Here is a 57671-nt window from a genome sequence, read left to right on the forward strand (position 1 = left end):
AACGACTTAAAGCCTTCGGCGACTTCTTCCTAGGTGGAGGCTGACCGCCTCCACCTAGGAAGAAGTGGTGTTGACACAGTTCGCTTTACACTCCCCAATAATCACTCGGCAGCGCACATCCAGAACCTTTTACCTCACAGGTCGAAACAGCCGCAAGAAGTTGCATCTGTACTGTAATGTCAGCTTGCCTAGGTCTCATTAAAACCATCGATAAATTCAAACTCCCCTTCCGTTTAAACCCGCATGTTGTGAAATAAAATTATGCTCTGAGTAATAACCGTTATAACGTTTGCCACACGTGATGAGATCTAATCCGTCGGATAAAGTCGCAACAATTCGAACGGAAATCCCGGCGGATGCAGGTGAGACACTTACAAATATTGATGTCCGCTAAATGATTCGTCATTTTTTTTAGAGAGGAGCAACTTTCATATATGTTACCTATGAATGAATGAAGATTAATGAGTAATATTAATTGAAAATCTAAGCATCTATAACTTCCCATTCATTCATGTTTATCCCGCTGAGCAGGTTATCAAATCTGCTTTTATGAATAGCAATACAAAGGAGGTGTTCGGGACGTGATAATCCAACGTAAGCCATTTTTACACATTCTTTATGGCGTACTCTTTGGTCGGTAAATGGAATACCTAATATTTGGTCAGTGAGGTATTCGGATTCATGTTTGCCGTTATATGAAGTTTCTAAATATAACGTTGCCGCATGGGTTTGACCTTTTACAGCATGCACTGTGGTTACTTCGACATTTTGCCCGTTTATTTTGAGGATAGGTGTAAGCAGCGGCGCAGGTACTGCTCGGTTAACTGCTGTTGGAGCAGGACTGTCCACAAAACTTTGCGCTTGATTAAGTGTAAGGTTGAATAGTTGCAGGAAGTCCGTCAGATATTCTTTGATGAATTGACAGGCTTCAGCCACTGAACCGGCGACCAATAACAGCGAGCAGTCATAAATTTTTTGGCTAAATTCATCATAATGATTGGTTGCCCCACCACTCCTTAACTTGATGTGATCGATCATGGATTGCTTTGAAAACCGATGACCTTTGCTAGTCTTGGCACCTTCCAGCCGCAAAATTTTCAGCAGCGCATTAATAATACTGTTCCGGACTGGTTTTAAACTATTTTTCGTCAGATCACAACTCTCTAAGTAGCTTTCGAGACAATTGTGATCTACTGTTGGCCGCAGGCTTGATTTGCTAAACTGTGGAATATAATCCATTAGCCGCACGCGGCCGACTTGAGCAACGCCATCCGGCCACTCGGTATTCCAGGCAACGATTTTTATTGGGGATCTTGGGTTTTGCGGGAATTCCCCGGAATTCTGCAAATCTGTAATGAGCTGCAGAAAGCGTTGTGGCACGTTGGTGATTGTCGCATCTGAATATCTTAATAAATGAGGTTTCAAACCGGCCTGGCTTAAACCGTTGATGGTAAAACCCTGTGGTCGAAAAATGGCGAAGTTCTTCACTAAAGCTGCAATTTCAGGTCCCAACCGTTGACTGCCGCTGAGCGCTAAAACACGAGGACGGTCTATCCAAATATCTTCCAGTTTGGCGCTACCGTTAAAGATAGCCTGGTTTTTATCGCCAATACGCTGGTAGATTGAAGTACTTTGACCATTCTCGTAAAAAAGTTGTTCTAATACATCATACTGGTGTTTATCCATGTCCTGCATTTCATCCACAAGGACCAGCGAGAATCGTTTTTGAATTATGGTTTTAATACCGGGGTAAAGTTGCAAATATCGATTGGCCAGAAAATAAGCATCGTCATAATGCAGCACACCATCATTCATAACTTTTAGTTTTAATTCTGTCATCCATTTACGGATGCGCTTTTTTTCATGAACTGAAAAATCAACATAGTTTTTACTGTTGGGCTTAGGCTTAGCTACCAGAACCGGTTTACCATTGACCGAATCTGTTATCCTTGTGCTGTATCCATTGCACTGGAAACGATAATAATATGCAGACTGGCTGCCAGTTAAGTAATATCGCGCGTTTCGTTGTTCCTGAGCAGTAAAACCTTTGATATTAAGCCCAAAATGCCGGTCAATGCTTTCATTGTAAAGTTCGTTATCGATCCTTACGATTTTTCGCCCGAATTTAAAGGCAAAATACGGGAAAGCCATGAATTCGTCGACAAAGCTCTGAATCGTACCCAGAAAGTTTGGATAGTTTAACAGTTTAGGGCAATGGTGTTTTAAACGTGCACGGATCTCATCGATAGCCGCATTGGTATGGGAAATGATTAGGATGCCTGAGCCATCATGGATAGGTAAATGCTTTTCCAATATCAGCAACTTCGCTAAAATGGCAGTTGTTTTCCCACTGCCCGGAACAGCCTGAAGATCGAGCGAAGAAAAATCAGCAATAAAGTTGCGGCGCTCCTGGTCGAAGACACAGCCTTCAGGCAGTAAGATACCTTCGGCATAAGCATAGTCGGCTGCCGATATATCAATAACCGGAAGCATAGTTTATGGCGTCAAAAATGTATTGTACCGGGTTGTTGACGATCGCAAAATCAGCCTTCATCATTCCCTGATCTTTCAGCAATAAAACAGCGAAATACTGGGCAATGACGGCTTTAGAAAGTTTTCTTTGGTCGATGATGAAGTTATACATCAATTCGAAAGCAACAGCTTCCGCGGTCTTCCCGGCCAAAAAGTTATTCCAGGCGATGTCTATCTTGTATTGCTGCAGTTGCTGAACGGCCATTTTACTTTCCTTAGTTCCTGTGTAATTATCCGCCCGATTCTCTTCGATGGCGTATTGAATAGCGGTAAAAAGTAATTTCCGTAGGTATGGGTGCAGCGCTATACAGTACTCCAGTGTCCAAAAATTGGATATAAAAGGTTTAACGGATTGCCCTTCCAATTTTGCAGCCTTTGCGGCAAGGTGGTTAGCCGGGTTGTAAGCGGAAATAATATTTTGTCTAACAAAGTCGGTGGCCTTAATCTTATAAGCCGTAGCATATTCCACTGGGCGGAGATCGAGGTCGTTTAAGATCGCTACGGGTATCGTCATATGAGGGTGTTTCGTTCTTTGAAAAATATTACCATATCTCGAGAACGCTGTGTTATTGATCGCCACGACAGAAACATTGGCGGCGGTCAGGTCTCGGGGGATGATTTTAAAGTCGCACATTTTTTTAGCGATTGCGGGAATGATCATCTCTTCAGCTACACCCTCAACAATAATCACACCTTTGGCAAAGAACAGGTTAGATTTGGTGACATCTAAAAAGCGCTCCAAAAATGGGTAGTCCGTTTTGCGTAGTTTAGTGTATGTTTTTCCTAAGGGGAACGCATAGGCGTTATGACACAGAATCACATTTTCTAATTTGACTTTGGAAACCAGGTTCGGGCTATGGCTAGTTAAGATAAGCTGTATATCTCTATGTTTTTGTAAGGCTTCAATGATCTGCATTTGGGCTTGCGGATGAAGATGTGCTTCCAATTCCTCAATCAGGCCTAATCGTACGCCCGTCCAGCTTTCTTTATTCAGGTGTAGCAATTCGGCGGCCATAAACAATCGATTGAGGGTTCCCAGCCCTGGATGCGCCTCATCTAGTAACTGAAGGGTGAGCATCTCCAAAATACTTTTGATGTCGCTGGAGGTCGCATCGAAAGCCGTTTCATATTGCTCGCCATAAAACCCTTTGATATAACCGTCAATTCTTTCTTTGATCTGTTTTCCTTCCAACGGAAAACTATCGGTTGGTACACCGCCTACATCTTTGACTACTTTAAACTCACCCCTAAAATACTTGTTTAGTCCGCTGCGCAACACTTCAAAAATCGCTACCAAATCATGGTCTTTTCCAGCTTTAAATGCCGGGTCGCCTAATAAGATCTGTGACAACCTAGAGTTTCGCTTAGCAATTAACTCACTTTCAGCATCCCGTAGCGGCTTGAGGTAAGTAGCTTTTAAGTATTCGCGTGCTTCAGCATTTAGTTGACTTCCTTCGGCATCAGGCCCGGCTTTGACATCGCTGGGAAGAATTTTTTTACCGCGCCGCGACACATCGTATACCACTCGCAAGTAAGGAACTGCTTGATTCCCGGTACCTTTCCAAGCCAGCCATTCGGTAAAGTTTTTTGCTTCAATGGCTTCAAATCCGTCGAATATCAATTCAATCCTGAATCGCGAAGTTTCTTTATAAAAATCTTTATCTTCGATCCTGATAAATTCGTAACTATGTGTTTTCAAGACCAGTTTGATTGCGTCAATTATAGCGGATTTACCTGAATCGTTTTCACCTATGATCACATTGAGCCCTTGGGTAAAATCCAAATTAAGATCCGCATGACTGTCAGCATCGATATCACGGTCAGAGCCGAATTTTCTGAAGTTCCAAAGTTTGAGGTTGGAAATAAACATGGAAAGGCGAGTTAGTATTCAGGTTATCAGTGCAATATAAGGTTTATTTTAAAAAGGCGGCTCATCAATACCTAAAAGAACTTTGAAGTAATCCTGCTCGTCTCTCTTATCTGCCTTTTCTTTTGGACGGGCCAGCACACCCGTGGTACTAAGTTCTTTGATCCGAGCTTTTGAAAAGGTTTGCGTCGCCGTATGAAACATATTAAAGATGATATTGATACAATAACGGCCCTCTAGCGACTCTTTAATGTTTTTAGTATGCCGATTGGGAACGCCAGATATCATCAGGGTGGGCGCGATATGAATAGGTAAATGCTCCGTCGCGTTGTTACTGATGACGGACGGACAAAGTTCGTTGACTGTGCCTATAAAGTTGAAGAGCAATTCGGGATAAGGATTGAACTGTTTGACCTCACAAAAGCTGATCAGGCTGGTTTGACCGACGTAAGAAAAAGTCATTTTTGTTTCATAGTGGTCCTTACTAAATTCGATGCCGCCCGCTTTGACTATGGTGATATCCGGTGTGGTAAATATCTTTTCATGGTGCCAGGACTGCACCGCCAGGTTATGGTGGATCTCGAATGCGTGACTAATATCAGCCATTTGTTTACTAACTTTAAAAAAGGAGAAATTACTTTGCATTCCCATGGTTGAACATTTGTAGCGATATTGACCTTTTTGCAAACCATCAACCGAGACAGTATAATCATTCAATTCATAGTACCGCACGATATAATTGAAGCAACTCATTTCAAAAAAATCACTCATTCGATCCGCCTGATTGACGATCGAGGCTTTATATCGGTTAACGAAATCGCGAATTTCTTTTTTTAGATCCTCTTTATCCCTGAATGGCGACTTTGTCTTTTTTTTGGGGGCGTCTGCATCAATTTCCTCTTCCATCATCGATAGCTTTATAGTTGATTAGTTGCTGGAGAAACTCGATCGTCAGTGTATAATTCCACAAAAATTCATTGATCTCATAGCGCCGCATTAATTTTTGGTAGGATATCAAAATACCCTTGATGACATGTATTTCATCGGCATTGAGGATATAAGTACCGATCCTGACCGCGCTGGTAACTTCATTTCGGGTCACAAGCCCATAAAATTTTGTTGCCGCATCGAGATTGACGATCACCCGGTTATAAAATATAGATAAGGCTAGCAATACCTCCACTACGTCCAGATCATCTTTAAGTATTTGATATTTTGGATATTGTTCAATGATGCGCACAGATTCCTGAAATCGATTTTGAAACTCATTATAAATAGGTCGGGACAGCTCCCTCGGAAGCCGGTGCGTCATGATGTTGATAATAGGAGTTTCCTCAGCCATAAGGTAAATCGGTCAATAGCTGAACGCTATGATTTAAGGTTTATTTAAATATATGATTCTTCCACAAATATTGCACAACCGCTAAAACCGTTCACCTAATTCTCGGAACATTTCAATGGTAGTGACAGTCCTGATGCCCGCGGGCGCGCAAATGTCCGGAATCTTAACACGGGCTATCTTAGTTGGCTGGCTGGTTTCGTGCGTTACAATTGTGTTACCGCCCGATAATGCATGCGCGATCAGCCAGGCATCTGCTTCATCGGCATCAAAAAATGTATCTAGTGCGCGTTGGTTATATGGAGGTTGCCGTAAACGTGCGATATTGATTACTTGTGCATATTGCCCTATCACAGGTGCCGAGGGGGCGAAAAAGGCAGCTGGTAAATTGCCGTCACACCAGGTGGTCAATGCATCTTTATTTCGGTGTAGCTCCGCTTTAATCTTATCAATACTGATAATTCGGCCGGCGACTGCCAATTCGCCGATCTTTGCCCAAAAGCTTGTCGCCACATCCAGCGGGTAGGTATCACGGTGGGCCTGTATAAAAAAGTTACTATCAACAATCAGCGGTGCCATCTCTGCTACAGTTTATTAATAAAGTTTTGATAGGTATCACCTTTCAAGCCGGTCAACTGATAGGCTTCGCGGTATAATAATTGTTTTTCCCGTACGGCGCGATCTACCAGGGAGACATACCGCAAACCCAGGCGTTTCTTTTGCGTAAGGTAAAAATCACCGCCGCCGGCCATATTTTCTTTTTTGTATTTAACGCCTTCGTGGTATTCACCGTACCATTGAAAAAAGGTTGCCTTACTAATCTTTCCCAAATCCAGCGCTCTACGGGCTAGCACAATAGGGCTGACTTTAAAATAACGGGACATCGCCTGAAGGTTTGGGTTACGGGCCCAAAAATGTTTAAATTCATCTCTTGGTACTAATAATTCGGCGGCGACCTGGTCACAAAGTTTTTCCAAAGGATCATCTGCAGGTAATAACTGTTGCATATCGAACCCCGCGCTTTGACCGATCCAAATATGCGCTAGTTCGTGCGCGATGGTGAACATTTGTGCCGCTTTACCATCTGCCGCATTTACAAACATAAAAGGCGCATGGGCGTCCACCAATATAAAGCCCCGGCATTCCTCCACATCAATGGGCCGGTGATTATTATTTTCGACTACACTATTGAATACCACCTGAATGCCCGCATTTTCTAATTTCGCCGCTAAATGATCCAATGCATCCGCCCAACTTTTTACCCTGCTGGCCCAAATAGGTTCTAGGTTCAATGTCTGTCTGATACTTTGTACGATAACCATCGGATTGCTTTCTCCCGCTGCACTACCTACGTAATTCAAGGCCGGGAATTCATTGTCCACCAAATATTCCGCTAACCAGTCTTGCCTTTTTTGGATCAGCAGGATCGTATCATAAACATTTAAACTTACGCCCTGCTGCTGCCCGCCGCCGGTCCTGAAAAAAGGAAAATTGAGCGCCTCATGTGGCGGTTGGTCTAAAAATAAATAACCAAAAGGCAAATGAACCCGATGAGAAAATTCTTCCAGTTGCTTCAGCGTCGGTAGCTTCGCGCCAGACAACCAATCCTGCACTTTCGGAAAACGTGTCGTAAAATCACGCAGATCATGCCCCGCCCGGGCAATTGCCCAGCTCAGCATATTCACATTTGGTCTGACCTCCGTATTCATATGTCCAAAAATAAACGATTTGAACCGGAAATGTATTTAATTATCCAATTATAATCGGATATATTTTCAGACCAAAGTAATCCGGGCAGCAATCGACCGGGCGCTCTTGGGGCGAAGTATGGATAACAAAACATTATCTTTGATTCCCAATACTTTTTAACAATATGTCTCACACTATGGTTGATGGTGATGAGCTGATACCTATTAAAAATTAAGACAGTTCGAAATGAGCTTCCAATGGTGTTGAAGATAGGAGTCAAAGATTCTAAGTCTTCAACTCCATTAAACTTGCTGACTATTTAGTTTGCAAATAAGCAATTTAAGATCTCATTCCATAATTTAAATTTAGGTTCTTACTTATTTGTTAAGGTTTTAATCGGAAATAAGAACATACCTTTTGTCACATTAGAAGAAGAATGGGTGACAGATTATAATTCTAAAAGAACCCTTGAAGCCTTGGATGGTAAAACGCCATTGCAATATAGAGCACATTGGAATCTCAGCATGGAGTCAGCTCCCTTGAAACTGACTCCATGCTGAAGGATTAAAAATAATATATAAATTTGAATTCCTCGCCTCCTACATCGATTCGAAAAAAGGGAGGGTTACAAGTTCACCAAAAAAATCTCTTCGCAGTTTGCACTAGAGACCGCGAGGATATTTCAAAGTTATTCTACAGCTGGCCGATAAACACAGCCAGCCGTTACAAAATTGCCTCAGTCGTATTCGTGGTAAAAGTAGTCCACCCTGATCTATTACCGCGGAATAAACTGATACCTCCCCCTCAGCTGATTAACAAGATCTTTAATCCTCCCTTCAAATTGCGTTTTGAGAATCAACATCCTGTAGTCACTCTTTTGAAAGAAATTCATCAGCTGACAGTCGAGAAGAGAACCTAGCAAATAAAATGTATGTGGAATCTCTTCAGTGTACGCAAAGAAAATTGGTGATCTCCACTCTGATGGCACGTAAACTTGATTTCCCAACTTAAAACGAAGTTCAAGTTTATAATAATCATCATACGCTTTCCAGATAAAACATAGCTGAGGTACTTCCCTGCTCAAAATACAAGGTTTCATATCCTTTTTCCGCGGCCTCCCCTTCACATTTTTCATCCCATGAGAATAGAAGTGGTTTTTATACATCCTCCCTACAAATAATGGCATTGCTTCACGCCACAGTTCAAACATCCTCGTAAAACGATCCGATGTGATCTGGTCCTGTAAGATCCACAAATGTGGCTCAGAATCCTTAGGAATATGATCCATCACCGCAATCTGCTTCATTTCGAAACAGATATCCAGAAGTTGCTGCTGCTCATCATCCAAATCCGGCAGGAATAAGTTATCCCGGTTCATTACAAAACTTTTAAAGCCCTTTAGTGCAGACTTGTTTTTATCAAGGTAGCCAACATAAGGGATTAAAAAAGGCCAGTGATTAGTAGCCCATCTTCTGGGACGCATGTCTACAAGACAGAATCCCAATACCGCCTCTGCATTCTCAGGATCGGATTCGATCACCGTTGGCACCGCTGCAGTTGGTTTACCCTCATCATCAGTGATCGCTGGGAGTACATGTCCCGGTTTATAAAAGCCATGGTATCTTACCCTGAAATGCAGCGATACAGTATCATACAGATTGCTGTTCACCACAAATTTGGACAGTCCGGTAGCCGCATCAAAAAATCCCGGCCAGTAATACTGCTCAAAATCGAACTCATCCCAAGTGCTTAATAGTTGATAAACTGCAAAATAGGCATGGCGGCTTAGATAGGTTTGATCCGTATCTACGCTGCAGCTGACCAGTAAGGCTGATTCAGTGACTTTAAGATAAACATACTCTACCGGTTCATTTTTCAATTTAACCTGCAAAGTCAAAATTTCATTTTCAAACTTGACGCGTTTACACGAACTGTCCCAAAATCCCATTCGTGGTTTTCTGAAATCAGAATGTTTGTTCAGCGTGTCTAGCGTTAGCACCCTTGTTCCGGGTTTAAAAGGAAGACTGAAAAAGCTATCCATAACACACCTCGCTCTCTGTTTTAAGTTGCCTGTAAACTTCTGCATCCAGGGCGAGTGCTTCAATTTTGTCCTGGCAAAGGACGTCTGCCACTTTCAGGAATGCAGCCACCTGATTGTATAATCTCTCCGCATCCGGCTGCTCTACCACAAAATCATCTTTATAACGTGCTGCAGAATAACTGCTCACCATCAGCTCAAAGAGCCTCCTGCCCTCTTCTCCCTCGCCCAGAAATAAACCCGACATCGCAGGCGAAAAACTATCACATAACCGCAGCAGCCTGTATAGGTTATGAATATCTGACCGGTAAGCCAGATGTACCCTGATCATACAGATACAGCATTGTTCAACAACCTGGTGCAACATGAAAACACATAGGTGATAATTGCCTTTCCGCAGGCATTCCATCGCACTTTCCAAAAAGCCCGCAGCCAACGCCATGCGCCGTCGATAATGCTTCTTAGCTTTTTCCGCGGCCCTGGTGGGGATAAAATCAGGCACCCGAAAGGATTTGATGGTCGGATCAGCACTGTAAAGCAGCTTGCCACTATTGGCCACGGTAATAAAAAAACGGTTATTAGCCCTAACAGCTTCGGTAATCGTCTCTTTCCCGTGTACCAGGATCGTAATGGTGCCGTACGGGAAATGGTGGTTCGCATAATCCTGCACATGATTTTCAATCCTGGTAGCGCTTTCTATCACCATTAGTAAATAGTACTGGTAATTTTCATGAGCAGCACTTTCAATAAAGCATCCCCTTTTGTTGGCTGACTCCATAAACTCCCCGAAGCAATAGATTTGCAGGGGTTGATATTTGTCTGCCAGGTCCTTGATAAATGCTGCAAATTCCTTTTTCTGGATTTGACTTGTATTTTGGTCTTCTACTTTCATTTTCTTAGATTTAATAATTCTGCCTGTTCAAAATGCAGCGCATCTACATTATCTTTCAGATCCTGAGGGATACGCAATGGCTACTGGCATTCTTCATAACGACATTGGTTGTCTGCAGATCCTACCATGCGTAAACCTTCGTTATGCTCATCATTTTCACAGAACCGGATCAGGGCCAAATGCAATACAAAGGGACTTAAATGATATCCCAGAAATCGGTTGAGGGCATGAAAGATCTCGTAGGGAAGTTTAGCCTCAAAGAAATATCCCGCCCGGATGAGCAGGTGAACGGCTTCTTTCGCTAGCTCATATGACTTCTCACTTCCGGGAATTTCATCAAAATCCGGGGCGACATCTTCTTTAACCGCATACATTTCCTCGTCCTCGCCCTGCTCGTCAGTCCTGTAATAATTATAGATGTCTTTGCCCGCATGACGATTGTGATGAAAAGAGATATTTAATAATGATTCATCGTCCTTCAATGGAAAGAAACTTTGCGAATTGCTTTCTTCTAATGCCCTGGCAATACTGTCAAGATCATCTGAAGAGTAAAATGGTTTTTCAAGGGCTTCTACATCCCTGACATATCCCGGTGCTGCACCCATTAAAAAGGTAAGTTGCTCTGCATTGTAGCCTTTGGCTATTCTTTTGAGCATTACACGGTAAATGGTTTCCAATTGAAATGCAGGGATTTCTTTAACTGTTGTCATTTTAGTTTTGGTTTTAAGTTGATTATTGGACAATTATAGGTCTGGCGAATGCCAGCATTGAAAAACGTATTACCTGTGCCATCGCTGCTTGTAAAGAAACTGACGGGGAGTCATTTTCCTTTTGCGGGGAGGGCGCAGATCGGGCTCGAAAGGCCCATAAATCTTAAATCCGTACCTGGAATGCCTGTAAAGAATAAAGCAAAGCACGGCCATGGCGAGTATGTTTTTCGCGATTTCCATATTTAAAAAGATGGTTTTATTGATTAAGAAAAGATTTGATGATCCGGATCAAATCCGGTCGAAATATAGGGGGGACTAATTAATCGGGTGGTTTTTGAAAATGATGCTGTTCCCCAGCGATGATGATCCAGGAAACAGAAGATGGATTGCCAAATAAGCAGGCAGGATAAGACGCATGCGAAAGATTAGCGGCACAGATACAATAAATAGCGCTGTGAGCAGGAATGTTTGTACTGGTAGCGGTGGTTAGATTCTTTTTCTTCATTTGGATACTATTGATTAAGATTTCAATAGAACCATGTACAAGAAATGAAAAAGGACGAACAAAATACAGGCCCGGCAACAGTTCTTGTAGTCAGCGCTACCCGGTGGAAATCGGGGAATAGTAAAACTATTCAGACACTACAATAAGCTGCCCCGGACCTATATATTGCAAATATAGGAACCGGCGCTCTACTTATTACCCGTGTCTGCTTAATTTCCACATTAGCGCTGACGAGGTTCTTAAATAGAACACCTCAAAATTTTAGAGATGTTATAAAATTAATATATTGTTTAACAAATACTCATATACACTTTATTTTAACAGAACAAATATAATTATTAAGATTTAATTAAACAATAAAGAAATTAAATTATTGACAGGACTTGGTTGCAAAAGCATGAATTACCTTCAGAAAAGTTTAGGAATAATTCGAGCATGTTGCCAATAAAGGTCTGTCCAACCCCTAAAAAGCGCCCTTTTCACCCGTGTTTTCTACATCAAAGCCGTTAGTTAATCTGGGCTGGCAAACTGTATCACTGCAATGTGGATCAGATCGCCACAAAAAACCACTTTTTCGCCAAGGTCTTCCAGTACAAATAAGGTATGGCCCAGCGTATGTCCAGGCGTTGCTACAGCACGCAGGCCTGGAAATAGTTTTGAATTTCCCCGAAAGGTCTTGATCTTACCGGTCACCTGATATGGCTTAAATACTTTGATGGCGTTAATAAACGAGTTTTTATTCGAAGATAAGGCGTTGGGATCTGCTTGTTGCATCCGCTCCTCATCCAGCCAGTAGTCTTTTTCTGTACAGCGATAAACCAGAACATTTTATTTATTCATATGCAATACCGGGTCACTTGCTGCGGCTTGGGCAACGACATCACTATTATGCCCCGAGGCGATAAGCCATTTACCATTCTGCCTGACAAAAACGATGGTGGCGATATTGTCTTTATCACCCTGTTTATTAGTGCCGTGATCGATGCCGTCCGGCGGATAAAATGCGCCGATGTGTGTTACCCGGTACATGATAGCCACATCATTAGTGAGAAACCGGAGGTTGCTGCTTTTGTCGACTGCTTTGGCATCTTTTAAAAAAGCTGTAATAAAAGCCTGGTGCGCGAACTGCACCTCTTTTAAATTACGCCAGTGCATACCCACCACGTTGATCCAGTGGCAGTCGGGCGTCATGTAATCTTTCATATCACTAAAATTTTGGTTTCGCCAGCTGTTGCCGAACCTGGCCCAGGTTTTTTCGATGGCGGATTCGTCGGCAGTGCGGGTTTGCGCTTTAATCGCAGTTGTTCCGGTTAGTACCAATAAGATGATAAGTAATTTTTTCATGAGTTTTCAATTAATGTTTCTTCGAAACTAACGCTCCTGCGTTAGGCATTTTTGGAAAGTAGACCGTTTTCTCCTGTGGATGGTCATAAAGCAGTTTTGTACGGGCCAGCCGCTTTCATCGACGATGAAATGGTTTGAGTGGTTTATATGAGCTATTGGTCTATTTTGTTGATAAGGACGCAATATTGTCCTTACCTTTAATCATCATGGGGCAACTGGACTTTATATTTTCCCGCAGGACACCCTGGCGTTTGTGTCGACATCTGGCTTTCTGGGTAAGCTGGTATTTATTCCAGGTTTACCTGTATTCGTTTACGCCATCGCCGATTTTAACAAAACTGAGCTTCTGGCAAAGGATCGTGGTTAATTTAGGAGAGAGCTTCTGGTATATGTTACCTGCGCTGTTTTTAGCTTACTCCCTGAATTACCTGGTGATTCCCAAATTGATCATCACGGCGAAATATCTCAAAGCAATACTGGCTGTGCTTGGGTTGTTATTTTTAACGGGCGGACTATCTGCGCTGCTGTCTTTGACCATCGTAGAATATTTTCGCCGGCAATACCTCATCGGGCATCCCGGTTTATTGCCGGGAGTGATCCCCACGCCTTTCAGCATTCAACTTTTCATGGCCTGGATCTCAGGGCTGCGTGGAAGTATTACAATCGGGGGCCTGGCCGCGTCCATTAAGCTCATGAAATATTTTTATGAAAAACAGCAGGAGAAAACCGTTGCCGAGCTACAATTGTTAAAAGCACAGCTACATCCCCATTTTCTGTTTAATACACTCAACAATATTTATTCGCACGCCCAGGATACCGCGCCCATGGCCGCTGAGATGCTGCTGGGGCTATCTGAGTTGTTGCGCTATATGCTTTATTCCTGCAACGCCCCACTGGTGCCGCTCAAACAGGAACTCCAAATGATGCAGGAATATATCGATTTGGAAAAGCAGCGTTACGGCAATGATCTTGAGGTGATTCTGCAAATTCCTGCGATCGATCCATACCTGCAGATCGCTCCTTTGCTGATCCTGCCCTTTATCGAAAACTGCTTTAAACATGGTGCCAGCCACATGCTGGAAAAACCCTGGATCAATATTCAATTGCATATGGCCGGCCAAACCATGCACCTGAAACTGATCAACGGCAAAGCCGCGATAGCAAAAGCAGAAAGTGGCGGCATCGGTATCGCTAACGTGCGTCGGCGTCTGGACCTTTTATATCCGGCTCGGTCTGATCTGCAGATCATTGCCGAAGATGAAATGTATATCGTAAATTTAACGCTTGAACTCCATGAGCCTGCCCGTTTATAACTGCCTCATCGTTGATGATGAACCGCCCGCAAGGGAGGTGCTGAAGCGCTATATCCAAAAACTGCCGATGCTGCACCTGGCAGGAGAATGTAGCAACGCCTTGCAGGTTATACCCTTCCTGCATAGCCATCCTGTTGATATCCTGTTTTTAGATATCCGTATGCCACAACTTAATGGACTGGAACTGGTGAGCACATTGGTTAACCCGCCTAAGATCATTTTTACGACCGCCTTTGCCGAACACGCATTGGAAAGCTACGAATTGCAGGTTACGGATTACCTGCTCAAACCGATCAAATTTGAACGGTTTGTCAAAGCCGTGAATCGCGCTATGCCCCAGCCAGCTGTTACTTCGTCAGCACCTGAATCGATTTCGGCTGCTAAAGATAATTTTTTGTATTTCCGTGCCGACCGCAGAATGATTAAGGTTATGCTCAAGGACATCCTGTACATTGAGAGCATGAAAGATTATGTGAAGATCATTACGCCGGGCGGGCAAGTGATCACCAAATATTCCATGGCAGCGCTGGAAGCCATGCTTCCGGCTACCGATTTCCTCCGCATCCACCGTTCTTTTATCATTTCCGTAAAAGAATTGAGCGCCTATACAAATACCCATGTACAGCTTGGTACCATCGAATTACCGATCGGTAAGATGTACCAGCATGAAATACTGAAAAACCTATCCTCATAACATTCCATTTTGGAACATTAAATACCTAATCTGGATGTCGGACTGGTTCGCCCTCTGCCATGTCGGCCAAACCCGTGCATATCATAAACGATCAGCGAGATTTATTGAGCTGTTCAAATCTTTTCAGGCGGGCGTAGTTATATTGCTGTAAAAGTAACGGACATACGTTATAAATAATATTTGAAACTACGAGCAATGCAGCCGTCAGATACTGGATGTAAATCAGCGCCACAATTGTTGACATGAAAAAAAATAACAGGCAAAAGAAATGGAACCTTTCATACATTCGAATTGTTGACCTGTAACGTATAGCGCTCGCGGCATCGTGAATGATTTTTTTACGTTTGTAGCTATCACCATTCTGCACGAATTTACGAATGAACCGGACACCGAGTTGCTGATAAAAAACGGGATTTTTGCTTAATTGTAACCAGCGCGAAGGAATTGTCAATGCCGCTAATGATAAGGCAGTTATTACCCATAGTTGGTTTTGTGAAGCATATCGCAACCAAAGAGCTGTAACGGGTAAAAAACAAAGGAATGTCCAGAATGCGTTGATCAGTTGTCCCATTATTCAAAGGTACTAATCGAAGTATAAGAAGTTGATTTTCAATTCACAATAAACTATAAATTATCGATGCGCTAACCTATTGATTCATTTTCAACTGAGCATTTTAATTAATTCCTGTACAGATTCTTCGGTCGGTGCGGCAAAGTCGCTGATACCTTCAATCGTTTCTTTGCATAACGGCTCAGCCCGGTCAAACATGATTTTCTCGTAAGCTGCAATGGCGTCGTGAAGATCGGTAAATGTTGCTGTACTGGTCAAACAGTTTGACAGATCTAAGGCATCCAGCATAGCCAGATTAACTCCTTCGCCATTGGGAGGCATAAGATGGGCGGCGTCACCGATTAGCGTGATGTTATTTTTTGTCTCCCACCTGTGCTCTAAAGGAAAATAATTCAGCGGCCGGGGAACAAAGTGTGTACAGGCTTTGAATAAGGTGAAAAAAATGGAGTTCCAGCCTTCGTAATGATTGATCAGGTAGTTCTGAACCTCTTCAGAATTACTGAAATCTATCCCGCTGAGCTTAACCCAGTTTTCCGGATACATTGATGCAGCGTAAAAAGTCAATCCGCCGTCGCCACGCGGTTGTGCGGCTATGGTTGCTCCGTTCCCCATGGCCATCAGATTCGCTTGGTTAACTAATTGGTAGAATTCCGGACAAGCTGATTTCGGATGATCAATTTCGCCCTGAATGATCGTCGCACCAGAATATAATGCATTTGCGTCAGTGAGGTAGGGCCGGATCAGGGAGCGGTAACCGTCTGATCCGATAACAATATCTGCAGCAGCGGTTGTTCCGTTCTTAAATTGCAGTTCCCATTTATTGTCAACTTCCTTCATGCTTTCGAATTGCCTGTCCCATAAAACAGTGCCCGGCAGCAACCCGTCTATTAGCAGATCTCTCAGCGCCCCTCTGTCTATTTCCGGCCTGAACTGGGGATTACCAAAATCCGGTTTGCCGGCCTGGTTGCCTTCATCCAACAAAATATGTCCTTTCGGATCAAGCAGGCGGTATTTGTCTGCACCCGGCATGTAATTAGCTTTGAACGCCTCCATCAGTCCGGTTGCTTCCATAGCTCTCAGACCGGAGTCGAAATGCAGATCGACTATCGCGCCTTGTACACGCGCTTCCTGGCTGTGATCACGCTCGTAAACTCTGACCTGTACGCCCTTAAGCTGCAAAAGCCTGGCAAGTGTCAGGCCACCCGGGCCGCCGCCAATTATGGCAATACTTTTATGAAGTAAAAGTTCCTGTTTTTGTATCATTCTCATTGTCTATTTTTTATATGCACAAAGGAACGCCGGAAACTGAGTGCGTACAATGACAGAAGCGCGTAAGTATAGGACTATCCGCGGTTGGTATCCCGGAAAGCGACAGGGTTAATTCCGACATTCCTGCTGAAGAGGCGTGTAAAATAGGAATAGTCATCATAGCCCAGTTCGCCGGCGATCTCCTTCACGGATTTGCCTGAGTAATACAGCAGGCGTTTCGCTTCCAGCACCACACGCTGCTGAATATTGGAGGAGACGGACTTTCCTGTAGCAGCCTTCACGCATTCATTCAGATAAGAAAGGGATAAATTTAACTGTGCGGCGTATTCAGACGGATTTTTGGTCGACTTATAGTTTTTTTCCAATGCGGTTTTGAACTCCCTGGTTACATCTTCAAATCGGGTATAGTGTTCAGATGGTTTCGATAATGCAAGGTATTTCGAAATGATCAATGCAACCAGGGTATTAACACTTTCCTTTAAAATGGAATGATAAAGTATCTCTGTTTTATTTTCAGACAGTTTTATACATAAGCCTGACGCTTCCCTGAGAACATTCAGTGTATCCGGATTAACCGGCAACGCGGTCACCGGCGCAAGACCTTCCAGCAGGCTTAAATACTCCGGGCGAAGGTTTTCCTCCGTTATGATCCAGGTACAGATCAGTGCGGATTCAAACGCTATAACCCTGTGAACCTGATGAGGGTGAATAAAGGTAATGGCAGGTGCCTGGATATGATAGGTTTGAAAATCAATTTCGATAACGGTTTTTCCCTTTTCCTGGATAATAAAAGTAAAGCCGCCATCCCGGTGAGAACGTTCAACTTGCTCAAAGTCGGGTGAACCGTTAAATGATTCCCGCATCATCATAATGCCCCGGCAGCTTTCTTCGGGCAGTTTATTTACAGGAATATTTTTGGTTTTCTTGCTCATTATAAATAGTAAAGATAGCTATTGGATATTCCGCTTCAAAGTACGCCACGATTCCGCTACAAAGTACTGTCTCATCCTAAAGACCTTACAGGTTTACAAATTAGTCCGGTTTGGAACCTGGATTAAAGCGGATATATTATCTGAACGTGATGTCTCAAAACCGCAGCTGCGGTGATTTTGGTGAACATTTTGGAAGAATGATCTCTGGGCTTTAACCTTAACGGAGAAAATCGCCGTCGATGATCATTAACATAACACCGTCCTTTGTGACCGAACGATGAGTGCTTAACTCGTCTGATACGATATAGGTCATTCCTTTGCTCAGCTTAAACTCAGTGCCACCCTGTAATTCTGAAACAAATTCGCCCTCCAGGCAGTGTACGATGTGTCCTTTTTTGCACCAGTGATCTGCCAGATAGCCCGCTGAGTATTCTACCATTCTAATTCTTAACCCTTCAAATTGCAGGGTTTGCCAATAAGCAGTTCCGGTCTCACCCTTATATTCAACTTTGGGCACTTGTGACCAATCTATGGCTTGAAATGGTATATTAATCATGATACAAATATGTAATTATTAATCCTAAGTGAAGACTGGGTTTCCCCGTTACAACATCCTTCTTCCACTACTAGCCCCGCTAATATTGATCTGGTGGTGTTACAACACAAAGGCTATCATGTTTTTCAAACTAATATAATAGTATAGATTGCAGCTTTAATTTTGATCGATGGCGGTTTCCTTCTCACCTGTAAGGCTGATTTGATCAGTCCTCTGCCGATAAAATGGACGGGATATGAGACCAATCTAGTTTTTTATTATTGATGGCAGACTTGATATCCTTGATCAGAGATTTACATTCTCAGTATTGACTATTTGATTCAACACATTTAGTTTTTCTGCCTGTATGTTCATAAAAGTAAATTTACTGAAAATCAGAATAGAAGTCTTTTTTCGCTGAAAAATAATAAACCAGTCGCTGAAAATTCAAAATAAACATAGCTTTATAGCAGAACTATATCCAATGGAACATTTATATTACAAGCCATCAGGCAAAATACCCGTAAAAGGTATCTTTATTTCCATAATCACGGCATTCGTGATCACGGTGATCCTCAGTATTATTTATATCGCCCTGCAGTGGTTTATTCCTTTTATTTATCTTAATTTTTTCATTGCAGCGGGACTTGGGTTTGGAGTTGGCGCCGGGGTATTTATCGCAATCGGGTTAGGGAAGATCAGAAATACAAAATACGAATGTGTACTGGCAGCCTTATGCGGCCTTTTAGCCTGGTATTCCCAATGGGCACTATTTGTATCCCTAATGTCTGAAGCCAAAGGCAGTATGGGAGGTGGGATGTGGGTACGTTCTTCTTTCAACCTTACAGGTTTCTGGTATATTTTAACAAATCCTGAGATTCTTTTTAAGGCAATGCTAAGCTTAAACGATGCTGGTACTTTTACCCTGAAACACAATACTGTATCTGGTACTCTGTTATGGTTGGTCTGGATTATTGAAGCAGTGATTATTATTGGAGCGCCAATGCTGTTTTCCCTTTCAGGAAGATCGACAAGTCCGTTTTCAGAACAAAATGATCAATGGATGGAGGAACGGGAGCTGGAGGAAAAACTGAAAACTGTAACTGATCCTGATCAAATGATAGCAGAGTTAAATAGCGGTAATTTAAAATCCCTGAAAGACTTTCTGCCTGCTGATGATTTATCAGATGATTATGCCACTTTGCGTATCTATGAGTCTCCGGGTGATCCCGTCAGCTATATCAGTGTGACAAATATCAGCCATATTGCCGATAAGAAAGGAGAATTAAAGAAAGAAACTAAACCTGTGATCGAATATTTCAGGATTACAACTGCATTGAATTAAAAACCATTTTTTACCGGACGTAAATAAGATATCTATTTCTTCACCTCAGATATAAAGTTTATAATACCTTTCACTAAAAAATAAAATAATACTATCAGTCCTAAAAGGATAATTATAGCTATTATTTCTGGGGTACCTATAGCGGCTGAAATCAAATGCATAAAGTTTATTATTAAATGTATAAAGCTATATATAACAAAAACTAATATATGGTCTTGACGCAACATCTCCTAATTCTCCAGGCATTTTATTGACAATTGGAATTTCCTTATATTCTCAAACCTGACAAATTCGACCAGGCTTCCGTTCCTGAACGCCGGCTTCAGGCCATATCGCTCGTTCACCAAAAGCTGACATGACAGATCAGGTTAATAAAGCAGTTTTGTTCGGGGTAAGTCCACAGGAACAACACTTTAGCAGATCTATTAGAGCACTGAAAAGCCTATGTTATAAGTGCAGCTAAAATGCTGGTGTAACGCTGCTACCGTGGACTTACCCAAAGCAAGGTACGGGGAAAAGGCAGGCGAAAATGGGGGGCTACTCTCCCACCTGCAAATCAAATCTTAATGCGTTCATCAGCCAATAACTGCAACTTTTTTTTAAAATATAGCATGGGATTTCTTCTGTTTGGCATATATGAAGGTTACCATACTGACAAACATGACCGTCTATATTAGGATCTGGGTCTATAAAATAAAATGGCAGTAGTGTATTGCATCTGGTTAATCATGCGAAATGCTGCACGTAACTAGCGAGGTCTAACGCATCAGCTTTCAACGCGCCGTCGAATCTCTCAGTAACTACCAAACAGCAACCAGCAAAACGCGTCGGGGATTATTTTCTTCAGCCTGATCCAGGCTAATGTTAACAGGGTAACAGTCACTATTCGGGAACTGGGGGAAGGTTCTGTTTGGCGCTGCACAGATGACGAACCAAGGCCTGCTGCTTTACTGATGTGCGATGTCAGACGCGGTCGTACTCCAGAGCAGCGAACGGTACTTGCAAAAGCTTTGCTGGAAGCTTGTACAGAGATCCTGGACTTAAAATTCATACCTGGGAAAGAAGCCCTGCACCGGTAGAAGACGCCAGGGCCTATATCACAAATATGAAATATAACTTCCGGGTGCTAATGGATACTATGGACGCTGAAACCAAAGCCAACAAGGTAATAGACAGCTACAAAATGCCCAGTATCCCCGCAAAATTTGTAATTGACGAAAAAGGCAATATCCGTTTTAAACTCATCGGATTTAACGGAAGCAAGGAAGCAGCAGTGGATGAGATAGACATGATGATAGATATGATCAGGGCGGAAAATGAAAACACTTCTAAAATTTAGTTTAGAAGTGTTTTCCATTACTTAATGACTAAGTAGTTTCTGTTAAATACTATTTAAAATTTCCTCAAGTTTATGTTCACCTGCAACTGTTTGTGCGCCTTTCTCCATGGCAGCAATCATTTTTGCCGATGCCGCTGGTTCGGCAAAAACTTTTAGCAGCATAGCGCTTTCTGTAGTGATTCCATTTGTATTGTGGGAAGCTGCATCAACTGCACTTTTTGCAGCGTCAATTACACCAGGTAATAATGAAGCTATGCGGGTTGCCAGCCGTTCTATATAACTATCAATCTGTTCTTCAGGAATAGCCTTGTTTATCACCCCATATTTTTCAGCTGTTGCCGAATCCAGTAGTTCTCCTCCTAATATTACTTCCAATGCCCTTGCTCTTCCTGCAAGTTTGCTTAAGTATTGTGTACCGCCCCCACCGGGAATTATACCCATCAGCGTTTCCGGTTGTCCCAGCCATGTTTTTCCTTCTACAGCAAATCTCATATCAAGTGCCATAGCAAGTTCGTTGCCACCTCCTCTGGCAAAACCAGCAAGTCTGGCGATTGTTACCTGAGGCAGGTTCCGCAAGCGTTCATGAAGCTGTTGCATCGGATTCAGGTTTGGATCACTCCCGGCATCAGCAAGATCCATTAAAGATGCTGGATTGGTAACAAAATTCATATCTCCATGCGCAAGAAAGAAGTCTGGATTACTGCTTTGGAACACGATCACTTTCACAGATTGATCTGCTATTACTTTTTTTGCAAAGCCCATCAGATCCGAAATCAATTTTGCATCCAAAACATTAATTGGCGGATTATCAAAGGTAAGATAGGCAACACCATGACGAAGTTCAATCTTCATTGCACTGTAATTCTGGTAAGGGCTTATCGATTCAGCATTTTCTTTATGTAAACTCATTTTTCTTAGATTTATATACACCACAAAATTGCCAGAGATCAAGCTATAAAAAGAAGACATTAGCCGTTAAAATATGGGGACAAATGTCCCTTTGATTTCATAGGAGATCAAATAAGTGGTAAATCATTACTTTTGTACGTAAAAAAAACATACATGTTTGAAATCTTAAAAAATCATATTGACAAGATCATACCAAATGAGGACATGGATAGATTAAGAGCAATTCATCGCGTAAAAAAAGTTAAGAAGGGCCAGGTGCTACTGTCGGAAGGACAAGTATGCACACAAACAATTTACATCGTAAAAGGATGTTTAAGAGTATACAGAATTAATGATAATGCCGAAGAACATATCCTTAAATTTGGAATAGAAAACTGGTGGATCAATGATGGCGAGAGCTATAGTACGCATAAACCTTCAAAAAGCTATATTGATGCTTTAGAAGACAGCGATTTAATAATATTTGATGAATCAGATTTTTCTGGTCTTTTGGAATCGTCCCCTGCACTGAAATCATATGCAGATGACTTGTCGGTTAAAAGTTACCATGCAGGCACTGAGCGGATCTACGAACACATGAGTTTAAGTGCAGAGGACAGGTACAATAATTTTCTAAAAAAATATCCGACCATTTTTAATAGAGTCCCTCTTCATATGATAGCCTCCTATCTTGGGGTTTCAAAAAAAACATTAAGCAGAATAAGGGCAAAATAATTAATCCTTTGATCCAGGTCAGACTACCCCCGGACTGTTACAATTGCTTTCATCTTTCGCATGTTTTATTATAAAGCCATATCTGTTCGTAAATGTTGTGCATCCATCTTTTTAGCAGATTGCATAATTATCCCCTGAAAGTCTTAGGCGAAAAACCCGTTTGCTTTTTAAAAAAATGATTAAAGTGCGCACTGTTGACAAAACCCAGGCTGTAACTTATTTCTGAAATGTTGTACTTACTGTGCTTCAATAATATTCTTGCCTCAACGGCCATTTTCTCCGAAATATGCTGGGATGTGGTTTTGCCGGTGGTTAGTTTTAAAACATGGTTAAGATGATTCACATGGACGTTTAACTTTTGTGCATAGTCTCCGGGTGACCTCATTTCGAAGCGCCGTTTGAATGGTGGTGCTATTGGAAACTGACGTTCCAAAAGTTCTTTAAATACTGCTGTCAGCCTCACTTTAGCATCAACCTGCTCCAGCGCATGATGTCCGGGCCTCAGCTTTAAGGCCATGTGTACGAGTTCTGCAATGTGCTGCCTGATCAGATCATGCTTAAAAATGTAGTCAGATGAGAGCTCCTGCTGCATTTTTTCAAAATGCATATTCACTTTATTTTCCTGCGCCTCATCTAAAGCGTAGGCAGCATTATGGCCGGCGACAAAAACAGGAAAGTCTTTGATGTTCCTCCTGAAATATTCGTTAAAATACCTTTCCCTGAAAATGAAATAACGGCTGTTTTTTTCACAATAGTTCGGGCTTTCGATTGTGTAGGGTATTTCTGGACTAAAAAAGACCATTGTTGGCCCATTTACTTCGTAACTTCTGTCGCTGTGATGAATAATATGGTGTCCGGTAGTGTACGTTACTTTGTAATAATCGCGACGCCTGTACCTGATGTTTTTTTCAAGACAGTCAGCAAAAGTCAATAGGTTAAACTGAAGTTCATCCGACGATAGGGAACAGACTTTACGTTTAAGTTTTTCCTCATAAAATTCCTCAAAGGTTTCCTGCTGCTCCATAAGGTTTACTTATCCATTATTGTAAATCAAGATTGTTTCTTTTAGAAGGTAACAAATTTGATTACTGGATTGCTTAAATTATAGTAGTTCTATTTCAAAGTTTAAGACACAAATTTCAAAGATTATGTAGCTGCAGATCATCCTTAACTATTCTCCAGAGATTTCTATAAGATCTCCTGATCATGTTTTTAAAGTCAGCGCGCGATAAGTCTCGACAGAAATTTAAACCTTCTAATCAAGCCTGGAGAAAGATATTTGATTCGATAAATAAATTGTTTGAATCAGACAATATTGCAATTTTCCCCTCTATGTATTGATGGGTAAATTGCGGAACATTTAATGATGATATCTTATGAAAAACGACTTCATGCCCATTACAGACATCTGGGCGAAAACATTCCAGCTCTGCTGGGTGACCAATGATTTTGATAAGGCCAAAGATTTATTGAAGGAAAAATTTGACATTCCAAAATTTATGGTGATGCGTGATCTGGTACCAATTGACCAGGTCTTTGAAGGACAAACCACAGAGGATTGCAAATTCCATGCTGCCTGGGCAAACGGCGGGAACATCGACCTGGAGATTATCCAGCCAATTGCCGGTCCGCTTTTAGAGTTTTATGGTGAGAAATTATCCAGCGACAAATTTGATTTACTATTCCACCATGTCGCAGTGCGTTATGATGACGATCTGGAGGGTTATAATAATGCAATAGCGGCGCTTGAATCCAAAGGATTTAAGGTACGAATGTCGGCCGGAATTAAAGATTTAACCAAATATTGTTATGTCGACATGCGTGAAATGCTGGGGCATTACCTGGAAATTATTTATTTCAATAAAGCTGGGGTTGAAGTTATGGCAACCTTGGTGACCAACGATTTTGAGGGCGAATAATCAAGTAATATATAATGCCCTAAGTCTGCAAATCATACGGTTGCAGACTTTTTTCATTTTATTCATTTTAACATCCTGTTCTTAAAATTATTTCGGGACAATACAGCCCGTCGCAATGCTGCCCGGTCCCAGTACCAATAACAGGAATACTGAGCAATTTGCTAACCTGAGCAGCCAGCGTGTCCGGCATATTCTCTAAAATGATTGCAAAGCAGCCTGCTTCCTGCAACTTCAAAGCATCCTCTTTCAGTTTTGCCGCCCCGGACTGATCTCTTAAGCCGAGGTGCCCCATTAGCGGTATACCCGCTGCCAGTATCCCGCTAACCAATTCCGCATTCCCCACGCCGCCTGCTATTTTAATAGCCTCCGCGCCAGATTCCTTTATGATCCGGACGGCCGACACCAAGGCCTCATTCAAGTTACCCTGATACAAACCAAAAGGCAGATCCACAATTACCAGTGCTCTTTCAGCGGCCCGCACCACCGATGTTGCCTGGTAGATCATCTGGTCTAGAGTACTTGCCAGGATGATCTCATCACCTGCTACCACATTACTGGCCGACGCAGCTACCAGGATAATTTCTATACCTGCGTTATCCAGGATCACCGCCATTTGATGATCGTGAGCGGCCAACATGGTAATCTTCTCGCCACGGATTTTCATTTCCTGCAAAGTATGCGTAGTAATACGTTTATTTTTGGTACTCATGATGCCTTTGTAAAAGTTTATCCGTTACCATCTGGAGACTTACATTTTTCTCTCTCAGCAGTACCAGTAAATGGAAAATCAGGTCCGCGGTTTCACCAATAAATTCCTGTTCCGTATCATTTAATGCAGCAATCACAGTTTCGACCGCTTCTTCACCAACTTTCTGCGCAATTTTATTAAGCCCGCTTTTTCTCAGATCATTCACATAAGAACCTTCATGAGGATTATTATACCTCAGATTGATAATCTCCGCCAATTGAAAAATGAAGTTCTGATTGAAAGGTAAATGATCGGGACTTCGCTCCTTGTCAGTATTTTCAATGTTCTGATCGTCTTTTGAATTAAATAACATAATCTGCGTCATAGACATTTAAGGGTAAATCCTGAGTATGCAAGCGATATTGCACGATATCTTCTATCGAAACTACCATTAGCTGATGCGTTATGGCAAAATCCATTATTTCGGGTAAGCGCGCCATTGTACCATTTTCATTTGTAAGCTCACACAATACCGCCGCAGGGTTCAAACCTGCCAATTTCACCAGGTCAACACTGCCTTCCGTATGGCCCCTTCTCGTAAATACCCCGTTATCCTGTGCAATAAGCGGGAATACATGTCCGGGCCTGGCCAGGTCTTGCGGATTCGCATCCGGGTGAATAGCGGTTCGGATCGTAGTTAATCTATCGCTCGCAGACACACCTGTAGTCACCCCCTCAACTGCTTCTATGGAAGCGGTAAACGGTGTTTGATAACGACTAGTGTTCCGGGCAACCATCGGCATTAACTTCAAAGCTTCCGCTTTTCCGCTGGTCAAACACAGGCAAATGATACCACTGCAGGCGCGGATCATCAGCGCCAAATTCTCCACCGTTACATATTCAGCTGCAAATATCAGGTCACCTTCGTTTTCGCGGTTTTCATCATCCACCAGCATAATGCCTTTACCATTTTGAAGATGCTTGATTGCATTATTGACTCTATCGAAACTTGTCTGTCCGAAATATTCCAGATCATTCATATCATTGATTATTTACTTGGTGTTAAACTCGATTAATCTTAGGCGATCAGACGCTGGAAGAAATTGGCTAACTTGCTTTTTTTCTTTTCCATCGTTCGCCCTTTTTCTTCCGGATACAGGTCTTGCACCGGGTCGCTTTGCCAATAGGCCTGCGTGTCTATGTCCATTCCAGAAAGCCTTCCATTGAATCCAGCTCCCGTGTCCAGGTTGATGATGTTCAAGCGCTTCATCGGCGTTTCAAAATCATAATGAAGTGTGGGCGTATGCCCGATAAAGATCTCGTTGAAAAGCCCCAGGCGTTCAGCAAGTCTCATCTGATCAATGGCGCTGAGCTTCTCTTTTTTCGCTGCCATGTCCCAGAGGCTCCGGTCTGTCCAGAATGAAAGTACGTCCATGTCTTTGAACGGTCCACCGGAAGATGTAAATCCGGCATGAATAAACAAGCGGTTCTGGTTATCTATGTGAAAATTCCGCATGCGCTGAAAGAATTCACGATGCAGCTGTTTTTCGTCTGCACTCATTTCGGCATAGCCTTCGATGGTCTCTTTTCCCCCATTAGCCAGCCACACATCTGAAGGTTTCCCTCCTCTGAGCCATTCTTCACACCACACGTCATGATTTCCGATCACAAAAATGCAATCGTATAGTTTTTCAAACCCGATCAGGAAATCGATCACTCCCGCAGACTGCGACCATCCATCTACATAATCACCCAGGAAAATGAAGCGGTCATCCTTTTCGGGATGAATCCGCTCCAATAACTGCCTTAGTGCTCTAAGCCCGCCGTGGATGTCGCCAATTACTATTATTCTTTGTTTCATTATTTAACTGTTGACTGCCTTACCGATGATGGCTTTATGGCTGATTGCAGATTAAGGCTAAACACTTAAGGTTTCCTGTCCCTTTTCCCAGTTACATGGGGTTAGTTCATCGGTTTGCAAGCCGTCCAGCACCCGCAGTACTTCGTTTACATTGCGCCCGACATTGAGATCGTTAACGCACACCCACCGGATCATACCCAGCGGATCGATGATGAACGTTGCGCGATAGGCAACCTTTTCATTTGATTCTAAAATACCAAGTGCTTCTGCAAGTGACTTTGAAGTATCAGACAGCATCGGGAATTGCAATGATTTTAAGTCTGCATGGCTTTTTCTCCAGGCAAGATGTACATGCTCAGAGTCAGTGGAAGCCCCTATTAGCGTGGTGTTGCGGTCTTTAAATTCGCCGTAGTTTTTATTGAATTCTGCAATTTCAGTCGGACAAACAAACGTAAAGTCCTTAGGCCACCAAAACATTACTGTCCAGCGGTCATCGCTGTTTACCAACTCTTCTGAAGAAATCTCTCCAAATTCTTTACCATAATCTGCACTGATTACCGCCACTTTATTAAAAGCCGGAAATTTTTGATTGATCGTAATCATATTCTTATGAATTAATACTACGACAAAGTTATCCCCGCAACCGCCGCCATAACAGGTAAAAAACAAACATTAATCAGTAGTTTTGCTCATGCGATCTAAACAGCTGTACAAAGAATTAGAAGTAAGCGTAATTGCCGTTGATCCGGCGCTTCATAGTTTACATAAACACCATTACTTTCAGCTGATCTATGTGCTGGAGGGTTCCGGTATCCATGTCGTGAATGAGAACCGTTTCCGTTTTAAGAAGGGCGATGTATTTTTTTTAACGCCCGAAGATGCCCATAGCTACGAAGCCGTGTCACCTCCCGTTTTTTGTATAATCGACTTCACCAAAAACTTTTTTTTTAAGACGGCGAATAGCCTGGATGAAAAGGTAGATATCAGCGAAGCTTTCAGGCGTTTGGAGTATATCTTCCACAATCAGCACAATGTAATGGGGAGTTTGATCGTGGATGGCGACAGACAGGTTTTTAAAGCATTGATCAATCAATTGATCGCTGAAAAGGAAAATGATAGCCCATTTTCAAAGATCATTACCCAAAACATTATTTTTTTACTATTGAATTTTATTGCCCGCTGTATACAGCAGCGCAGCGTTAGTTATTCCCAGGAAGGCAAACCTCAAAATAAAATTCACACCATTTCAACTTACATTCAGCAGCATATTTATGATAAGCAACTTTTGTTGCTTGATAGCCTGGCAGAAAAGTTTAATATGTCTGAGGGTCACTTAAGCCGTTATTTTAAACAGCAAACAGGCAGTACAGTTAAAGATTATATCACAAGGTACAAGCTGGACATCATTCAAACTCGACTTAAGTTTAGTGATCTTACAATCTCCGAGATTGCTGCTGAACTGGATTTTACCGATGAAAGCCACCTGAATAAAATATTCAAAAATGCTTTTGGTGTAACTGCTAAAAAATTTAAGCTGGAGTACAAACGTGGGAAATAATCCAGACGTCCTACCCTTTTCTAAGCATATTCTGCAAATAGATGCTGTATCATTGATGGTATTGAGCCTAAATTCAGGCTCATGTCTTCGGTTTTTTTTATAAAAATGCCCCCAAATAGTGTCTAACTTTTTGGGGGCAGTGTATTTATGATACAGCCTCATTTTTGTTTACATACTATCTCCAAAGCCGCACATTTTGTCGCATTTTGAGTTGCACCAGCTGGTGCAACTATTTTGCAGTATGGATTCGGGGCTAATTAAGATAGTTCCTGATCATTAAAACTCACGAAATTCATCGTAATCGATCCTTCATCATCAAATTGAAAAACCTGTATCCCATAAGATTTATACGGTTTTTCGTCGGCGTCACTCCATTCCAATTCAAAGCGTAAGGCCATTCTTCCCTTCAGTGCGCCCCAAAGATCCAGATTGAGCTTGTAGGAATTTCTTGTAGCCAAATCGGCGGCAATAAATTTTCGGATTTCCCCGCGCCCCCTGAGAAAGTGCGTCCCAAACCTGACCTCTGCCTCAACGGTAAAATTGTCACTTATTCTTTTGGCATCTAAAGAGTTAAAATCATCTTCAAGAAGTTTTAAACGCAGTGCAGCGGTTTCCATATCCCATGGCGGTACCGGTAAATATTTCAATGTTTTCATAAGTTAAATATCCACAGGGATTGCGGCCCCATACATGGACGAATGATGCAATCACATGGACGTGTACATCTAAATTGGAAACTCTTGACAAAAGCAATTAAGCAAGAGATGCCTTACCAAAACCTACCGTATTGCGGAAATATTGTGGAGATATGCCAATATTCCTTTTGAAATATCTGCTGAAGTGAAATTCGTCCTTAAAGCCTATCTCATAAGCGATAGCTTTTACCGGCTTGTCACTGAGGTACAATTCTCTTTTGGCCTCTAATATGATCCTGTCTGAAATCAGGTCAGAAAGGGTTTTGTTAAAATAATTTTTGCAGGACCGGTTTAAGGCACTCTGTGAATAATTCATCAGATCAGCATAAGCTGCTGCAGTGTGCATCGATTTAAAGTTCAATTCTATTGCACTCTGCAGCTCTGCGAGTTTTGAGGGAATTTTACTATACATATTGATGTCTGAGTCCCTCTGCTCAACTTTGATCCTGGACGCATTGATCAGCAGGATTTTCAGATAAGATAACAGAACCTCCGTATCAATGTTATTTTTCTGCATTTCTCCGAACATTCCCTGGAACAGCGCTAAAATTTCTGATAAGCCGTCTTCCTGCAAGTCCGTTACGGGTGATTCGTAGATATTATTAAATAATACACCGTTGCAGGATACTTCAGCACGATGTTGATGAAGACAAAAGAAGTCGGGATGGAAATATAATAAATACCCTTCACAAGCATCGGGACAGTTTATTTTAAATTGTTGATAGAGGGAGAATGACATGACGCAACTATGTCCGACCAGGTAATCAGAAGTATCTGTGGTGAGACTTCCTTCAGCTTTCAGCATGAGGACCACAGTAAAATGATTGGAACTATTAAGTTCATTAAACTTGCTGTCGTCCGCAAACCGGCAGATGCCAAAGGACGGGGCCTGTGCTACCGGATTATCCAATTTGAAAAATTCACTCATTACTGCGCAGAAAAATTAACTATTATTCCTTCACGAAAGTAATGATTTATTTAGGTAATCGTTCTGAGGAAAAAACCAGTCACATGGTTTGTTAAAGACTGTCTCCAACCAAAATCATGGAGACAGTCTTTGTTAAGTTATTTATACCTCGCATCAATGGTCTCCAGGTACTGTTCCACAGGCATGGAATCCCTGATCTCCTGCAGCCCTACACTATCCTCACCTACGAGCTTTCTGAACTGTGTATTCGCACCAGTGGCAAGTCCAAAAATCTCATCGACAATCAATTGTGCCTCTGGGAATTTTGATGTGTCCCTGTTAGCGAAGAACCCTTGTTTCACGTTTGCGGTTAATTCCTGGTAAGCTGTAATTTCTGTACTCTCGCCCCAAACCATATTCTCTACGAAGTTATGTCCGTTGTATACACCGATTTCCAGCAGGTGCTGATCAATATTCAGTGGTTTCAATTCGTAGTAGAGCCCCTCGATTAAGCCTTCCAGTGCAAATTTAGACATATTATATAACGAGGCAAGCGGCATAGCGCTGAGTACGCCCATGTATGAACTGATATTGATAAATTTGCCGCCATTGTTTGCCCTGAAGTGAGGAGTAAAAGCTTTTGTTACGTTGATTACACCACGCACGTTTACCTGATACTGGGCATCAATAGCATCATCGTCCACAAGCTCCAATGCACCAAATGTACCTTGCCCGGCATTGTTTACTACCACATCAATTTTTCCGAATGCGTCAATTGCCTGTGCTACCACTGCTGCTACCTGCGCAGTGTCTGTCACATCCAGTTTAAAAACTCTGATGTTTTCATAAGAGCTGAAACCTGTTGATTTTTCCGGAGTACGCATTGTTGCAGCTACATTCCAGCCCTGTTCAGCAAAATAAGTTGCTGTTGCTTTGCCCAAACCAGTACTTGTACCGGTAATAAAAATTGTCTTTGTCATCTTGATTGTCTTTAAGGATTATATTATCATTAGAGCATTCTTTAAACGGAACGTTCATTCCGTAAAAGTATTAATTAAGGAACGAACGTTCCGCTTAAAATCACTTTAATTACATTTAATAGACATATTCTTTGGGAATAGCTAAATCTTGAGTGTATTTTTGTATGGGCAACTGCTATCAAGACACTATTACAGACAGAGGCAATTTTACAAAACGCATTATGGCAAGAACAAAAGCTTTCGACGAAGAAAAGATCCTGGATGATGCCATGAAGCTTTTTTGGCACAGGGGATATCAGGCTTTATCTGCACAAGAGCTTGTTGATGGACTGGGCCTGAGCAGATCAAGTTTATATGATACTTTTGGTGACAAACATACGCTCTATATAAAAGCCCTGAAACGCTATCGCGAAATCATAGTAATGAAAACAATCACAGTACTGGACAATGCGAAAAATATCCCGAAGGCAATCAGAGAGGTTTTTCAGATGCAGCTGGATGCAAATTTTAATTCTGAGCAATCCAGAGGTTGTTTGATGGTGAATTCCAGAACTGAACTATCGCAGCATGATTCTGAAGTTGCGGCTATTGTTAAGGAAAACTGGGAGATGCTGGAAGATGCTTTCTACAGGGCACTTAAAAGAGGACAGGAATCGGGTCAGGTATCTACCGAACGCAACCCACGTGCCTTAGCGCGTTTTTTCGTCAGTAATTCCTGGGGATTAAATTTATACGGCACATCAGATGCTGATGAAAAAGTATTCAAAGATATTATCAAAGTAGTGTTATCTGTTTTATAGAGTCTGTGTGAATTAGATCTTTTACTAATTCTGTTTGATTTTGACCTGTTTCTGAGTAACAAGCAGCTCTGTCCTTTTCCTGTTTGCAGCAAGCCCCGCTTCAACAACGAGAATTATCTGATTTCCCGAGTCCGTTTTTTTAATAACTCTGGGGTTCAAAAAAGGGCCGATGCTGAATACTTTGCTATCCGGAATTTCGTCATGCTGAGCGACGCAAATTATCAATTTGAAAGACACTTCATCAGATTCAGGTATTCGGGCACTCCCCGATCCATTGGAGGATTTGAATATTGCAACGCGAATTTGTTGAGCGTCAAAAATTTCCATACCAGTTAAAGATTCCAGCAGCTTTACAGAACTATCGTGAACAATCTATTTGGATTGGATAGATTGGCCAAAAGAAGTTAAGGACAAATGCAGGAGAAGAAATAAAAGTAATTTTTTCATATCAATTGAGATTTATACTGAAGTGCCCGGAAATACAACTACTGAAAACCAGGACACAGATCATAGGGTTCAATTTGCAAATTTGATCTGGTACCGAATTATCAAGGATACAATTATATCGGAATTTCGAAGGCAGCCTACTATAATGAACTAAAAGAAGTAATGTTTTCACTTACCAAATACCGAAATATTAGTATAAATTTAATAAATTAACATTATCCTTTATGCAAGAATCGGTATCAAATAAAAATATAATTAAAGCAGCATATTTTATGATCATGGTTGGATTAATAATATTTTCATCATGTACTTATTGGGATACATCCTCATTTAGATATTTGATACCGGAAGGGTACGAAGGCATGATCGTAATTTCATGGGATCAGGAAAACGGTGTTGCAATTCATAAAGACGGAGACTATGAAGTTTACAGAATTCCACCTAATGGACTTTTGAGGACTAATGTCAGAGCAAGAAGTCTCAATATTATTGAAGAGCAATTCTATTCCTATAGTCAAGCTACTGGAAAGCAGGTCAGGCTGAAAATAATTGATCCTTCAATTTCAAAAGATACAATTGAAAGTAAAAACGAATTTTACAAAGTGGGCTTATTATCAGGAGGCCACGAAGGATTAAATAACATGATATTTTTTATTACAAGAGATAAAAACTCAAAGTTCATGGATGAAACATACTGCAGACATTATTATTCTAAACATGAAGATGAACTATATCAAAATTTAAAGTGACGTAAATGAAAATTGAAATGAATGCTATCCTAAGGAGCAAAAACATAAAAATAACTACTTCACTTTACATCTTATTGCTTGTAGTTTTGATTACGTCCTGTACTTATTGGCACAACGTAAACATAAAGTATATCATTCCTGAAGGATATGAGGGGATGATCGTCCTCGCCTGGGATCAAAAAAATGGTGCTCCTAAAATAATGGAAGGTGATTATGAAGTCTATACTTTTCCTGCTAACGGATTCCTTAAAAGCGAAGTCGGCGGAAGAAGTATGAATGCGCATGAAAAATTCTATTCTTACAATAAAGCAACCGGAAAGCGGATGGAATTGAAAATAATTGATCCAACGATTTCTACCGATACAATTTCGGCCAAAAATGAATACTACATGGTAGGATCTTTCTCCGGAGGTTATGAACAGACATACAATCTGGTCTTTTTTATAACTAACAATAAAAAATCGAAATTTATGGATCCAGCATACCGTGAAAAGTATGGTGCTGAACATTTAGATAGATTATACGAAGAAAAATAATATTATAAATTTTCAGAATGAATTTTTATCAATGGAACATCAGTGTATAAGTATCGAACAAGCTGGCATGGGCCTAATCCAATTAATTTAGGGATCCTTAATGAGATTCAAATCATCAGAGTTCCTGATCTACTGCAACACATTAACTCTCTGCCTGTATATATCCAAACGCTCCGCTAAACAAAATGCCACTCAATATTGGGGCATTTTTTGTTACACTAGCAGCGCAGCGACCCTATTGGGATGCACCCCTGTTAAAACCAATACTCTGCCTGTAAAACTGCGGAGAAATCTCAGTTTTAAGTTTGAACATCCTGCTAAAATAAAACTCGTCTTCATACCCCAGCTCATAGGCGATTTCCTTCACCGTTTTATTGGTAAGATATAATTCCCTTTTTGCTTCAACAATGATCCGCTCAGTTATCAAGTCTGAAAGCGTTTTGTTGAAATGGTTCTTAGTAACCCTGGCAAGGGCCAGGGGTGTTAAGCGCAGCATATCGGCGTAATCACTGACAGAATGCTTCATCCGAAAATTGTCTTCGATCGCATTCCGTAAACTTTGAACAATGCCGGATTGTTTGCCCCCGAGTCCATTTGTATCCTGAATAGTCTGCTGCTCTATCTTTATTCTGGTGGCACGTACTAAGAGTATCTTCAGATACGAGACAAGAACTTCGTCTTTTCTTAAAGCATCAGTCTGTAATTCAGAAACAATCTCCTGAACAATATTGAGCAGCGAATATTTCGCACCCTCGTCCAATGTGATAAAAGGCTGCTCATAAATGTTATTAAATAATATACCATTGGCTGCTATCTCTTTATGGTGCCTGTAAATGCAAAAGAAGTCATGATGGAACTGAATGGAAATGCCCAGCAATGGTCCTTTTGGGATGAGCATGAACGGCTGATAGGGATAAAAAGCGAATAGGGTGTTTTCCTTAAAAGAATACTCACTAAGATCCACTTTAGCCAGCCCTTCCCCAGACGTGACAATGATCAGGCTGAAATAATTATTCCGCTGGATATGATCAAAATAACTGCTGTTATCAAACTCAAAGATTTTAAACGACAAGTTGCCATTTTGCTGATTGACAAGTGTATAAACCGACTGCGATAACATAGTTATTAGATTTGATTCAAGTTCTGCAAAAATTCATCATTCAATGCCTTGCACTCTTCAACGCAAATGTCACTGATCACTGTTGGTTGCTTTCCCCATTTCGGCACTTTTTCGGTACTTAGAACACTGAATTGCGAGGTTAGTCCCCCAACATCTGGTACAGAAATGCCATAAATGATCTCAGGTATCCTATGGTGTCTAATCATATAAGAACACATGATACAAGGTTCATGTGTGGTATACATTTGCGACATTGAAAGCTGTTTAGCATATCCACTTTTGATCGCTGAACGGATTGCCAGAATCTCTGCATGATTGGTGATATCCCCGGTAGATTTCCCTGCCTCCTGTCCGGTGCCAATCACCTTGCCATCATACACAATAATAGCTCCCACGGGTGGGTTGCCCGCTATCAATGCAGCTTTCGCGATTTCCAGACACTGATCCATGTAATGTTGATATTCATTCTGCATAATTTCGCTTATTATAAGGCTAATTTACTCAAATAATTCTCCCTGATACGGATACGAAAAAACTGTCCTTTGCTAACCGCAAAGGACAGTTCAAAATCCTGTTTAGAAAATTAAAATATCGTACCCTTCGTTTCTCAGATTCAGGAAACTGGGCAGACCTGGTGTACCAGGTACTTTATTATCGTTCAACAGGTCATATCCTGAAACCTCTGTACCAAACACTGCAACGCAGCCTTTAGAAAGCCCATGGACATGATCTTTTACTTCCATATAAAGTTCATGCACCGCATGCTCAGATTTTTCCAGATGTTCAGGCCATCTTATTCCTGCACCCTGAAAAATAATCTTTACATCTTCACCTGCATGTTTGAATTCATATGCCGATGCTAAAGCATTGAATACACGTCCCAGTGCTTCTTCTGAACCAGCTTTGGGATCAGATAGAATAATTATTGCTGTTTTTTTCATTTCAAATATTTATTTATAGTTCAAAATTGTGGTAATTATGATTCCTGGAGAATGGATGATTATGACTATCTCATGGAGAATTTCACTGCGGGCCGGGGGCTTACCGGGAACCTGGACGAACGAAAGTCTGCCATCCCCGCATGGTTTCGATAAAGCGCTCACTTAAACCTCCCTGGCGTAAATATTCGGCCGTTACCGGCATTTTCGGACTTTCGAAAAACGGGTTCGCCTTTACCTGAAGTGGAAAGTCGCGCTGAAGGATACCAGCACGCGCAATCAATACAAAATCACAACCTTCATCAAGCAGTTCGGCAGCACGTTGTCCGCTGTAAATCTTTCCGGCTGCTCCCAGACGTACCGCTTTGCGGGGCAGTTCGGTAAAAACGCTGAGCAGGGTTTTCCCCTTGAACGTTCCCTCCCGAACAACCTGGGCCGAATCCCATAGCGCCAGATCCAGGTAATCAATCAGCTCCCGGTCAAAGATTTCAGCGGTAATCTCCCGGAGTTCCTCAAGGCGCAGTCCATATCGCTCAATTGATAAGCGCCAGCCGATCTGAAAGTCGGGCCCACAGGCCTGGCGAATACCTTCAATAATTTCCAGGGTCAAACGAGCTCGGTTTTCCACGCTGCCGCCATATCTATCCTTACGGTCATTTAAATTTGGCGACAGAAATTCAGAAAGGATCCAGCCGAAAGCGCCGTGTACAGATATGCCATCGAAGCCCGCCAGTTGCGCCCTCTTCGCCGCTGCAATAAAATTATCACGGATTCGCTCTACTTCTTCTGTGGTCAGCCCCTTTACACCCGGAACCGTGTGACCAGATGCAGGTGCTGGAATTCCACCGACTGCCGGTACCGCACGATGCCCGGCGTGGTGTAACTGTACCGCGGAAAGCGCCCCACCATTCCGGATGTTTTCTGCCATCTTGCTGAGGCCGGGCAGGTGATCATCACTGTGGATACCAAGCTGCCGCTCAAAGCCTATGCCTCCGGACTCCACAGTTGCCGCACTCGTTTGAATTAATGCATAACCGCTTTTGGAGAGTTGCTCGATCCATAGTTGGTCAAACTCAGAGGCTGAACCATCATATTCACTCTGCTGACTGGTGAGCGGGGCCATCATAAAGCGATTTCTCATTTCAGGGCCATGCAGCAAAGCGAGTGGTTTGAATAAATCAGAAACAGACATTTTATTAAATTTTAGTTTTAAATTTTGTCTGTCAAAGATGGCCTGAGAACTACTAGAATAAAATGGACGTTTCGTACAATATCATGGATTATTTTTCCCCGGTTTGGGCAGCAACAGTTTAGATCATCAGTGGTTTGGAAAGAAGGACTCCATTGAGGTAGCATTATAAAACCATTACCAACATAAGGTAGCTAATGATAACTACCTGCAGCGCCTGTGCTTACATGGAAGATGATACACTTGAAACATCTGTATGAGGCCTCGGCCAATGATGTTATTACAAGTACATTCGACGGCTATGTTGAGGCGCAGATATATGGCGATATCATATAACTCTCCAGGCCCAACTATCTTAAATTATGGCGTTATCGTTGCGCCCTGGTTGCTTTATCAAAAGATAAAACGAGATTCTTCTGATCAACATCTTTAAGCAGCAGGTCATGGGTATCTGTTCCGGGACCTGTTGTAAAATACATCTCAGCTTCAACGGTTTTACCTTTTTCCAAACCTTCTTCAAATAGTGCAATTCCAAATAAGTTGCTGTCTGCTTTTGATGAAGCAATAATGCTTACTGTACCCAGGTCATACTTGCCATTATTTATTAAAGTGACAACGCCTGCTTTATAACTGTACCTCACTCCTTTCACCGTAGCAAGGTAAGTTTTGTTTTTACTGGTGACAGGCTGATAAGTCTGGGCGTATCCCTGAATTCCGGCTATAAGTAAAAATATACTGGTCAATATTATTTTCATGATTCAAAGGCTAATATGTGAGCTTCCCAAAGCTATCACAAAAATATCAAATTGCACAGAATCCCCTTTAAGATTAAGTCGGACAAAAAATGTAAAAATATTCCCGCTGTGTTCAACGATTTATTAGCATAAACCAAGGTTTATATTAATCAGATCCAGCCTGCAAGGGCACGCCGCATAACCTGATCGTGATATTTATCACAACTAAATTATGTCATATGCCCTTGCTATAAAACAGTTGATAGCGTGACATTTACAGTAAGATCGATGCAGATTATGTATAGGAAATAATTTTATGCTCAAATCTGTCAGATCCTGTATTTTTTATTAAAACTCATCACATATGAAAACATGGTTTATAACAGGGAGCTCTTCAGGCTTTGGACGTATATTAACTGAAAAGTTATTAAAAAGAGGAGATCGGGTTGCTGCAACTTTAAGGAAAGTGAATGCCCTGGATGATCTTAAAGAGCAATACGGCGATCAGTTGTGGACCGCTAAACTGGACATCACTGATACTGCAGAAATCAGAAAGGTTGTTGATCTCGCATTTGCCCAGCTTGGAAAGATAGATGTGATGGTAAATAACGCTGGTTATGCACTCTTTTGTGCGGTTGAGGAAGCCAGTGACGAGCAGATACTGCAACAGATCAATACAAATATCATAGGTTCAATCCAGGTCATCAGGGCTATCCTGCCGCACTTCCGTACACAGGGCGGCGGTAGAATTTTACAGCTATCTTCAGCAGGAGGCCAGACAACTTATCCTAACTTCAGCTATTACCACGCTACAAAATGGGCTTTAGAAGGCTTCAGTGAAACTATAGCCAAAGAAATCGCTCCTTTCAATATTGGCCTCACGATAGTTGAACCTGGTGCCACCAAAACTTCTTTTGTCAGTGCAATGGTGACGGCGCCTGTAATGGAAGAGTATGATCAGACACCGGCCGGAGATGTTCGCCGTGCCGTGCTTGCCAATGCGTTTCCAATCAATGGTGATGCCCAAAAAGCCGTACAGGCGATAATTGATTCTACTGATGTCAGCCCTGCCCCATTAAGACTTGCCCTGGGTAGCGATGCCTATAACGATATGCTTGAAAACTTAATCTCCCGCAAGGAAGCACTTGAAGCCCAGAAAAGTATTGCTTTTGCAATAGTAAGAGACCCAGAGAATCTTTACTGAGCAGATGGCCCATTGGTAGTTTTTTAAGTAATGAAAGCGATGCCGGTGATGATCACGTGGAATCATAAAGATTAAAAAAAGATCAGCGGTAAACGGCCCTATAGATTTATCCCCGGCAAAATTTTATCAATTACAATTTGCTGCATCAGCGCAGGCTCAGTGACCGGTATCAAATGACCGGATTTCTCAAACCAGAAAATATCCTTTTTTGGAGCAATTAGTTTCCTGTAATAAGCTTCAGAAATTGCAAAATTTGTCTGATGGTCACTCCGGCCTACAAAAAAGTAGATGGGGCATTTGACCTTCAGCAAGGTAGCAGAGAAATTCACATTAGCCTCCTTGAAAAGCTCCATCATCTCGGTATTTTCCGTGAAATATTTTTTAAAGGAAGTTGTATCGCCGATGGTCTCGCCGTTTAAAAGTGACAGCCATTTGCGGTCGTAATAATTCTGCTCGCCGTTTTCGAAAGGAATTTTAATTTTATTCAGTTCAGCAATCGCTGTGGCATTTTTTTGCTGTACCGCTTTTTGTTTCATTTCCGCAAGTGAGATCCGCTCGCTTTCCCACTGGTTCACTGCGGGACTCACCGCCATATAAGCATAAAGTTGTTCCGGATGCTTGTCAGCCATATAAAATCCCAACACCGTTCCCCAGGACCAACCCATTAAAAACAGTTTTTTCTGATGAAACTGCCTGAGCAGCTCGGTAACCAGCTCATGGGTATCATTCTCGTATAATTTCACAGTAAGCTTAACAGGTGAAGGGTTCAGCTTTAAGGTTTGTCCGCAGTTACGCTGGTCCCAGGCCACCACCGTAAAGTACTTTTTCAGCTCATCGAGATATGCTTTATTTTCGTCGTATATACCTTCCGATCCCGGTCCGCCGGTGATGAATAAAAACAAGGGTTTGCTACGGTCTCTGCCTTCTATTTTTACTACCTGCCGGATTCCGCCTGCCAATACAGTTTCCGTAGTATCTATCGGCGCCTGCGCAGAGCAGTAATAGTTTATTGATATAAAAAAGACGCAGCAAAGGATTTGTTTGAGATTGATCAACATTGAAGATTCGTTAAGTTTAGAAAAAATATAGGCCACATCCCGATGGACAATATGCTTAAAGTTTAATGAGATTTTGGTTATTCAATTGTCCCTTTGCCTGCTGTAATATGATGTTAAACAAAGGTGGCGAGAACATAAAGCCCTGTCCAAGGACATTTGAAGCAAAAAAACCGTGACTTTTATCACAGTCAAGACGATAAAAGACAGCATGCAAATACCAAAAACTTACCCATTAGCTTTTGGCATAATGGTTTCGGATCCGGCTGAGGGTCTCACGCGAAACGCCAAGATAGGACGCTACCATATGCAGCGGAACACAATTAAAGATATCTGGGTACGAATTCAGAAACTTTAGGTATTTCTCTTCAGACGTGTCACTGATATGGCTCATAATCCTGTTCTGCGCGGCGTCAAAGCTCCTCGCCTTTAACCTGTCCCTCCAATCCCTGAATCTTGGGATGGTATTTACGAGATTCTCCCAGTCCTTTTTTTCTATCAGGAGCAGCTCGCTTTCAGCCAGTGCATCAATATTATTTTTTGAAGGGGTTCCATTGTTATAACTCTCCTGATCGCTTACCCACCAGTTCACTACGCCAAAGGTCATAATATGCTCGGACCCATCCTCGCCCACCCGGTAGAACCTCATGCAGCCACTGGCCACAAAGCAGTTGTAATGACAAACATCTCCTTCCTGTAGCAGATACTGTCTTTTCCGTAATTTTTTCGTCACTGTGCATGCCCGTACCATTTCTATTTCATCATCCGTAAGCGAAGCCTGCTTTTGTAAGTAGTCGGCAAGAATTTTAAGCATAAATCGATTTTTTTTTTGTGTATGCTTGAAATCACCTCCTGGCACATTCATCAATCTATTACTGGTCAGCACAAGGTTTGCAATTCGCTAAAATTAAATTATTATTCAATGTCAAACGTCAGTATCCCGCTATTTCTGCCTCTGAATTACCAAAGAAATGATGTATGTTGCTGTTAAGCTGTTGTATGTCAACAAATATATTGATCTATATTATCATAACTAAATAAATATTCATTTATCTTTGTTATAAATTTATACTGTGCGTACAAGAGATACTGATAAAGAGGACATCGTCAAAAAGATGACTATTGAGACCGTTGCAAAGCATGGTCTCGACGGATTCACCATCGCCAAACTTGCCAAAGCCTGCAACATTTCGGTTGGAACCCCCTATGTATATTATAAAGATAAAGATGACCTGATCATCAGCATCGTGCTTGAGGAAGGTAAAAAAATGGATGAATACATGAACCGGAACTTCGATCCTGAATTATCCCTGGAAGATGGCTTACGTGTCCAGTGGCGTAACAGGGCTGATTATCAAATTGAATATCCTTATTCAGGTCGTTTTTTGGATCAGATACGCAGCTCAGCCTATCAGGATCAGCTTTTGGAAATGTTCACAAAGCAAAAAGGAAACTTCCTGAGCCAGTTTAAAAAGAATGTAGAACATTTTGTTTCCAATGTTATCGAGAGGAAAGAAATGGATGCAATGCCCTATGAGGAATATTGGTGTGTTGCCTTTGCTCCCTTATATTCATTACTGCGCTTTCATCAGGAAGGCCGAAGCATAACCGGCCATCCATTTCAGATGACCGAAGAGATATTATGGTCTACGTTCGACCGGGTAATCATTGCCTTAAAAACGGCTGATCATAAAAGATAAAATCATAATTTAAACTATAAACCATCAAAAAAGATAAGCATGTTAAACGAGGTAAGTTCATTCCTGCTCATAGGCCAGTCTAATATGGCAGGGCGAGGTTATATCAAAGATGTTAAACAAATCTATGATGAGCAGATCAGGATGCTTGTTAATGGAAGATGGCAGACGATGACAGAGCCCATAAATTTTGACAGGCCAACTTCGGGAGTTAGCCTTGCCGCATCATTTGCAGGTGCATGGCGACTGGAAAATCCCGGTCGGCAGATCGGTCTGATACCCTGCGCGGAGGGTGGTTCCAGCCTCGACGACTGGGCAGTTGGTGGCCCCTTATTCGAAAATGCAGTCTTCAATGCAAAACTTGCGATGCGAATCAGTACACTTGAGGGAATTCTATGGCACCAGGGAGAAAATGATAGTTTTGGAGGCCGCTTTAAACAGTATAATGATAAGTTACAGGTAATTATAACTGCCTTACGCGATGAACTACAAGTACCCGAAATCCCTCTGATCCTGGGTGGTCTGGGAGATTTTCTTGCAGATGGGCGATATGGCAAATATTTCACTGAATTTCGTACAGTAAACGGGAAACTGCTGGAGTTTGCGTCAACCCAGCCAAATACCTTTTTCGTTACTGCATCGGGCTTGACGGCCAATCCTGATGGCCTGCATTTTAACGCTGTATCTTTGCGAAAATTCGGCATAAGGTATTTTAAAGCCTTTCAGTACCGGCAAAATATTGAAGCAGCAACTGCAGATGAGAACGAGCTGATCGATACCATAGCAAACAGAGAACTAACGAAAACCGAAAAAATAAACCTGCTGGAAATCAGTTTCGCAAGTGGTACGATCTCTCTGGAAAATTGCGAAGCGCAACTGGCACTATTAAATGCCGGATAGACAGTATAAGAACTTTAGGGCAACAGCTTCAAAGCCCTCCGCTCCCGCGTTTTATCTTTTTATGACGCGGTTTCGGTCTGTCCAGAAAGCGAGCAGAAGAATGATCAGCATCAGGGCCATGAATGAAACAAACAGACCCATGATTGAAGCAGATGGCGGCGGGCCAAAGGTATTGCCCAGGCTAATTACGAAAAGCAAAACGACTAAAGTCCAGAGCAACCAGGTGCCCTTCTTGTTTTTCGCAACGGTTACTCCAGCGTACAGCATCGCGCCACCAAAAAAAAGTACAGATTCTATAATCAGTGTAAGCGCAACGTGGTTCCAGAGACCAAATCCTACCTTCTCATCGCCAAATAAGGTTAGCGGCAAATCTGCTGTATGTACAATCAGGTCTAGAAACCAGTGACTCAATACACAGAGGCCAATCACCACTGCAGCTTTATAATCGCGTTTAAAGCCCCAATAAAGCAGTCCTGCAATCATACCCCAAACTATCCCCATCATCAGGCTGTGGGTGATCGGATAATAGAGAAACTCAAATGAGTTCGTTTTGGTATAGCCTGGCACTACTGCCACCTTTTCAATATTAAATACCAGTAAAAAGGGCCACAGCAGGTCGACAAACTGAGTGGCGATAAACAAGGTTACAAGTGAAAGCTGTGGCACTGCTTTTTTTGCGGCAAAGGATAGTCCGAAGTGTCCGATAAACATAGAGGTTGTATTTAGGTATTACAAAAATGTATAAAAACTGCATCTATTTACCTGATCAATATCAGGAAGGCGAAAAATATAAAGCCCTGTCTCTTTCTCATCATCTGTCTCATTATATCTGAAGTTTCAGCGCTGAAAGTTTTTACTGATGAGAAATGCTGCCAGGTGGATCACTTCACACCTATCAGCATTTCCTTTACCGCTGTTTCCAGCTGCTCATCTCTCCCATTTAAAATATTTTGATAGAAATTGGCCACCCGGATATCCGGATCAATCTGGGAATTTTCAGTTGGACTGTGCTCCCCGGCACCGTAGGTTGCGCCTACCCCGATCTGAACAGTTAAGCTGGGATTGATCTGCGTTTCAAACCAGGATGCTGTGCCGGTTCCGGGAACGGGCATCCCTATTGATTTTCCAATTCCCATCCTTCGGTAGGTGTAGGGCGTCAGGTAAGCATCAGAATAATTGCCCTCATTCATGATGATGCAGCTCGGTTTGTTCCACCTTGACAATGGCTCGCCCCCGTTTGTGATACGTCCCTGCCGCCGCTCGGTCAGATAGATCTTCCCGCTTAAAAAATCGTTGAGCTGCTCATGCAGTGAACCGCCCCGGTTATACCGCGTGTCGACGATCAGTGCAGCAGCATTTTTATATTTCCCCAATGCTTTATCATAAACAGGGCGAAATCCTTCATCGTTCATGCTGCGCACATGAACATAGCCAAGCTTACCATGTGAAAGACTGTCGGTCAGGTGCTCCATCTGCCTGATCCATCTGTTGTAAAGCAGGGTATTCAACTCTGTTTCCGGTTTGACAGCCCGGACAGTATCCGTATAGGAAACCTCTCCAGATATATTTGCAAACTTCACAACCGCCTGCTTTCCCGATTTACCATTCAATAATGCCGCCCAGTCCTCAGTTTTCCTGATCAGCTGGCCGTCAATGGCAGTGATCAGCATGTCCGGCTTCATCCGGGTTTTAGCCAGATCAAAAGGGCCACCTTTCAATATCTCCTTCACCAGGATCCCATCCTTGTTCCAGGTCTCATCATAAAGCAAGCCCAAAGCTGCTGTCTGATCCCTTTTTTGATATACCGGAGTGTATCGCGCCAGCGTATGGGAGGTATTCAATTCGCCAAGAAATTCATTGAGCAGTCCCAAAAAGTCATAGTCGTTGTTGATATGCTTTACGAAGAGCTTATAATTTTGATAACAGCCATCCCAATCCAGTCCGCCATAATCGGGGAACATAAACCGTTTTTTCACCATTTGCCAGGTGTGACGGAACAGGTACTCTCTTTCTGCCGAAGTATTATACTCCATTACAGTATCTATCGGTATTGGTGAAACTTTTCCATCCTGCGTGTTTATTATCAGGATGTTTCCCTTGCTCAATATGAACAGCAATCTTCCATCGGTACTCACCTGCATTTTGCCCTCCACAATATTCAGTTTAGCTAAAAGCGAGTGCTGATGGGTAATGATATTGGTCTTCCACAGGTCATAGTTTTCCTGATATTTGTTCAGCGAGTAAAGCGTTTTGCCATCCGGAGACAGCAATGCATCGGGCAAGTCTGCTGTGACCCGACTCATACGCGCGGAAGGAAAACCTTCTTTATTCAACAATAAATTGTTTGGAAGCTTCAACTTAGAAATTCGTTTCAGGTTCAGCGCGGTATCCAGCTGACTTTCCTGAAGATTATCAAAGAGTGAATGGTCGAAGAACATTCCAAACACATCCCTATGTGCTCCTGTCAACGTAAAACTATGATTGGCGAGCTTGTCAGAAAGCCAATACATCATTGCCCCATTGACTCCCCATTTAGGTTTTTCATCGATGAATCCGCTTTGCGTGAGATTCAGCCGTTTCCCGCTGCCGTCGTCTTTGATCAGGACCACATCATTCTCGAAGCCACCCCCGCCTTCGGTTGATTGTGCAAGCAGATACTGGCTGTCAGGCGACCAGCTAAAATACTGGTCGCCATCGCCTGATGAATAATTTACCCCCTCAGGGATCAGTATACGGGTTGTTTTAGTCCGCAAGTCATAACATTTCAGCACCTCCCTGTTTTCGATGTACGCGATTTTACCCGCATCCGGTGAATACAGGCCCTGAAACTCGTCCTGCCCTGTAGCAATGATATTCTGAACAGTAAAACCTGTAGCATTGTAGAAATATGCATCTGCGGAATTCTTTAACCTGATCTCCTGAATGTCCCAGGAGTTTTCCTGTTCGACAGAAAAGAGCAGTTTTCTACCATCGGGACTGAAATTTACCATTCTTTCCTGAAAGGGCGTGCTTGTGATTCTTTTAGTAAGGTGTCCGTCGGCAGCACTCACAAAAATGTCTCCACGGCATATAAAGGCGATTTGTTTGCCATCAGCTGAGAGAGCCATTTCAGTAATATTGTCTCTGACCGGCATCTTGTCAATCTTTCCGGAACTCATCACTGCTTTACTAAAAACTTTTAGTTTTTGAGGCTCCTTTCCTTCTGTTAATCCGTACAGATCACCATTGTACGTAAAGACTAATCTTCCATTTGCTGATCTTGAAAGGTTACGGACAGGGTTCCGGCTGAAACTGCTAAGCTGTAGCACCCTGGACGTATCACCAACAAATCCTTTAAACACATTCATTGAGCCGGACCTTTCGCTCAGGTAATAAAATTCATCTCCCTTTCCCCATATCGGCTCCAGGTCCTCACCTTTGAAAGATGAAACTTGCTGATAAGTTTTTGCCTTGATGTCATATACCCAGATATCCCGGGTGACCGACGATTGATGATGTTTGCGGTATGTATTTTCCAGGCCTTTTTTATCCTGAAAAATAATCCTTGTACCTTTTTGATCCTCATGGGCCAGATCCATACCAGCGCTGTTAACCAGGATGCTTTTCCCACCTGATATGGGAACTTCATAAAGCTTGCTGAAAATTTGATCTCCAGGAAATCTGGCCGATTGATAAATGTCGTGCCTGTCGGTCCCGAAGCGTATTTTCTCATCATCTGATGAAAAATCATACGGAATATCCCTCGCGGAATTAAACGTTAAACGGTCAATATTTTTGCCCTCTGTGTCCATGAGATAAACATCGAAATTACCATGTTCATCATTAGCGAAAGCAATGTTATTACTGTCATGGCTCCAGACAGGATATCCACTGTAAGAAGGGCCATGAGTCAATTGCTCTATCATGCCGCCCTTCCCGGATACCTTCCAGATATTTCCCTTGTACTCGAAAGCGACCCATTTTCCATCAGGCGACACCGCACATTGCTGCATCCACCTGACTTCATTATTTTGTGCATTTGAGTGGTTACTGAGCACTAATAGAAAAAGGATTATCCTCATTAAAAGCGGAAAAGAGCCCACAATTTTCAGTAAGTTACAAATCATATCTCTTTGACAAACTATGCCTGCATTTGTTTCAGACATTGCTGATACCGCCATCAATAAGCATATCCGAACCGGTCATAAACGCACTTTCGTCCGAAGCAAGGTAAACGGCTGCTCCGGCGATCTCGTCGGGACGACCCAGTCTTAACATGGGGACATAGGCAGCATAATGTTCATGCAGCGCTTTCAGTTCTTCGGGCGTTTTTGCCTGGGCATCCATGATCGGCGTTGGGACAGGCCCGGGACTGAGCAGGTTTGCGCGGATTCCATTGTCCTTAAACTCGGCCGCCCAGGTGCGTACGAATGAACGCAGAGCGGACTTAGCACCGGCATAGGTTGAGTGGTTGGGCAATCCCATATAGTGCCCGGCGGAAGCTACCAGGATGATGGAACCTCCCCTGCCCATTAATGGCAACATTTTCTGCGTCAGGAAAAGCGGGCCTTTGGCCATGAGGTCGAAGGTGCGGTCATAATGTTCCTCAGTTATGTCGGGCAGCGCCACCTGCTCCGTAAATCCGGCATTGGATACTACGATATCCACTCTGCCCCTGGTTTGACGGATAACTTCTGCAACGTGGTCAAGGTCGGGCAGACTAGCTGCATCTGCCTGAATTGCCGTAACATTTCTGCCGATCAGCTTCACTGCCTCATCAAGCGCATCCTGCCTCCTGGCGAAAATGAATACCTCCGCGCCTTCTTCAACGAACCGCTGCGCGATTGCGAGTCCGATGCCGCTGGTACCGCCACTGATAACGGCTATTTTATTTTCTAATTTCATATGCGTGAAAAATTGAGGTGCAGCAATGCACAATACGATTGTTATAAAAATTTCCTGCCAGCTGCAGTTTCATTTTGGCTTTTAACAGATAATTCCAGTTCGGTGGCCACCTTCGCAAGATCAGCAAGGAGACGCTCATGGGCCAGCCAAAATCCATCCGGAGCGGCCTTCGCCAGCTCAATCCAGTATGGTCCGCGCATAGTTTCCTCAGTCCAGAGGTGACATCCTCCAGGTATTGGTGTAATGATCCAGGCGTGATAAGCTCTGGATTCTTCTGTAACCTTGGGATGACCACCCCAGGCGATACGCTTCATTGGTTCAAATTCCTGTACAGAGGCAAGTACATCCTGACCCGCAAAGCTTGTTTCAAATTCTGTCCCCATCTGAAGAGACTGATGTCCATGTAGAAGATGGACCTGTGCTATGCTTGGATAGAACTGTGGCCAGGCATTTGTATTTGTGAGCAGCGACCAGATTGTTTCCGGAGAAGCTGCAACTTCAAGTTCATTTGTAAAGTGGATGGGGCAGCGACTGGGAACCATATCCTCTGGCCAGTTGATAATTTCGAACATTGTTTCTTGATTTGATGAGAAACAAATCTCCGGCATTGAAGAGGTTAAGAACGAGGATATTTGACTGAAAATACCCGTGACTTTTGTCACGGTGATTGACAGCCTCCAGGGTTAATCCTGGAAGATGCCATGAAGCTCTACTGGCTACGATGCGTGGTTTTGCAGCAAAGCCATTCGCTGTTAAATCACAAATTGTGATTTACCTGGAGCATTTATAAAGCGATTATTTTTTTGGCGAATAACTAATAAAACAAAAACGGGATAAACCCTGAGGTCTATCCCGCTTCATTTGTGATCCAGCTTTCTTCTTATACCGGATCAGGCATTTATAATTAAAATTTGTATCCTACGCTACCCACAACATTGCGTGGAGCCATCGGCTCTAAAGTTGACCAGCCTTTGTAGTATTCTTTGTCGGTCAGGTTGTTTACTTTGAAACCAAATGTGATGTGAGGCATGCCATATGAAACAGAGGCATTCAAGATCGTATAAGATGGCAGTGTAAATACTCCCGTAGTTGCCCTGTTCAGGATCATATTCTTACCTGAGTAGTTTCCACCAAATCCAAATCCAAGACCTTTACCAGCTCCATGCATTATTTTGTAGCTAAACCATGCGTTCACCTGGTCTTCCGGACCGGCTCCTTCAGATCTTCTTCCCAGGAAATCTGCAGGACCCTCAGTCAGCTTATTCTTGTTTTTCGCATAACCGGCAATGATATTAAGGCCGTTAAGTGGATTTGCATTCACCTGGAACTCCAGTCCCCTGCTATAGTTTTTACCGCCTTGGGTATAGTCATTCTGACCAACACTCAATACAGTGTTTGATACTTTAATATCGTAATAGCTGATGGAGCCTGATAATTTACCGTCAAACAAATCAGTTTTGATACCCGTCTCCCATTGGTTGGCATGTTCAGGATCAAATACCCGTGTGGTAGTCGTTCCGTTATCGTTCACAGTAACTGGTGCAACGTTTGTAAATCCGTTCATATAGTTTCCAAAAACCGAAATCCTGTCTTTCAGTACCTGATATACTAAACCAAATTTTGGGGAGAGCGAAGTTTGCGAATATTTATCTGCGTCAGCCACACTGAAACCGCCATTTTTAAAATGATCTACACGCAGACTTAGCATTGCAGAGAATTCAGGTGTAATATTTATTACATCTGAGGCATAGGCACTGTAAGTTTCCTGGGTAGTCTTAGTATCATTATACCCGGATGCATTTGTAAGATTAAATACGTTGTCATAAGTAAGGTCGCCAGTATCAGTTCCGTTAGCACCAAGTGTCACGAGGCCGACACCCACATAACCTGAGCTCTTATCAATAGATGTTCGGTTAAAATAATCCAGTCCCACAACCATACGGTTACGAATTGTACCAAGGTTAAAATCTCCGGTAAAGTTTTGTTGAATATCAGTGGTTTTGGTATTCGCGTTCTGGTTGGTAATGTAACGGGCAAAGGTCGACGGCACATTTGGGAATCCCGGAACAAACTGTGAACCTTCATACAAATAAGAATAGAAACCTTCAGATTTTGCACTTCCTACCGACACTACTGTTTGTGAGTTCCATGAATCAGATATTTTATAGTTGATCTGACCCTGTGCAGATGACACCGGATTTTTCATTGCGATATCATCACTCGTATAAGATTTCTTTCTGTCGTACCCTAACCCATCCAGCGTAGTAGTTCTAAGTGGAGCATCCCTGTCAAAGAACAGACTGGTGGCATTGGTACTCTTAGATTTTAAGAACTGCGTGTTCACCGTAAATGACAGCCTGTCGTTCACTCTATATGAGAGCGAAGGCGCGATAAAACGGGTATCTCTAAAACCTGCATCCTGGAAAGTGTTCTGATTCTGGAATGCAGCATTGACCCTGAACAACAATTTATGTTTTGCATCAAGTGGGGTGTTCACATCAGCCGTAGCTCTTACCAGGCCCCAGCTTCCTACACTCAAGTTCACATCACCCAAAACTCCATCAAAAGGTTGTTTTGTTACTGTATTGATTAAACCACCATAAGAAATCAGGCTGCTTCCGAAAAGCGTTCCTGATGGGCCTTTAATCACTTCGATCCTCTCTACGTTAGACACATCAAGGCTGCCGTTGGTTAATCCCGGCAATCCATTGACAAGTGTTGGCTGAACGGCAAATCCTCTCAATGAAAAGTAACCTGCACCATCACCTGCACGACCAGTTGAAGACCATAATTTATCTACACCTGTTGCATTTTTTAAAGCATCATCGTAATTCGTTACGATCTGATCTGCCATCAGTTCTTTGGAAACTACAGAATATACCTGTGGATTTTCCAAATTTTTCAATGGCATCTTGGCTACATATTCACTTTCCTTTACGGCAAACTTATTTGTTTTGCCACCTGTAACCACCACTTCTTTCAGTTGCTGGTTAGATGCGTTTAAAGTCAGGACGAGCTCAGTGGTCTGGCCAGCTGTTACCGTTACCTCTTGTGAACTTGGCCTTACCCCTACCAGGCTGGTGGTAATGGTATAATTACCAGCAGGAATTCCCTTAAGGATGTATCCACCGTTTCTGTCTGCAGTTGTACTGGCCACATTTTTAATAGAGACCGTAACCATTTCTGCCGGTACCCCGTCAGAGGTTCTAACGGTTCCCTTAATGGTTCCGTTCTTTGACTGTGAAAATGAGGTCATGGACACCAGCATAATCATGAAAGTTGAAATCGCGTATCTTAAATTTTCTGATAACATAAAATTATTGCATGTATTATTTAGATTTATTACAAACAAACATACAATAACCTGTCAATTCTGTAAGAATTTTGTTTAGACTGGTTACAGATTAAGACAATCAGATGACACTTCTTGTAAAACAAAGGCAGAATATGTTAACGAGATTATGAAATAGTTAAACATGGAAGTTGGCGTTGATCTGAATATCCAGCCTTAGAATTGAAATAATATTAAATTGATGCGGCAAGCTGGGCCATGTCATCATCGTATTTCAAATCCCCTTTGTCTTTTAAAGGATAATACTTTAAGAGAATTGATTCAATAATACTAAAGCTCTGTGGAGATTGTATTGCAGGCGACGCCAAGCAATCTATGATATTCGCGATTAATTTGACTTTTTTTGCTTCGTACTGACTTACCATAAAACCGGAATCATCGAGTTTAATGTGAGTATCGATAAGAGCATCGATTTTCTTCAAATCATCCAGCATATCCATTAACCTATGTATTTCAGATTGCCTCATCATATTCAAATTTAATAAATAATTTCTAGAAAACCTTTTGGCCACTGATGACCATATTTATTCCTTCTTGATTTAATGAAATTATTCATCCAATAAAATCTGTCACCTAAAAACAGGGGATATTTCCTGTTATCCTCAGAATATATTTTCACAATATAAGCGTCAACACCATATTTAGTAAGTGAAAAAGGGTATTTGAAGTTATTTATTTTATCACCAATAGAATCGATTAATTCCCCATCTACAATTGATACCAAATCAATGTCATTGGGATATTTTTTTTGGGTAACATATGACCCATCAATCCATTGAATTATCAGATGACCTGAGAGTGTTGCCTTCAGCTCATCAGAATAAACTATATACTTTTCAAACAATGAACGGCGGATTGGCTCATCTGGTATATTTGCAAATTGTAATTCCAGATCGGATAAGGTGGCGGGTATATTGGTATGAGGGACCAGGTAACCCCTTGAATTAATTTCTAGCATATGATGATTTTGAGGATTAAAATCCTGTCATCTTAAAAATCAAAATAATATTGCACTAGATCGATTACAGATAACAGTCTACAAATATAGTAAGAGTTAATTAAAAGCAAATTAAAATAATTTATTTTGACAATATGTTGCTCTAAAATTACCTGCATTGTTTAATCTGATTCTTGTACCCTTGAGGTAAACTTTAAGGCAAATATATGTTGACTGGTTAATAATGATAGATCGGCACTGCGTTTGATAACAATTAAAAAAGCAACATTATGCAGCCCAATGAGATAACATCTCCACAGCAAGATAAGGCAGGTAAACCCCGCGTACTCAAAAATCACAACGACAAAGTCTCACTGTTAATTACAAACACCTTTGGCAGCATCGCTTTTTTATTCGTTTGTGCGGCTTTCATCGTGTTTTGGCTAACCTGCAACCTGAACCTGATCCCGGGGATAAAAGCCTTTGATCCCTTCCCCTTTCCCGAGCTTGAAATGGTGGTTTCCATCTTTGCAATCATTCTGTCTATATCAGTACTGATCAGCCAGAAGAGACAGGCAAGACTAGAGAAAATAAATCAGCAGGTAGAATTTGAGATCAATATCAAAGCAGAAAAAGAAATTACAAAAGTCCTGGAAATGCTCCATGTCATTCAGAAAAAACTTGGGATTGATAATGACGACACCGAGTTGGAAAAAATGAAGGAGAAAACTGATATTGATCAGCTGCACAGGGAAGCAGAGCAATAAAATCAAGCATCCCGGCAGAGCCATACTATCGTCTTTTTGGAAAAGATAGAGTTCCCTAGCGACTTTTTCACCTTTTTTACCACCTTTTTAACCTTTCATCATAGTTTAATTCTATACAATTTTGTTGTCTAAAATCTATCTATATGAAAAAGGAGCAAATAAAACCAGTTCTGATCGTTGGCGCAGGCCCTACCGGCATGACTGCAGCGATGGAGCTCAGCAGAATGGGCATTCCCGTCAGGATCATAGATAAAGCCAAAGGGCCATCCACTACCTCCAGGGCACTGGCCGTACAAACCCGTACCATTGAACTCTTGGAGCTCCGCGGCTTATCAGAAAAAATGCTGGAAAAAGGGAACCGCGCCCATGCCACAACAATTTACAGCGCCGAACAAATCCTGGGCAAAGTAAATTTAAGCCTTATTCCCAGCCGGTATAATTTCTGTCTCCTGCTGCCCCAGTCAGATACAGAAGAAATTCTGCGCAACCAGCTGGAAAAACAAAACATCAATATTGAATGGCAAACAGAAATGACAGATTTATGCGTCCTGAGGAACGCTGATAGTGTTATTGTCACAATTAAGGGACCCGATAAACCGTTACATGAGTTCGAAGCCTCCTATTTGATCGGTGCCGAGGGGGCACACAGTATAACGCGCAAAACACTGGGCATAGAATTCCATGGCAAAACGATGGGCCAGAATTATGCACTGGGCGATCTGCATATTGATGGAAATATTCCTGATCATGAACTTTCTATATTTATGGGCAAGCAAGGCTTCCTTGCCGTTTTTCCATTAAAAGGGCAACGCTTCCGTTTAATGGTTACCGACCCTGAGGGAAAGGATAAAAACACAGAGCCACCATCGCTTAACTATTTGCAGCAACTATACGATGATGTGGTACACATCCCGGGCAGATTATACGACGTGCGCTGGACATCACGCTTTGGGATCAATAGCCGTATGGTACGCACCCTGCGTTCCGGCAACGTTTTTTTAGGCGGAGATACTGCTCACGTGCACAGCCCGGCCGGCGGTCAGGGAATGAATACAGGCATGCAGGATATGATTAACCTGTGCTGGAAACTTGCTTATGTAATTAAAGGTCAGGCGAAACCTGAGATCCTAGATACTTACGAAGAAGAAAGAATACCAATTATCGCGTCCTTGCTGTCTACAACAGAGCGGGCTACAGATCTCTTCAACTCAACAAATTCTATTGTCCAGAGCCTGATGAAAATCTTCCTGCCACCCATTTTAAGTATGGGGGCGGTGCAGAAAAAAGGAGCTGCAGTGGTTGGCGAAATAGCACACTCCTATCATGGCTCCGCATTGGCAAAGAGCACTGAAGAAGTCAAAGATCTGAGAGCGGGCGACCGCCTGCCAAACTGGGATTTTGAGACTGAAGCAGTATCAGCGGATGGCTCTGTAAACAAAACGGGCACCCTCTATCAGTTGCTCGATCCTTCGTTCTTTACCCTTTTACTGCTGAATTGCGAAGAACAGATTGTCATTCCTGATGCCTGCAGCGCTGTGGTGAAAACATGGCACCTGGCCAATTCAAGCATCACCATCAATGATATTCTGGATGATTCCCCAGCCTACATCCTCGTCAGGCCAGACGCTTACATTGCAATCGCGGGCAGCTGCAATGAGCTGGACGAACTGCAGGACTGGCTAAAAAAATGGCTGCTGATCTAAACAGGCCTGCCATTAGCAATCTCTTTCGTTCTGTAAAATAAAATTGACTCCGGATACGTTATTACAACTAAAATCAATAAATTATTATTATATGAACACAAAAATCGTAAAAGTTAGCAATGCGGACACAAACGATATCGTAAATATTATATTACCCATACAAACTATAGAATTTGGCGAAGAAATCACTGTTGATGACCAGCCTGATCTCAAAGATGTCCAGACCTATTACCATCATACCGGCGGAGGTTTTTGGGCTGCTGAGATTAATGGAGAACTTGTCGGCACCATTGCCCTGGTTAAACTTTCCAGAAATGCGGGAGCTATCAAAAAGATGTTCCTTAAAAAGGAGTTCAGGGGGCCAGAATACGGAATAGCAGCGCTGCTGTTAAAAACGCTGATTGATTATTGCATAGACCATGGCATCGAAAACTTATACCTCGGCACTTTGGACAAACTTAAAGCTGCTATCCGCTTTTATGAAAAAAACGATTTTATAGAAATAGAAAAGTCGTCGCTTCCAGGAGAATTCCCGCTGGTAAAATTTGATAACTTATTTTATCATTTGAAAATAAACGGATAGTCAGGAAACAAGCTGCAAATGATAGCCACCCGCGACTATTATTTGCAGCATGCCATTATTATTTGCAGCGGATGGTCGTCATTTCGTGCAGAAATCACTGGCCGAGGGACTAAATGAGTTCCGCAGCTAATCTACCGGGTAACCTTTATCTATCCAGTCTGTCTTGATATTGGTATGAAGGTCCAGCACGTTTATATTGCTGAAGTTCATATCAGATAACAATTGAAACGCAGGGCGAATATTTGGACATTTTCCCATTGGGCAGCAGCCACAATAGATAACAATCTGCTGGTTCTTTGGCACTTTCAGCAAGGCAGACTTGAGCTTCACAATATTTGCACTGTCACTTGCTGCCCCCATCTTTATCGCCCCTTTAATATTCTCTACCACTCCAATGTTATAAATGGTTATCTTCTTTTTACTCTCGATCAAGCCGGCGAGGACTTGCGGTTCGATGAGTTGATCCTGCTTCCAGGGGTTCATTTGTAATTTTGGAGTAGCCTGGGCTTTCGCCTTGAAGGTAGTCAGTACACACAGCGTCAGGCAAAACAGGAGTTTGATCAGGTCTTTCATAAAACCTAAGATATAAAAAATAGACCAGGTTACAATTGAGCGAAATCAGGGGCTGAATATTGAAGAAAATTATTAAAGGAACTGGACCACAAAACGATTAAGACAAGGACCAGACCAGGATTAAGATTAGAACTATAGCAAGGAAAAGACGAGAACTATACCAAGGAAAAGACGAGAACTACACCAAGGAAAAGAAGAAAGCTACACCACGCATCAAAGAGCAATAGACTGAAAAGCCAGGTATTATACCCGGGATAAGAAAGCAGACGATTTTAACTTAGGTTAAGATCAATCCGGCACGGGATGCCGAAATTTGTATCAGCAACACAATCAAGGAGGATGCATAATAAATTTCCCGATGCTTTGCATCAGGTGACAATGCATATCTTCGTTGATTAGTCTGCGAACGAAAAAATAAAGCACCCACAAAAATGGAAAATTCAAAAATTGAAGTCGGCGATCAAGTACCGCACTTTACCCTCAAAGATCAAAACGGAGAAAATTTTGCGATCAGAGACTATATCGGCAAAAAGAAGATGATTATATTTTTCTACCCAAAAGATGAAAGTGCCGTCTGCACCAAAGAGGCTTGTGCCTTCAGGGACAGTTATCAGTATTTTGAAGAAGCGGGAGCCATCGTAATCGGTATCAATTCCGGTTCTGCAGAAAGCCACAAAGCCTTCGCGCAGCATCACAATCTCAACTTCACTTTGCTGAGCGATCCTGAAAATAAAGTCCTGAAACTGTTCGGAATCAAGAATTTCCTGTTCCTCACCGGAAGAGAAACTTTTGTAATCGATGAGTCAGGAAAAGTGAAGTTCCGATATCGTGGATTGTTGAACGGCAATGCACATGTTGAGGAAACGATTGAATATCTGCAGTCACAAAAGGTCAGGGTTTAATAACCCTACCTGGCTACCAAGGGGTATAAGATTATCTCAGATACTCCCAGCGTTTTGCCCAATCCAGTAACACTTCGCTCCGCCACTTACGGACTGTCTCTCCGCCTTGCCAAATCCCATCAAATAATTGCGGGTCTTTGCGGTCGGTATACCAGTTCTTGCCTAGCCGGTAATTTGTAGCCCGTGCTTTACCCGGCCAGATATTATCTACTACAAACATGCCCGACTGCTCCCTGAAACCCGGTATCTGAGAGGTCACCTTGTAAGTCAGCGTTTCTGTTCTCTTCGGCGAGTACCTGATCACGTAATCACCCTTGCCAAGATAATATCCGTCCCATTTCTGCTCGCCAATCTCAGCCTGCACAGTCATCGTAAAACAGACAGAGTCTGAGGGAATGTTTAGTAAAGGTCCTTTGAAGTGAAATTCTACAATAGAATATACCGTTAGCGTATCGGCAATGGTAGTGTTGCGGTTAAACACGATCCTTGGACTGCTACTGAATTTCTCGTAGCTCCCGCCCCAGTTTCCCCTGGTTGGATCCTGCGGATCGCCATCCATCATGTACAGCAGTGAAGGTGTGTCTCCCATTTTCACCCTGCCCTGATAATGGTTATTCTTATAGTCCTTACCCAAATACCCCGCTTCGCGGATGTAGTTTTTATAGTAATTTTTACTGCTCAGGCTATCAGGCACATTATTCGTGGAAAAGAAACCATAATAAGAGGAGTTCGACTCGATCAACCACAGGTCCGGGAAGTTCGAGGCGATATATGCGTAACTGTTTGCGCTCCATTTTTTGTTTGGCCCACCGATAAAATACACCCTGATCTTGTGCCGGATTTCAGGGGCGTCGTGTAGTGCCTGAGCTACGTCTTCCAGTCCGCCCCAAACCAGTACCCAGAGTGGCTGGCTGCTTTCTTTTTTCGCACATCTGATGATCCAGTCGGATCCCTCCGAGGGTTTCCTGTAGCCTCTAAAGGGGGCCGCACCATGTACGCCCTGTTTGGTAATTGCCCTCAGTTCATCGGGCGATGCGCAATCTTTGATATGCTGCTGAAGTTTGGGCAGGTCTTTCTCGTAAAGGCCGATCATCCGCAAAATCTCTGCCTTGCTTCCGTTACCATATGAGGGAGAAGAGACCAGTCCTTCGAGTTTGAATAAGTTATTGTACATCAGCAAATGCGCCATTGACTGGTTGTCGTCGGGGTCCGCTCCGCCAATATCCGTGCTGATCAGCACTCTGGGTTTAACAGGTACAGGCCTTTGCGCCATCAGTTTGAAGGAAAGCAAACCTAAAGAAAGAAGACAAATCAGTTTATACATAGTTGTTGCTGATATACCTGGTTAAGCAATCTTACGGACTTTCTGCCGCTTTTCTTCCAGCATCAGCCATTATATCTGCGCAAACGTTTGCAGGAACAGCAATATTCAGTTGAAATTCAGATCGATAACCAG

Annotated in this window: 61 protein-coding genes; 17 read left to right on the forward strand and 44 right to left on the reverse strand. The window is 42.4% G+C overall.

All coding sequences use genetic code 11. The features are described from left to right. Window positions 1-483 precede the first annotated feature (483 nt). The 13 genes from FN831_RS25470 to FN831_RS25525 all read right to left on the reverse strand — a co-directional run bounded on the left by FN831_RS25470 (window position 484) and on the right by FN831_RS25525 (window position 12916). Window positions 484-2493 (reverse strand): UvrD-helicase domain-containing protein, encoded by a 2010-nt coding sequence (locus FN831_RS25470; RefSeq protein WP_142531040.1) that lies wholly within the window; start codon window positions 2491-2493, stop codon window positions 484-486. Then, entirely contained in the window at window positions 2477-4402 is a 1926-nt protein-coding gene (locus FN831_RS25475) for an ATP-dependent nuclease (protein WP_142531041.1), read from the reverse strand. The genes FN831_RS25470 and FN831_RS25475 overlap by 17 nt, the downstream gene beginning before the upstream one ends. A 48-nt stretch (window positions 4403-4450) precedes the next feature. Beyond that, window positions 4451-5308, reverse strand: a complete 858-nt coding sequence (locus FN831_RS25480; RefSeq protein WP_142531042.1) for a hypothetical protein — start codon at window positions 5306-5308, stop codon at window positions 4451-4453. Continuing rightward, on the reverse strand, window positions 5289-5741 hold the full coding sequence (locus FN831_RS25485) for a hypothetical protein (RefSeq protein WP_142531043.1): 453 nt from the start codon (window positions 5739-5741) through the stop codon (window positions 5289-5291). Before FN831_RS25485 ends, FN831_RS25480 begins: the two co-directional genes overlap by 20 nt. Window positions 5742-5822: 81 nt before the next feature. Next, a complete protein-coding gene (locus tag FN831_RS25490; protein WP_142531044.1) occupies window positions 5823-6317 on the reverse strand; it encodes a DUF4411 family protein in 495 nt (164 codons plus the stop codon). A gap of 5 nt (window positions 6318-6322) precedes the next feature. Further along, the gene (locus tag FN831_RS25495; protein ID WP_142531045.1) at window positions 6323-7447 is read right to left on the reverse strand and encodes an ImmA/IrrE family metallo-endopeptidase; all 1125 of its coding nucleotides are present in this window, start codon (window positions 7445-7447) and stop codon (window positions 6323-6325) included. 755 nt (window positions 7448-8202) lie between these two features. Continuing rightward, window positions 8203-9468 (reverse strand): hypothetical protein, encoded by a 1266-nt coding sequence (locus FN831_RS25500; RefSeq protein ID WP_142531046.1) that lies wholly within the window; start codon window positions 9466-9468, stop codon window positions 8203-8205. Then, window positions 9461-10357, reverse strand: coding sequence for a HEPN domain-containing protein (locus FN831_RS25505; RefSeq protein WP_142531047.1), 897 nt, complete (start codon window positions 10355-10357; stop codon window positions 9461-9463). Before FN831_RS25505 ends, FN831_RS25500 begins: the two co-directional genes overlap by 8 nt. An 80-nt stretch (window positions 10358-10437) precedes the next feature. After that, window positions 10438-11067: a hypothetical protein gene (locus FN831_RS25510; RefSeq protein ID WP_142531048.1), complete on the reverse strand. Its 630-nt coding sequence runs from the start codon at window positions 11065-11067 to the stop codon at window positions 10438-10440. Window positions 11068-11136: 69 nt separating this feature from the next. Next, window positions 11137-11307 carry a hypothetical protein gene (locus tag FN831_RS27825; RefSeq protein WP_185960604.1) on the reverse strand — a complete coding sequence of 57 codons (171 nt, stop codon included), beginning with the start codon at window positions 11305-11307 and terminating at the stop codon, window positions 11137-11139. Between the two features lie 79 nt (window positions 11308-11386). Continuing rightward, window positions 11387-11572 (reverse strand): hypothetical protein, encoded by a 186-nt coding sequence (locus tag FN831_RS25515; protein WP_142531049.1) that lies wholly within the window; start codon window positions 11570-11572, stop codon window positions 11387-11389. A 510-nt stretch (window positions 11573-12082) separates the two neighbouring features. Further along, on the reverse strand, window positions 12083-12346 hold the full coding sequence (locus FN831_RS25520) for an MBL fold metallo-hydrolase (protein WP_142531050.1): 264 nt from the start codon (window positions 12344-12346) through the stop codon (window positions 12083-12085). Window positions 12347-12400: 54 nt separating this feature from the next. Then, entirely contained in the window at window positions 12401-12916 is a 516-nt protein-coding gene (locus tag FN831_RS25525; RefSeq protein WP_142531051.1) for an SgcJ/EcaC family oxidoreductase, read from the reverse strand. A 206-nt stretch (window positions 12917-13122) separates the two neighbouring features. Here FN831_RS25525 and FN831_RS28205 point away from each other — a divergent pair, with 206 nt between their 5' ends. Together FN831_RS28205 and FN831_RS25535 are read left to right on the forward strand one after the other, a co-directional pair. After that, on the forward strand, window positions 13123-14229 hold the full coding sequence (locus tag FN831_RS28205; RefSeq protein WP_246101761.1) for a sensor histidine kinase: 1107 nt from the start codon (window positions 13123-13125) through the stop codon (window positions 14227-14229). Beyond that, on the forward strand, window positions 14210-14923 hold the full coding sequence (locus FN831_RS25535) for a LytR/AlgR family response regulator transcription factor (RefSeq protein WP_142531052.1): 714 nt from the start codon (window positions 14210-14212) through the stop codon (window positions 14921-14923). The genes FN831_RS28205 and FN831_RS25535 overlap by 20 nt, the downstream gene beginning before the upstream one ends. A gap of 91 nt (window positions 14924-15014) precedes the next feature. On the opposite strand, the gene FN831_RS25540 is transcribed toward FN831_RS25535, so the two are convergent. From FN831_RS25540 to FN831_RS25555, 4 genes are all read right to left on the reverse strand, one after another. After that, on the reverse strand, window positions 15015-15494 hold the full coding sequence (locus FN831_RS25540) for a glycosyl-4,4'-diaponeurosporenoate acyltransferase CrtO family protein (protein WP_142531053.1): 480 nt from the start codon (window positions 15492-15494) through the stop codon (window positions 15015-15017). A gap of 90 nt (window positions 15495-15584) precedes the next feature. Continuing rightward, window positions 15585-16763, reverse strand: coding sequence for an FAD-dependent oxidoreductase (locus FN831_RS25545; protein WP_246101762.1), 1179 nt, complete (start codon window positions 16761-16763; stop codon window positions 15585-15587). Between the two features lie 74 nt (window positions 16764-16837). Further along, window positions 16838-17695, reverse strand: a complete 858-nt coding sequence (locus FN831_RS25550) for a helix-turn-helix domain-containing protein (RefSeq protein WP_142531054.1) — start codon at window positions 17693-17695, stop codon at window positions 16838-16840. A gap of 217 nt (window positions 17696-17912) precedes the next feature. Further along, window positions 17913-18251: a DHCW motif cupin fold protein gene (locus FN831_RS25555; protein WP_142531055.1), complete on the reverse strand. Its 339-nt coding sequence runs from the start codon at window positions 18249-18251 to the stop codon at window positions 17913-17915. A 463-nt stretch (window positions 18252-18714) separates the two neighbouring features. On the opposite strand from FN831_RS25555, the gene FN831_RS25560 reads away from it, so the two are divergent. Next, on the forward strand, window positions 18715-19575 hold the full coding sequence (locus FN831_RS25560) for a hypothetical protein (RefSeq protein WP_142531056.1): 861 nt from the start codon (window positions 18715-18717) through the stop codon (window positions 19573-19575). Window positions 19576-20596: 1021 nt separating this feature from the next. Continuing rightward, window positions 20597-20914, forward strand: a complete 318-nt coding sequence (locus tag FN831_RS25565) for a peroxiredoxin family protein (RefSeq protein ID WP_142531057.1) — start codon at window positions 20597-20599, stop codon at window positions 20912-20914. A gap of 42 nt (window positions 20915-20956) precedes the next feature. Here FN831_RS25565 and FN831_RS25570 read toward each other — a convergent pair whose 3' ends face one another. Continuing rightward, window positions 20957-21883, reverse strand: coding sequence for an enoyl-CoA hydratase/isomerase family protein (locus FN831_RS25570; protein WP_221931410.1), 927 nt, complete (start codon window positions 21881-21883; stop codon window positions 20957-20959). A 93-nt stretch (window positions 21884-21976) separates the two neighbouring features. On the opposite strand from FN831_RS25570, the gene FN831_RS25575 reads away from it, so the two are divergent. Further along, window positions 21977-22537, forward strand: a complete 561-nt coding sequence (locus FN831_RS25575; RefSeq protein WP_142531058.1) for a Crp/Fnr family transcriptional regulator — start codon at window positions 21977-21979, stop codon at window positions 22535-22537. A gap of 127 nt (window positions 22538-22664) precedes the next feature. Here the strand turns inward: FN831_RS25575 and FN831_RS25580 are convergent, their stop codons facing one another. Next, window positions 22665-23561 (reverse strand): helix-turn-helix domain-containing protein, encoded by an 897-nt coding sequence (locus FN831_RS25580; RefSeq protein WP_142531059.1) that lies wholly within the window; start codon window positions 23559-23561, stop codon window positions 22665-22667. Window positions 23562-23913: 352 nt separating this feature from the next. Here FN831_RS25580 and FN831_RS25585 point away from each other — a divergent pair, with 352 nt between their 5' ends. Next, window positions 23914-24456: a VOC family protein gene (locus FN831_RS25585; protein ID WP_142531060.1), complete on the forward strand. Its 543-nt coding sequence runs from the start codon at window positions 23914-23916 to the stop codon at window positions 24454-24456. Between the two features lie 67 nt (window positions 24457-24523). Here FN831_RS25585 and FN831_RS25590 read toward each other — a convergent pair whose 3' ends face one another. The 5 genes from FN831_RS25590 to FN831_RS25610 are packed head-to-tail and all read right to left on the reverse strand — an operon-like array spanning window position 24524 to window position 27608. After that, window positions 24524-25165, reverse strand: a complete 642-nt coding sequence (locus tag FN831_RS25590; RefSeq protein WP_142531061.1) for a 3-methyl-2-oxobutanoate hydroxymethyltransferase — start codon at window positions 25163-25165, stop codon at window positions 24524-24526. Then, window positions 25149-25517: a phosphoribosyl-ATP diphosphatase gene (gene hisE / locus FN831_RS25595; protein ID WP_394348337.1), complete on the reverse strand. Its 369-nt coding sequence runs from the start codon at window positions 25515-25517 to the stop codon at window positions 25149-25151. The genes FN831_RS25590 and hisE overlap by 17 nt, the downstream gene beginning before the upstream one ends. After that, the gene (gene ribB / locus FN831_RS25600) at window positions 25507-26184 is read right to left on the reverse strand and encodes a 3,4-dihydroxy-2-butanone-4-phosphate synthase (protein WP_142531063.1); all 678 of its coding nucleotides are present in this window, start codon (window positions 26182-26184) and stop codon (window positions 25507-25509) included. Before ribB ends, hisE begins: the two co-directional genes overlap by 11 nt. Before the next feature lie 38 nt (window positions 26185-26222). Continuing rightward, the gene (locus FN831_RS25605; protein ID WP_142531064.1) at window positions 26223-27005 is read right to left on the reverse strand and encodes a metallophosphoesterase; all 783 of its coding nucleotides are present in this window, start codon (window positions 27003-27005) and stop codon (window positions 26223-26225) included. A gap of 57 nt (window positions 27006-27062) precedes the next feature. Then, window positions 27063-27608: a peroxiredoxin gene (locus FN831_RS25610; protein WP_185960605.1), complete on the reverse strand. Its 546-nt coding sequence runs from the start codon at window positions 27606-27608 to the stop codon at window positions 27063-27065. 88 nt (window positions 27609-27696) lie between these two features. On the opposite strand from FN831_RS25610, the gene FN831_RS25615 reads away from it, so the two are divergent. Next, window positions 27697-28563: an AraC family transcriptional regulator gene (locus tag FN831_RS25615; protein WP_142531065.1), complete on the forward strand. Its 867-nt coding sequence runs from the start codon at window positions 27697-27699 to the stop codon at window positions 28561-28563. Window positions 28564-28820: 257 nt separating this feature from the next. Here the strand turns inward: FN831_RS25615 and FN831_RS25620 are convergent, their stop codons facing one another. From FN831_RS25620 to FN831_RS25630, 3 genes are all read right to left on the reverse strand, one after another. Then, a complete protein-coding gene (locus FN831_RS25620) occupies window positions 28821-29219 on the reverse strand; it encodes a DUF1348 family protein (RefSeq protein ID WP_142531066.1) in 399 nt (132 codons plus the stop codon). A gap of 97 nt (window positions 29220-29316) precedes the next feature. Next, window positions 29317-30186, reverse strand: a complete 870-nt coding sequence (locus FN831_RS25625; protein ID WP_142531067.1) for a helix-turn-helix domain-containing protein — start codon at window positions 30184-30186, stop codon at window positions 29317-29319. Window positions 30187-30323: 137 nt separating this feature from the next. Next, window positions 30324-31145, reverse strand: a complete 822-nt coding sequence (locus FN831_RS25630; protein ID WP_142531068.1) for an SDR family NAD(P)-dependent oxidoreductase — start codon at window positions 31143-31145, stop codon at window positions 30324-30326. Window positions 31146-31366: 221 nt separating this feature from the next. Between FN831_RS25630 and FN831_RS25635 the strand changes: the two genes are divergently transcribed. Beyond that, window positions 31367-31945 carry a TetR/AcrR family transcriptional regulator gene (locus tag FN831_RS25635; RefSeq protein WP_142531069.1) on the forward strand — a complete coding sequence of 193 codons (579 nt, stop codon included), beginning with the start codon at window positions 31367-31369 and terminating at the stop codon, window positions 31943-31945. Between the two features lie 24 nt (window positions 31946-31969). Here the strand turns inward: FN831_RS25635 and FN831_RS25640 are convergent, their stop codons facing one another. Further along, window positions 31970-32272: a hypothetical protein gene (locus FN831_RS25640; protein ID WP_142531070.1), complete on the reverse strand. Its 303-nt coding sequence runs from the start codon at window positions 32270-32272 to the stop codon at window positions 31970-31972. A 344-nt stretch (window positions 32273-32616) separates the two neighbouring features. On the opposite strand from FN831_RS25640, the gene FN831_RS25645 reads away from it, so the two are divergent. Both FN831_RS25645 and FN831_RS25650 read left to right on the forward strand, forming a co-directional pair. Beyond that, window positions 32617-33141 carry a DUF6843 domain-containing protein gene (locus FN831_RS25645; RefSeq protein ID WP_142531071.1) on the forward strand — a complete coding sequence of 175 codons (525 nt, stop codon included), beginning with the start codon at window positions 32617-32619 and terminating at the stop codon, window positions 33139-33141. A gap of 5 nt (window positions 33142-33146) precedes the next feature. Further along, complete coding sequence (locus FN831_RS25650) at window positions 33147-33677, forward strand: DUF6843 domain-containing protein (protein ID WP_142531072.1); 531 nt, start codon at window positions 33147-33149, stop codon at window positions 33675-33677. Between the two features lie 235 nt (window positions 33678-33912). Here FN831_RS25650 and FN831_RS25655 read toward each other — a convergent pair whose 3' ends face one another. The 5 genes from FN831_RS25655 to FN831_RS25675 all read right to left on the reverse strand — a co-directional run bounded on the left by FN831_RS25655 (window position 33913) and on the right by FN831_RS25675 (window position 37679). Further along, the gene (locus FN831_RS25655; RefSeq protein ID WP_142531073.1) at window positions 33913-34797 is read right to left on the reverse strand and encodes a helix-turn-helix domain-containing protein; all 885 of its coding nucleotides are present in this window, start codon (window positions 34795-34797) and stop codon (window positions 33913-33915) included. Window positions 34798-34802: 5 nt separating this feature from the next. Further along, window positions 34803-35270 (reverse strand): nucleoside deaminase, encoded by a 468-nt coding sequence (locus FN831_RS25660; protein WP_142531074.1) that lies wholly within the window; start codon window positions 35268-35270, stop codon window positions 34803-34805. 102 nt (window positions 35271-35372) lie between these two features. After that, window positions 35373-35738: a DsrE family protein gene (locus tag FN831_RS25665; RefSeq protein WP_142531075.1), complete on the reverse strand. Its 366-nt coding sequence runs from the start codon at window positions 35736-35738 to the stop codon at window positions 35373-35375. Between the two features lie 100 nt (window positions 35739-35838). Next, window positions 35839-36927: an NADH:flavin oxidoreductase gene (locus FN831_RS25670; RefSeq protein WP_142531076.1), complete on the reverse strand. Its 1089-nt coding sequence runs from the start codon at window positions 36925-36927 to the stop codon at window positions 35839-35841. A gap of 365 nt (window positions 36928-37292) precedes the next feature. Beyond that, window positions 37293-37679, reverse strand: a complete 387-nt coding sequence (locus tag FN831_RS25675) for a hypothetical protein (protein ID WP_142531077.1) — start codon at window positions 37677-37679, stop codon at window positions 37293-37295. A gap of 343 nt (window positions 37680-38022) precedes the next feature. On the opposite strand from FN831_RS25675, the gene FN831_RS25680 reads away from it, so the two are divergent. Further along, window positions 38023-38862 carry an SDR family oxidoreductase gene (locus tag FN831_RS25680; protein WP_142531078.1) on the forward strand — a complete coding sequence of 280 codons (840 nt, stop codon included), beginning with the start codon at window positions 38023-38025 and terminating at the stop codon, window positions 38860-38862. A 98-nt stretch (window positions 38863-38960) separates the two neighbouring features. Here the strand turns inward: FN831_RS25680 and FN831_RS25685 are convergent, their stop codons facing one another. Further along, window positions 38961-39920, reverse strand: coding sequence for an alpha/beta fold hydrolase (locus FN831_RS25685; protein ID WP_142531079.1), 960 nt, complete (start codon window positions 39918-39920; stop codon window positions 38961-38963). Between the two features lie 232 nt (window positions 39921-40152). Beyond that, entirely contained in the window at window positions 40153-40731 is a 579-nt protein-coding gene (locus FN831_RS25690; protein WP_142531080.1) for a Crp/Fnr family transcriptional regulator, read from the reverse strand. 259 nt (window positions 40732-40990) lie between these two features. On the opposite strand from FN831_RS25690, the gene FN831_RS25695 reads away from it, so the two are divergent. Continuing rightward, a complete protein-coding gene (locus FN831_RS25695) occupies window positions 40991-41617 on the forward strand; it encodes a TetR/AcrR family transcriptional regulator (RefSeq protein ID WP_142531081.1) in 627 nt (208 codons plus the stop codon). A gap of 39 nt (window positions 41618-41656) precedes the next feature. Continuing rightward, window positions 41657-42514, forward strand: a complete 858-nt coding sequence (locus FN831_RS25700) for a sialate O-acetylesterase (RefSeq protein WP_142531082.1) — start codon at window positions 41657-41659, stop codon at window positions 42512-42514. Between the two features lie 51 nt (window positions 42515-42565). Here FN831_RS25700 and FN831_RS25705 read toward each other — a convergent pair whose 3' ends face one another. From FN831_RS25705 to FN831_RS25735, 7 genes are all read right to left on the reverse strand, one after another. After that, window positions 42566-43225 carry a metal-dependent hydrolase gene (locus tag FN831_RS25705; RefSeq protein WP_142531083.1) on the reverse strand — a complete coding sequence of 220 codons (660 nt, stop codon included), beginning with the start codon at window positions 43223-43225 and terminating at the stop codon, window positions 42566-42568. 170 nt (window positions 43226-43395) lie between these two features. Next, a complete protein-coding gene (locus FN831_RS25710; protein ID WP_185960606.1) occupies window positions 43396-46575 on the reverse strand; it encodes a S41 family peptidase in 3180 nt (1059 codons plus the stop codon). Window positions 46576-46651: 76 nt separating this feature from the next. After that, on the reverse strand, window positions 46652-47398 hold the full coding sequence (locus FN831_RS25715) for an SDR family NAD(P)-dependent oxidoreductase (protein WP_142531085.1): 747 nt from the start codon (window positions 47396-47398) through the stop codon (window positions 46652-46654). Between the two features lie 41 nt (window positions 47399-47439). Then, a complete protein-coding gene (locus FN831_RS25720; RefSeq protein WP_142531086.1) occupies window positions 47440-47970 on the reverse strand; it encodes an SRPBCC domain-containing protein in 531 nt (176 codons plus the stop codon). 332 nt (window positions 47971-48302) lie between these two features. Further along, entirely contained in the window at window positions 48303-50711 is a 2409-nt protein-coding gene (locus FN831_RS25725; protein ID WP_142531087.1) for a TonB-dependent receptor, read from the reverse strand. A gap of 212 nt (window positions 50712-50923) precedes the next feature. Further along, window positions 50924-51190 (reverse strand): hypothetical protein, encoded by a 267-nt coding sequence (locus FN831_RS25730; RefSeq protein ID WP_142531088.1) that lies wholly within the window; start codon window positions 51188-51190, stop codon window positions 50924-50926. Window positions 51191-51228: 38 nt separating this feature from the next. Continuing rightward, entirely contained in the window at window positions 51229-51708 is a 480-nt protein-coding gene (locus FN831_RS25735) for a DUF6932 family protein (protein WP_142531089.1), read from the reverse strand. Between the two features lie 269 nt (window positions 51709-51977). Here FN831_RS25735 and FN831_RS25740 point away from each other — a divergent pair, with 269 nt between their 5' ends. From FN831_RS25740 to FN831_RS25750, 3 genes are all read left to right on the forward strand, one after another. Further along, entirely contained in the window at window positions 51978-52454 is a 477-nt protein-coding gene (locus FN831_RS25740; protein ID WP_142531090.1) for a DUF1003 domain-containing protein, read from the forward strand. A gap of 143 nt (window positions 52455-52597) precedes the next feature. Beyond that, on the forward strand, window positions 52598-54157 hold the full coding sequence (locus FN831_RS25745) for an FAD-dependent monooxygenase (protein WP_142531091.1): 1560 nt from the start codon (window positions 52598-52600) through the stop codon (window positions 54155-54157). Between the two features lie 91 nt (window positions 54158-54248). Then, the gene (locus FN831_RS25750) at window positions 54249-54740 is read left to right on the forward strand and encodes a GNAT family N-acetyltransferase (protein WP_142531092.1); all 492 of its coding nucleotides are present in this window, start codon (window positions 54249-54251) and stop codon (window positions 54738-54740) included. Between the two features lie 126 nt (window positions 54741-54866). Here FN831_RS25750 and FN831_RS25755 read toward each other — a convergent pair whose 3' ends face one another. Further along, window positions 54867-55313 carry a rhodanese-like domain-containing protein gene (locus FN831_RS25755; RefSeq protein ID WP_142531093.1) on the reverse strand — a complete coding sequence of 149 codons (447 nt, stop codon included), beginning with the start codon at window positions 55311-55313 and terminating at the stop codon, window positions 54867-54869. Between the two features lie 431 nt (window positions 55314-55744). Here FN831_RS25755 and FN831_RS25760 point away from each other — a divergent pair, with 431 nt between their 5' ends. Next, window positions 55745-56215 (forward strand): peroxiredoxin, encoded by a 471-nt coding sequence (locus FN831_RS25760; RefSeq protein WP_142531094.1) that lies wholly within the window; start codon window positions 55745-55747, stop codon window positions 56213-56215. A 31-nt stretch (window positions 56216-56246) separates the two neighbouring features. Here the strand turns inward: FN831_RS25760 and FN831_RS25765 are convergent, their stop codons facing one another. Beyond that, window positions 56247-57539, reverse strand: a complete 1293-nt coding sequence (locus tag FN831_RS25765; protein WP_142531095.1) for a nucleoside hydrolase-like domain-containing protein — start codon at window positions 57537-57539, stop codon at window positions 56247-56249. Window positions 57540-57671: the final 132 nt, after the last annotated feature.

It is taken from the genome of Pedobacter westerhofensis (assembly GCF_900182595.1).
Lineage (GTDB): Bacteria > Bacteroidota > Bacteroidia > Sphingobacteriales > Sphingobacteriaceae > Pedobacter > Pedobacter westerhofensis.

Bases quoted from the DNA above. Each gene is read 5' to 3' on its own strand.
- FN831_RS25470 (WP_142531040.1), bottom strand. From the start codon at position 2,493: ATGCTTCCGGTTATTGATATATCGGCAGCCGACTATGCTTATGCCGAA.
- FN831_RS25475 (WP_142531041.1), bottom strand. From the start codon at position 4,402: ATGTTTATTTCCAACCTCAAACTTTGGAACTTCAGAAAATTCGGCTCT.
- FN831_RS25480 (WP_142531042.1), bottom strand. From the start codon at position 5,308: ATGATGGAAGAGGAAATTGATGCAGACGCCCCCAAAAAAAAGACAAAG.
- FN831_RS25485 (WP_142531043.1), bottom strand. From the start codon at position 5,741: ATGGCTGAGGAAACTCCTATTATCAACATCATGACGCACCGGCTTCCG.
- FN831_RS25490 (WP_142531044.1), bottom strand. From the start codon at position 6,317: ATGGCACCGCTGATTGTTGATAGTAACTTTTTTATACAGGCCCACCGT.
- FN831_RS25495 (WP_142531045.1), bottom strand. From the start codon at position 7,447: ATGAATACGGAGGTCAGACCAAATGTGAATATGCTGAGCTGGGCAATT.
- FN831_RS25500 (WP_142531046.1), bottom strand. From the start codon at position 9,468: ATGGATAGCTTTTTCAGTCTTCCTTTTAAACCCGGAACAAGGGTGCTA.
- FN831_RS25505 (WP_142531047.1), bottom strand. From the start codon at position 10,357: ATGAAAGTAGAAGACCAAAATACAAGTCAAATCCAGAAAAAGGAATTT.
- FN831_RS25510 (WP_142531048.1), bottom strand. From the start codon at position 11,067: ATGACAACAGTTAAAGAAATCCCTGCATTTCAATTGGAAACCATTTAC.
- FN831_RS27825 (WP_185960604.1), bottom strand. From the start codon at position 11,307: ATGGAAATCGCGAAAAACATACTCGCCATGGCCGTGCTTTGCTTTATT.
- FN831_RS25515 (WP_142531049.1), bottom strand. From the start codon at position 11,572: ATGAAGAAAAAGAATCTAACCACCGCTACCAGTACAAACATTCCTGCT.
- FN831_RS25520 (WP_142531050.1), bottom strand. From the start codon at position 12,346: ATGCAACAAGCAGATCCCAACGCCTTATCTTCGAATAAAAACTCGTTT.
- FN831_RS25525 (WP_142531051.1), bottom strand. From the start codon at position 12,916: ATGAAAAAATTACTTATCATCTTATTGGTACTAACCGGAACAACTGCG.
- FN831_RS28205 (WP_246101761.1), top strand. From the start codon at position 13,123: ATGGGGCAACTGGACTTTATATTTTCCCGCAGGACACCCTGGCGTTTG.
- FN831_RS25535 (WP_142531052.1), top strand. From the start codon at position 14,210: ATGAGCCTGCCCGTTTATAACTGCCTCATCGTTGATGATGAACCGCCC.
- FN831_RS25540 (WP_142531053.1), bottom strand. From the start codon at position 15,494: ATGGGACAACTGATCAACGCATTCTGGACATTCCTTTGTTTTTTACCC.
- FN831_RS25545 (WP_246101762.1), bottom strand. From the start codon at position 16,763: ATGAGAATGATACAAAAACAGGAACTTTTACTTCATAAAAGTATTGCC.
- FN831_RS25550 (WP_142531054.1), bottom strand. From the start codon at position 17,695: ATGAGCAAGAAAACCAAAAATATTCCTGTAAATAAACTGCCCGAAGAA.
- FN831_RS25555 (WP_142531055.1), bottom strand. From the start codon at position 18,251: ATGATTAATATACCATTTCAAGCCATAGATTGGTCACAAGTGCCCAAA.
- FN831_RS25560 (WP_142531056.1), top strand. From the start codon at position 18,715: ATGGAACATTTATATTACAAGCCATCAGGCAAAATACCCGTAAAAGGT.
- FN831_RS25570 (WP_221931410.1), bottom strand. From the start codon at position 21,883: ATGTCTTCTTTTTATAGCTTGATCTCTGGCAATTTTGTGGTGTATATA.
- FN831_RS25575 (WP_142531058.1), top strand. From the start codon at position 21,977: ATGTTTGAAATCTTAAAAAATCATATTGACAAGATCATACCAAATGAG.
- FN831_RS25580 (WP_142531059.1), bottom strand. From the start codon at position 23,561: ATGGAGCAGCAGGAAACCTTTGAGGAATTTTATGAGGAAAAACTTAAA.
- FN831_RS25585 (WP_142531060.1), top strand. From the start codon at position 23,914: ATGAAAAACGACTTCATGCCCATTACAGACATCTGGGCGAAAACATTC.
- FN831_RS25590 (WP_142531061.1), bottom strand. From the start codon at position 25,165: ATGAGTACCAAAAATAAACGTATTACTACGCATACTTTGCAGGAAATG.
- hisE (WP_394348337.1), bottom strand. From the start codon at position 25,517: ATGTTATTTAATTCAAAAGACGATCAGAACATTGAAAATACTGACAAG.
- ribB (WP_142531063.1), bottom strand. From the start codon at position 26,184: ATGAATGATCTGGAATATTTCGGACAGACAAGTTTCGATAGAGTCAAT.
- FN831_RS25605 (WP_142531064.1), bottom strand. From the start codon at position 27,005: ATGAAACAAAGAATAATAGTAATTGGCGACATCCACGGCGGGCTTAGA.
- FN831_RS25610 (WP_185960605.1), bottom strand. From the start codon at position 27,608: ATGATTACGATCAATCAAAAATTTCCGGCTTTTAATAAAGTGGCGGTA.
- FN831_RS25615 (WP_142531065.1), top strand. From the start codon at position 27,697: ATGCGATCTAAACAGCTGTACAAAGAATTAGAAGTAAGCGTAATTGCC.
- FN831_RS25620 (WP_142531066.1), bottom strand. From the start codon at position 29,219: ATGAAAACATTGAAATATTTACCGGTACCGCCATGGGATATGGAAACC.
- FN831_RS25625 (WP_142531067.1), bottom strand. From the start codon at position 30,186: ATGAGTGAATTTTTCAAATTGGATAATCCGGTAGCACAGGCCCCGTCC.
- FN831_RS25630 (WP_142531068.1), bottom strand. From the start codon at position 31,145: ATGACAAAGACAATTTTTATTACCGGTACAAGTACTGGTTTGGGCAAA.
- FN831_RS25635 (WP_142531069.1), top strand. From the start codon at position 31,367: ATGGCAAGAACAAAAGCTTTCGACGAAGAAAAGATCCTGGATGATGCC.
- FN831_RS25640 (WP_142531070.1), bottom strand. From the start codon at position 32,272: ATGGAAATTTTTGACGCTCAACAAATTCGCGTTGCAATATTCAAATCC.
- FN831_RS25645 (WP_142531071.1), top strand. From the start codon at position 32,617: ATGCAAGAATCGGTATCAAATAAAAATATAATTAAAGCAGCATATTTT.
- FN831_RS25650 (WP_142531072.1), top strand. From the start codon at position 33,147: ATGAAAATTGAAATGAATGCTATCCTAAGGAGCAAAAACATAAAAATA.
- FN831_RS25655 (WP_142531073.1), bottom strand. From the start codon at position 34,797: ATGTTATCGCAGTCGGTTTATACACTTGTCAATCAGCAAAATGGCAAC.
- FN831_RS25660 (WP_142531074.1), bottom strand. From the start codon at position 35,270: ATGCAGAATGAATATCAACATTACATGGATCAGTGTCTGGAAATCGCG.
- FN831_RS25665 (WP_142531075.1), bottom strand. From the start codon at position 35,738: ATGAAAAAAACAGCAATAATTATTCTATCTGATCCCAAAGCTGGTTCA.
- FN831_RS25670 (WP_142531076.1), bottom strand. From the start codon at position 36,927: ATGTCTGTTTCTGATTTATTCAAACCACTCGCTTTGCTGCATGGCCCT.
- FN831_RS25675 (WP_142531077.1), bottom strand. From the start codon at position 37,679: ATGAAAATAATATTGACCAGTATATTTTTACTTATAGCCGGAATTCAG.
- FN831_RS25680 (WP_142531078.1), top strand. From the start codon at position 38,023: ATGAAAACATGGTTTATAACAGGGAGCTCTTCAGGCTTTGGACGTATA.
- FN831_RS25685 (WP_142531079.1), bottom strand. From the start codon at position 39,920: ATGTTGATCAATCTCAAACAAATCCTTTGCTGCGTCTTTTTTATATCA.
- FN831_RS25690 (WP_142531080.1), bottom strand. From the start codon at position 40,731: ATGCTTAAAATTCTTGCCGACTACTTACAAAAGCAGGCTTCGCTTACG.
- FN831_RS25700 (WP_142531082.1), top strand. From the start codon at position 41,657: ATGTTAAACGAGGTAAGTTCATTCCTGCTCATAGGCCAGTCTAATATG.
- FN831_RS25705 (WP_142531083.1), bottom strand. From the start codon at position 43,225: ATGTTTATCGGACACTTCGGACTATCCTTTGCCGCAAAAAAAGCAGTG.
- FN831_RS25710 (WP_185960606.1), bottom strand. From the start codon at position 46,575: ATGAGGATAATCCTTTTTCTATTAGTGCTCAGTAACCACTCAAATGCA.
- FN831_RS25715 (WP_142531085.1), bottom strand. From the start codon at position 47,398: ATGAAATTAGAAAATAAAATAGCCGTTATCAGTGGCGGTACCAGCGGC.
- FN831_RS25720 (WP_142531086.1), bottom strand. From the start codon at position 47,970: ATGTTCGAAATTATCAACTGGCCAGAGGATATGGTTCCCAGTCGCTGC.
- FN831_RS25725 (WP_142531087.1), bottom strand. From the start codon at position 50,711: ATGTTATCAGAAAATTTAAGATACGCGATTTCAACTTTCATGATTATG.
- FN831_RS25730 (WP_142531088.1), bottom strand. From the start codon at position 51,190: ATGGATATGCTGGATGATTTGAAGAAAATCGATGCTCTTATCGATACT.
- FN831_RS25735 (WP_142531089.1), bottom strand. From the start codon at position 51,708: ATGCTAGAAATTAATTCAAGGGGTTACCTGGTCCCTCATACCAATATA.
- FN831_RS25740 (WP_142531090.1), top strand. From the start codon at position 51,978: ATGCAGCCCAATGAGATAACATCTCCACAGCAAGATAAGGCAGGTAAA.
- FN831_RS25745 (WP_142531091.1), top strand. From the start codon at position 52,598: ATGAAAAAGGAGCAAATAAAACCAGTTCTGATCGTTGGCGCAGGCCCT.
- FN831_RS25750 (WP_142531092.1), top strand. From the start codon at position 54,249: ATGAACACAAAAATCGTAAAAGTTAGCAATGCGGACACAAACGATATC.
- FN831_RS25755 (WP_142531093.1), bottom strand. From the start codon at position 55,313: ATGAAAGACCTGATCAAACTCCTGTTTTGCCTGACGCTGTGTGTACTG.
- FN831_RS25760 (WP_142531094.1), top strand. From the start codon at position 55,745: ATGGAAAATTCAAAAATTGAAGTCGGCGATCAAGTACCGCACTTTACC.
- FN831_RS25765 (WP_142531095.1), bottom strand. From the start codon at position 57,539: ATGTATAAACTGATTTGTCTTCTTTCTTTAGGTTTGCTTTCCTTCAAA.